59 protein-coding genes, 17 tRNA genes, 3 rRNA genes and 1 riboswitch (2 of these 80 only partly in view) are annotated in these 57,671 nt (G+C 40.5%); of the genes, 20 read left to right on the top strand and 59 right to left on the bottom strand.

Translation table 11 applies throughout. The annotated features are described in order from the left end of the window. Together E2L03_RS12255 and E2L03_RS12250 are read left to right on the top strand one after the other, a co-directional pair. Positions 1-216, top strand: the 3' end of a protein-coding gene (locus tag E2L03_RS12255) for an SEC-C domain-containing protein (protein ID WP_134259290.1). The gene continues 801 nt to the left of window position 1, outside the view; only the last 216 of its 1,017 coding nucleotides appear in the window; the start codon falls outside the window, past its left edge; its stop codon occupies positions 214-216. 18 nt (positions 217-234) lie between these two features. Continuing rightward, positions 235-663 (top strand): YrvL family regulatory protein, encoded by a 429-nt coding sequence (locus tag E2L03_RS12250; protein ID WP_134259289.1) that lies wholly within the window; start codon positions 235-237, stop codon positions 661-663. 25 nt (positions 664-688) lie between these two features. Here the strand turns inward: E2L03_RS12250 and E2L03_RS12245 are convergent, their stop codons facing one another. The 3 genes from E2L03_RS12245 to E2L03_RS12235 all read right to left on the bottom strand — a co-directional run bounded on the left by E2L03_RS12245 (position 689) and on the right by E2L03_RS12235 (position 3,432). Continuing rightward, positions 689-2,206, bottom strand: coding sequence for an NCS2 family permease (locus E2L03_RS12245; RefSeq protein ID WP_243839526.1), 1,518 nt, complete (start codon positions 2,204-2,206; stop codon positions 689-691). An 18-nt stretch (positions 2,207-2,224) separates the two neighbouring features. After that, entirely contained in the window at positions 2,225-2,821 is a 597-nt protein-coding gene (locus E2L03_RS12240; RefSeq protein WP_124741727.1) for a xanthine phosphoribosyltransferase, read from the bottom strand. 86 nt (positions 2,822-2,907) lie between these two features. Next, positions 2,908-3,010: riboswitch (purine riboswitch) on the bottom strand. 110 nt (positions 3,011-3,120) lie between these two features. After that, a complete protein-coding gene (locus E2L03_RS12235; RefSeq protein WP_078440195.1) occupies positions 3,121-3,432 on the bottom strand; it encodes a hypothetical protein in 312 nt (103 codons plus the stop codon). 229 nt (positions 3,433-3,661) lie between these two features. On the opposite strand from E2L03_RS12235, the gene E2L03_RS12230 reads away from it, so the two are divergent. Next, complete coding sequence (locus E2L03_RS12230; protein ID WP_206698961.1) at positions 3,662-4,525, top strand: prenyltransferase; 864 nt, start codon at positions 3,662-3,664, stop codon at positions 4,523-4,525. Positions 4,526-4,542: 17 nt separating this feature from the next. Next, entirely contained in the window at positions 4,543-5,277 is a 735-nt protein-coding gene (locus tag E2L03_RS12225; protein WP_134259287.1) for a DUF6081 family protein, read from the top strand. 44 nt (positions 5,278-5,321) lie between these two features. On the opposite strand, the gene E2L03_RS12220 is transcribed toward E2L03_RS12225, so the two are convergent. Then, complete coding sequence (locus E2L03_RS12220) at positions 5,322-6,236, bottom strand: DUF6612 family protein (protein WP_318262617.1); 915 nt, start codon at positions 6,234-6,236, stop codon at positions 5,322-5,324. Positions 6,237-6,286: 50 nt separating this feature from the next. Continuing rightward, positions 6,287-6,994, bottom strand: coding sequence for a glycerophosphodiester phosphodiesterase (locus E2L03_RS12215; protein ID WP_134259286.1), 708 nt, complete (start codon positions 6,992-6,994; stop codon positions 6,287-6,289). A 109-nt stretch (positions 6,995-7,103) separates the two neighbouring features. Here E2L03_RS12215 and E2L03_RS12210 point away from each other — a divergent pair, with 109 nt between their 5' ends. Then, complete coding sequence (locus tag E2L03_RS12210; RefSeq protein ID WP_241742160.1) at positions 7,104-8,327, top strand: metal ABC transporter solute-binding protein, Zn/Mn family; 1,224 nt, start codon at positions 7,104-7,106, stop codon at positions 8,325-8,327. 34 nt (positions 8,328-8,361) lie between these two features. On the opposite strand, the gene E2L03_RS12205 is transcribed toward E2L03_RS12210, so the two are convergent. The 16 genes from E2L03_RS12205 to E2L03_RS12135 all read right to left on the bottom strand — a co-directional run bounded on the left by E2L03_RS12205 (position 8,362) and on the right by E2L03_RS12135 (position 23,620). Further along, entirely contained in the window at positions 8,362-9,309 is a 948-nt protein-coding gene (locus tag E2L03_RS12205; RefSeq protein ID WP_134259285.1) for a quinone oxidoreductase family protein, read from the bottom strand. A gap of 91 nt (positions 9,310-9,400) precedes the next feature. Beyond that, entirely contained in the window at positions 9,401-9,889 is a 489-nt protein-coding gene (locus E2L03_RS12200) for an LURP-one-related/scramblase family protein (protein WP_055737292.1), read from the bottom strand. A gap of 100 nt (positions 9,890-9,989) precedes the next feature. After that, a complete protein-coding gene (locus E2L03_RS12195; protein WP_055737291.1) occupies positions 9,990-10,325 on the bottom strand; it encodes a hypothetical protein in 336 nt (111 codons plus the stop codon). Between the two features lie 44 nt (positions 10,326-10,369). Next, positions 10,370-10,621 (bottom strand): hypothetical protein, encoded by a 252-nt coding sequence (locus E2L03_RS12190; RefSeq protein ID WP_055737290.1) that lies wholly within the window; start codon positions 10,619-10,621, stop codon positions 10,370-10,372. Continuing rightward, positions 10,621-11,067 carry a hypothetical protein gene (locus E2L03_RS12185; protein WP_134259283.1) on the bottom strand — a complete coding sequence of 149 codons (447 nt, stop codon included), beginning with the start codon at positions 11,065-11,067 and terminating at the stop codon, positions 10,621-10,623. The genes E2L03_RS12190 and E2L03_RS12185 overlap by 1 nt, the downstream gene beginning before the upstream one ends. Continuing rightward, complete coding sequence (locus E2L03_RS12180; protein WP_134259282.1) at positions 11,064-16,877, bottom strand: phage tail spike protein; 5,814 nt, start codon at positions 16,875-16,877, stop codon at positions 11,064-11,066. Before E2L03_RS12180 ends, E2L03_RS12185 begins: the two co-directional genes overlap by 4 nt. A 19-nt stretch (positions 16,878-16,896) precedes the next feature. Next, positions 16,897-17,601: a distal tail protein Dit gene (locus tag E2L03_RS12175; protein ID WP_134259281.1), complete on the bottom strand. Its 705-nt coding sequence runs from the start codon at positions 17,599-17,601 to the stop codon at positions 16,897-16,899. A gap of 20 nt (positions 17,602-17,621) precedes the next feature. Beyond that, positions 17,622-20,186, bottom strand: a complete 2,565-nt coding sequence (locus E2L03_RS12170) for a phage tail protein (RefSeq protein ID WP_134259280.1) — start codon at positions 20,184-20,186, stop codon at positions 17,622-17,624. Continuing rightward, positions 20,179-20,511: a phage tail assembly chaperone gene (locus E2L03_RS12165; RefSeq protein ID WP_185690733.1), complete on the bottom strand. Its 333-nt coding sequence runs from the start codon at positions 20,509-20,511 to the stop codon at positions 20,179-20,181. Before E2L03_RS12165 ends, E2L03_RS12170 begins: the two co-directional genes overlap by 8 nt. A gap of 14 nt (positions 20,512-20,525) precedes the next feature. Then, a complete protein-coding gene (locus tag E2L03_RS12160) occupies positions 20,526-20,891 on the bottom strand; it encodes a tail assembly chaperone (RefSeq protein ID WP_038478398.1) in 366 nt (121 codons plus the stop codon). Between the two features lie 76 nt (positions 20,892-20,967). Next, complete coding sequence (locus E2L03_RS12155) at positions 20,968-21,489, bottom strand: phage major tail protein, TP901-1 family (RefSeq protein ID WP_243839525.1); 522 nt, start codon at positions 21,487-21,489, stop codon at positions 20,968-20,970. A gap of 109 nt (positions 21,490-21,598) precedes the next feature. After that, positions 21,599-21,988, bottom strand: coding sequence for a hypothetical protein (locus E2L03_RS12150; protein ID WP_051667421.1), 390 nt, complete (start codon positions 21,986-21,988; stop codon positions 21,599-21,601). 1 nt (position 21,989) lies between these two features. Then, positions 21,990-22,364 (bottom strand): sigma factor-like helix-turn-helix DNA-binding protein, encoded by a 375-nt coding sequence (locus E2L03_RS12145; RefSeq protein ID WP_038478395.1) that lies wholly within the window; start codon positions 22,362-22,364, stop codon positions 21,990-21,992. Between the two features lie 18 nt (positions 22,365-22,382). Then, a complete protein-coding gene (locus E2L03_RS20655; RefSeq protein WP_158318505.1) occupies positions 22,383-22,532 on the bottom strand; it encodes a hypothetical protein in 150 nt (49 codons plus the stop codon). 119 nt (positions 22,533-22,651) lie between these two features. Then, a complete protein-coding gene (locus tag E2L03_RS12140; RefSeq protein ID WP_134259279.1) occupies positions 22,652-23,200 on the bottom strand; it encodes a DUF6241 domain-containing protein in 549 nt (182 codons plus the stop codon). Positions 23,201-23,539: 339 nt separating this feature from the next. Next, positions 23,540-23,620 (bottom strand) — tRNA-Leu (locus tag E2L03_RS12135). Between the two features lie 177 nt (positions 23,621-23,797). Here E2L03_RS12135 and E2L03_RS12130 point away from each other — a divergent pair. After that, positions 23,798-24,280, top strand: a complete 483-nt coding sequence (locus E2L03_RS12130; RefSeq protein ID WP_124741717.1) for a hypothetical protein — start codon at positions 23,798-23,800, stop codon at positions 24,278-24,280. A 48-nt stretch (positions 24,281-24,328) separates the two neighbouring features. On the opposite strand, the gene E2L03_RS12125 is transcribed toward E2L03_RS12130, so the two are convergent. The 20 genes from E2L03_RS12125 to E2L03_RS12030 form a co-directional block, all read right to left on the bottom strand. After that, positions 24,329-26,686: a peptidase G2 autoproteolytic cleavage domain-containing protein gene (locus E2L03_RS12125; RefSeq protein WP_134259278.1), complete on the bottom strand. Its 2,358-nt coding sequence runs from the start codon at positions 26,684-26,686 to the stop codon at positions 24,329-24,331. 110 nt (positions 26,687-26,796) lie between these two features. Then, positions 26,797-26,870 (bottom strand) — tRNA-Arg (locus tag E2L03_RS12120). A 13-nt stretch (positions 26,871-26,883) separates the two neighbouring features. Then, positions 26,884-26,972: transfer RNA gene (locus tag E2L03_RS12115), tRNA-Leu, on the bottom strand. 36 nt (positions 26,973-27,008) lie between these two features. Next, positions 27,009-27,082, bottom strand: a tRNA-Cys gene (locus E2L03_RS12110). A 15-nt stretch (positions 27,083-27,097) separates the two neighbouring features. Beyond that, a tRNA-Gly gene (locus tag E2L03_RS12105) sits at positions 27,098-27,169 on the bottom strand. A gap of 5 nt (positions 27,170-27,174) precedes the next feature. Beyond that, a tRNA-Gln gene (locus E2L03_RS12100) sits at positions 27,175-27,249 on the bottom strand. Between the two features lie 4 nt (positions 27,250-27,253). Beyond that, positions 27,254-27,329: transfer RNA gene (locus tag E2L03_RS12095), tRNA-His, on the bottom strand. A 22-nt stretch (positions 27,330-27,351) separates the two neighbouring features. Then, a tRNA-Trp gene (locus E2L03_RS12090) sits at positions 27,352-27,425 on the bottom strand. 4 nt (positions 27,426-27,429) lie between these two features. Next, a tRNA-Tyr gene (locus E2L03_RS12085) sits at positions 27,430-27,514 on the bottom strand. A gap of 62 nt (positions 27,515-27,576) precedes the next feature. Continuing rightward, positions 27,577-27,652: transfer RNA gene (locus E2L03_RS12080), tRNA-Thr, on the bottom strand. 9 nt (positions 27,653-27,661) lie between these two features. Further along, positions 27,662-27,737: transfer RNA gene (locus tag E2L03_RS12075), tRNA-Phe, on the bottom strand. 7 nt (positions 27,738-27,744) lie between these two features. Then, positions 27,745-27,821 (bottom strand) — tRNA-Asp (locus E2L03_RS12070). Between the two features lie 7 nt (positions 27,822-27,828). Continuing rightward, positions 27,829-27,905: transfer RNA gene (locus E2L03_RS12065), tRNA-Met, on the bottom strand. A 45-nt stretch (positions 27,906-27,950) separates the two neighbouring features. Then, positions 27,951-28,026: transfer RNA gene (locus tag E2L03_RS12060), tRNA-Val, on the bottom strand. Between the two features lie 25 nt (positions 28,027-28,051). Continuing rightward, a tRNA-Glu gene (locus E2L03_RS12055) sits at positions 28,052-28,126 on the bottom strand. A gap of 39 nt (positions 28,127-28,165) precedes the next feature. Next, positions 28,166-28,259, bottom strand: a tRNA-Ser gene (locus E2L03_RS12050). Between the two features lie 5 nt (positions 28,260-28,264). Beyond that, positions 28,265-28,339, bottom strand: a tRNA-Asn gene (locus E2L03_RS12045). A gap of 16 nt (positions 28,340-28,355) precedes the next feature. After that, a 5S ribosomal RNA gene (rrf, locus tag E2L03_RS12040) occupies positions 28,356-28,471 on the bottom strand. Between the two features lie 221 nt (positions 28,472-28,692). Beyond that, positions 28,693-31,629: ribosomal RNA gene (locus E2L03_RS12035) — 23S ribosomal RNA — on the bottom strand. Between the two features lie 407 nt (positions 31,630-32,036). Further along, positions 32,037-33,584, bottom strand: a 16S ribosomal RNA gene (locus E2L03_RS12030). The 16S, 23S and 5S rRNA genes sit together here with 16 tRNA genes alongside, the layout of an rRNA operon. A gap of 457 nt (positions 33,585-34,041) precedes the next feature. Between E2L03_RS12030 and E2L03_RS12025 the strand changes: the two genes are divergently transcribed. Beyond that, entirely contained in the window at positions 34,042-34,413 is a 372-nt protein-coding gene (locus tag E2L03_RS12025) for a YgzB family protein (RefSeq protein ID WP_038478391.1), read from the top strand. A gap of 30 nt (positions 34,414-34,443) precedes the next feature. On the opposite strand, the gene perR is transcribed toward E2L03_RS12025, so the two are convergent. From perR to bcp, 4 genes are all read right to left on the bottom strand, one after another. Next, positions 34,444-34,875, bottom strand: coding sequence for a peroxide-responsive transcriptional repressor PerR (gene perR, locus E2L03_RS12020; protein ID WP_038478389.1), 432 nt, complete (start codon positions 34,873-34,875; stop codon positions 34,444-34,446). Positions 34,876-35,002: 127 nt separating this feature from the next. Further along, on the bottom strand, positions 35,003-35,305 hold the full coding sequence (locus E2L03_RS12015; RefSeq protein WP_035395595.1) for a cyclic-di-AMP receptor: 303 nt from the start codon (positions 35,303-35,305) through the stop codon (positions 35,003-35,005). Positions 35,306-35,319: 14 nt separating this feature from the next. Continuing rightward, entirely contained in the window at positions 35,320-36,273 is a 954-nt protein-coding gene (locus E2L03_RS12010) for a D-2-hydroxyacid dehydrogenase (protein ID WP_038478387.1), read from the bottom strand. Beyond that, positions 36,270-36,737 carry a thioredoxin-dependent thiol peroxidase gene (gene bcp, locus E2L03_RS12005; RefSeq protein WP_038478385.1) on the bottom strand — a complete coding sequence of 156 codons (468 nt, stop codon included), beginning with the start codon at positions 36,735-36,737 and terminating at the stop codon, positions 36,270-36,272. The genes E2L03_RS12010 and bcp overlap by 4 nt, the downstream gene beginning before the upstream one ends. A gap of 153 nt (positions 36,738-36,890) precedes the next feature. Here bcp and E2L03_RS12000 point away from each other — a divergent pair, with 153 nt between their 5' ends. Both E2L03_RS12000 and E2L03_RS11995 read left to right on the top strand, forming a co-directional pair. Further along, positions 36,891-38,195: a glutamate-1-semialdehyde 2,1-aminomutase gene (locus E2L03_RS12000; protein ID WP_055735117.1), complete on the top strand. Its 1,305-nt coding sequence runs from the start codon at positions 36,891-36,893 to the stop codon at positions 38,193-38,195. A gap of 79 nt (positions 38,196-38,274) precedes the next feature. Then, a complete protein-coding gene (locus E2L03_RS11995) occupies positions 38,275-39,336 on the top strand; it encodes an aromatic acid exporter family protein (RefSeq protein ID WP_038478379.1) in 1,062 nt (353 codons plus the stop codon). A 26-nt stretch (positions 39,337-39,362) separates the two neighbouring features. Here E2L03_RS11995 and E2L03_RS11990 read toward each other — a convergent pair whose 3' ends face one another. The 4 genes from E2L03_RS11990 to fabL all read right to left on the bottom strand — a co-directional run bounded on the left by E2L03_RS11990 (position 39,363) and on the right by fabL (position 42,839). Next, entirely contained in the window at positions 39,363-41,105 is a 1,743-nt protein-coding gene (locus tag E2L03_RS11990; RefSeq protein ID WP_134259277.1) for an ABC transporter ATP-binding protein, read from the bottom strand. A gap of 52 nt (positions 41,106-41,157) precedes the next feature. Next, positions 41,158-41,685, bottom strand: a complete 528-nt coding sequence (gene ntdP, locus E2L03_RS11985; protein ID WP_038478372.1) for a nucleoside tri-diphosphate phosphatase — start codon at positions 41,683-41,685, stop codon at positions 41,158-41,160. 182 nt (positions 41,686-41,867) lie between these two features. After that, the gene (locus tag E2L03_RS11980) at positions 41,868-42,023 is read right to left on the bottom strand and encodes a gamma-type small acid-soluble spore protein (protein ID WP_035395587.1); all 156 of its coding nucleotides are present in this window, start codon (positions 42,021-42,023) and stop codon (positions 41,868-41,870) included. 66 nt (positions 42,024-42,089) lie between these two features. Next, on the bottom strand, positions 42,090-42,839 hold the full coding sequence (gene fabL / locus E2L03_RS11975) for an enoyl-[acyl-carrier-protein] reductase FabL (protein ID WP_038478369.1): 750 nt from the start codon (positions 42,837-42,839) through the stop codon (positions 42,090-42,092). A gap of 98 nt (positions 42,840-42,937) precedes the next feature. Here fabL and yfhS point away from each other — a divergent pair, with 98 nt between their 5' ends. Beyond that, positions 42,938-43,159, top strand: a complete 222-nt coding sequence (yfhS, locus tag E2L03_RS11970; RefSeq protein WP_095149889.1) for a mother cell protein YfhS — start codon at positions 42,938-42,940, stop codon at positions 43,157-43,159. Positions 43,160-43,170: 11 nt separating this feature from the next. Then, positions 43,171-43,527, top strand: a complete 357-nt coding sequence (locus tag E2L03_RS11965) for a hypothetical protein (protein ID WP_134259276.1) — start codon at positions 43,171-43,173, stop codon at positions 43,525-43,527. A 134-nt stretch (positions 43,528-43,661) separates the two neighbouring features. Here the strand turns inward: E2L03_RS11965 and E2L03_RS11960 are convergent, their stop codons facing one another. Next, complete coding sequence (locus tag E2L03_RS11960; protein WP_134259275.1) at positions 43,662-44,405, bottom strand: SDR family NAD(P)-dependent oxidoreductase; 744 nt, start codon at positions 44,403-44,405, stop codon at positions 43,662-43,664. After that, complete coding sequence (mutY, locus tag E2L03_RS11955) at positions 44,402-45,475, bottom strand: A/G-specific adenine glycosylase (protein ID WP_166740294.1); 1,074 nt, start codon at positions 45,473-45,475, stop codon at positions 44,402-44,404. Before mutY ends, E2L03_RS11960 begins: the two co-directional genes overlap by 4 nt. A 167-nt stretch (positions 45,476-45,642) precedes the next feature. On the opposite strand from mutY, the gene E2L03_RS11950 reads away from it, so the two are divergent. The 3 genes from E2L03_RS11950 to E2L03_RS11940 all read left to right on the top strand — a co-directional run bounded on the left by E2L03_RS11950 (position 45,643) and on the right by E2L03_RS11940 (position 47,041). Further along, a complete protein-coding gene (locus E2L03_RS11950) occupies positions 45,643-46,623 on the top strand; it encodes a metal-dependent hydrolase (RefSeq protein WP_038478353.1) in 981 nt (326 codons plus the stop codon). 82 nt (positions 46,624-46,705) lie between these two features. After that, complete coding sequence (gene sspK, locus E2L03_RS11945) at positions 46,706-46,861, top strand: small acid-soluble spore protein K (RefSeq protein ID WP_038478350.1); 156 nt, start codon at positions 46,706-46,708, stop codon at positions 46,859-46,861. A gap of 18 nt (positions 46,862-46,879) precedes the next feature. Next, positions 46,880-47,041, top strand: a complete 162-nt coding sequence (locus E2L03_RS11940; protein WP_078440197.1) for a YpzG family protein — start codon at positions 46,880-46,882, stop codon at positions 47,039-47,041. A gap of 43 nt (positions 47,042-47,084) precedes the next feature. Here E2L03_RS11940 and E2L03_RS11935 read toward each other — a convergent pair whose 3' ends face one another. Both E2L03_RS11935 and recX read right to left on the bottom strand, forming a co-directional pair. Next, a complete protein-coding gene (locus E2L03_RS11935) occupies positions 47,085-47,402 on the bottom strand; it encodes a YfhH family protein (protein ID WP_038478347.1) in 318 nt (105 codons plus the stop codon). Further along, complete coding sequence (gene recX / locus E2L03_RS11930; RefSeq protein ID WP_197196467.1) at positions 47,403-48,233, bottom strand: recombination regulator RecX; 831 nt, start codon at positions 48,231-48,233, stop codon at positions 47,403-47,405. A gap of 96 nt (positions 48,234-48,329) precedes the next feature. Here recX and E2L03_RS11925 point away from each other — a divergent pair, with 96 nt between their 5' ends. Further along, entirely contained in the window at positions 48,330-49,232 is a 903-nt protein-coding gene (locus E2L03_RS11925) for a TIGR01777 family oxidoreductase (protein WP_134259272.1), read from the top strand. Between the two features lie 45 nt (positions 49,233-49,277). Here the strand turns inward: E2L03_RS11925 and E2L03_RS11920 are convergent, their stop codons facing one another. Beyond that, a complete protein-coding gene (locus E2L03_RS11920; protein ID WP_035395575.1) occupies positions 49,278-49,574 on the bottom strand; it encodes a hypothetical protein in 297 nt (98 codons plus the stop codon). A 197-nt stretch (positions 49,575-49,771) separates the two neighbouring features. Between E2L03_RS11920 and E2L03_RS11915 the strand changes: the two genes are divergently transcribed. Next, complete coding sequence (locus tag E2L03_RS11915) at positions 49,772-49,975, top strand: hypothetical protein (RefSeq protein WP_134259271.1); 204 nt, start codon at positions 49,772-49,774, stop codon at positions 49,973-49,975. A gap of 218 nt (positions 49,976-50,193) precedes the next feature. On the opposite strand, the gene E2L03_RS11910 is transcribed toward E2L03_RS11915, so the two are convergent. The 3 genes from E2L03_RS11910 to E2L03_RS11900 form a co-directional block, all read right to left on the bottom strand. Next, complete coding sequence (locus E2L03_RS11910; protein ID WP_055735123.1) at positions 50,194-51,294, bottom strand: AimR family lysis-lysogeny pheromone receptor; 1,101 nt, start codon at positions 51,292-51,294, stop codon at positions 50,194-50,196. A 297-nt stretch (positions 51,295-51,591) separates the two neighbouring features. Continuing rightward, complete coding sequence (locus tag E2L03_RS11905) at positions 51,592-51,759, bottom strand: SHOCT domain-containing protein (RefSeq protein ID WP_197196468.1); 168 nt, start codon at positions 51,757-51,759, stop codon at positions 51,592-51,594. A 16-nt stretch (positions 51,760-51,775) separates the two neighbouring features. Further along, on the bottom strand, positions 51,776-53,065 hold the full coding sequence (locus tag E2L03_RS11900; protein WP_124741704.1) for a phosphodiester glycosidase family protein: 1,290 nt from the start codon (positions 53,063-53,065) through the stop codon (positions 51,776-51,778). 423 nt (positions 53,066-53,488) lie between these two features. Between E2L03_RS11900 and E2L03_RS11895 the strand changes: the two genes are divergently transcribed. Continuing rightward, positions 53,489-53,674 (top strand): hypothetical protein, encoded by a 186-nt coding sequence (locus tag E2L03_RS11895; protein WP_134259270.1) that lies wholly within the window; start codon positions 53,489-53,491, stop codon positions 53,672-53,674. Between the two features lie 247 nt (positions 53,675-53,921). Continuing rightward, positions 53,922-54,122 (top strand): hypothetical protein, encoded by a 201-nt coding sequence (locus E2L03_RS11890; protein ID WP_055735126.1) that lies wholly within the window; start codon positions 53,922-53,924, stop codon positions 54,120-54,122. 135 nt (positions 54,123-54,257) lie between these two features. Here E2L03_RS11890 and rlmD read toward each other — a convergent pair whose 3' ends face one another. Then, entirely contained in the window at positions 54,258-55,640 is a 1,383-nt protein-coding gene (gene rlmD, locus E2L03_RS11885) for a 23S rRNA (uracil(1939)-C(5))-methyltransferase RlmD (protein ID WP_038478326.1), read from the bottom strand. A 158-nt stretch (positions 55,641-55,798) separates the two neighbouring features. Here rlmD and E2L03_RS11880 point away from each other — a divergent pair, with 158 nt between their 5' ends. Then, complete coding sequence (locus tag E2L03_RS11880; RefSeq protein WP_038485416.1) at positions 55,799-56,161, top strand: hypothetical protein; 363 nt, start codon at positions 55,799-55,801, stop codon at positions 56,159-56,161. Between the two features lie 28 nt (positions 56,162-56,189). On the opposite strand, the gene pdaA is transcribed toward E2L03_RS11880, so the two are convergent. Continuing rightward, the gene (pdaA, locus tag E2L03_RS11875) at positions 56,190-56,972 is read right to left on the bottom strand and encodes a delta-lactam-biosynthetic de-N-acetylase (protein WP_197196469.1); all 783 of its coding nucleotides are present in this window, start codon (positions 56,970-56,972) and stop codon (positions 56,190-56,192) included. 155 nt (positions 56,973-57,127) lie between these two features. Here pdaA and E2L03_RS11870 point away from each other — a divergent pair, with 155 nt between their 5' ends. After that, positions 57,128-57,671: the 5' portion of a DUF368 domain-containing protein gene (locus E2L03_RS11870; RefSeq protein ID WP_095149882.1), read on the top strand. The gene runs 281 nt beyond the window's last position; the window shows 544 of its 825 coding nt (coding positions 1-544); the start codon lies at positions 57,128-57,130; the stop codon falls past the right edge of the window.

Genomic DNA, 57,671 nt, shown 5'->3' with positions numbered 1-57,671 from the left:
GCATTAGAGAAATGGTATGCTTTTACAACAGCGAAAAAAGTGACCATTCGTAAGCCAGAAGCTTTCGCAGCTGCAATGGAATACGCACTACAAGAATTCGCTCCACTTTCGGTAACGCAGAAGGCTCTGGCAGAGAAATACAATGTTAGTGCATCAACTATTTCTACCCGTTCCATTGAAATTACGAACGAATTACGGGCAACTGAATCTGTGTAAATGAAGAAGGTTTAAACCATGCGAAAACCGTCCCTTAGCATCATTATAGGTATTAGCTTACTTTTATCCCTTGTTTTTGGGTTTTTCTTTGCCGTTTACTACTTTGGCATAATCAGCCTGTTTTACTTACTTGGAATAGAATATGATTCACTTTGGGCTTTAGCTTGGTTTGTACTCTTTTTTGTTATTGGTAGCTTTATTATTGAGATTGTAACAAAAGGAATGATCAACACGATTGTTCCTAAAATAAACGGCTACCCACTTCAGAAAACAGCAGAAATTACGATACAATTTCTTTTCGTGTTCCCGCTCATACATGTTTTAGAAAAAAATTTCACAACCATTACCATTCCTATTATCACTCAAGCTGCATTAGCTTTTCTCATCGTTACCATCGAAACATTACTTACTAATAAAGATTTTACTAAAAAAAACAAACCCAGTTGACGTTGTCAGCGGGTTTGTTTTTTGTTTATGAAGCTACTTTTTCTACTTTTTCACTTTCGTGAGAAACAGCCGTATTCTTTGCTTCACGATAGCCTGTGTACAGAAAGAATAATGCGATGATCACATACCCTACCGTATAGTCAAATGCCGCGTTTAGCGCGAGAGAAGGGGCGTGCATAAAGCCAAAGAATGAGAGTAGTCCTCCAATAAGAGAGAATATACTTGCCTTATAAAAATCTTTATCAATCAAAAAGACCGTGATGGCTCCAAGAATAATGGCCGTAAACATCGCTCCTTGTCCGAGAGGGACAATTCCTTCTGATATTCCAGCCACAACCTCTGGAGCACCGTTATTAAAGCGTGTCATCATATAATTAGCGATATATGGAAGCATCGCTAATGCAATCGCAGGATAGTAGCGACGAGCGTTATTAGCAAATGTACTCCCAATCATCGACATACCAACAAATACGAGAATTGGGGCAACAGCTGCCATTGGAATTAAAGCGGAAAACGCGCCAATTAACCCTGTAATTGAGGCTAAGGCAAAGATACTTGCATTTAGAATGCTATAACCACGTCCAGCCCCAAGCTGTTTCGCTCCAACTGTTGCAATATAAACGGTGGTTGGGAACATCCCACCAAAACAAGCACCTAACATCGCACCAATGCCATCTACTGCTTGGCATTCTCTCACATCATAAGAATCTCCAGCAGCTGACATGGCGTCTACGTTATTCATTGTTTCAATTGCATTATAAATCGTAATAGGTATTAAAATTCCTAGAAGACCGATAAGTGCACCAAATAGATAGCTCATCCCTTCAAAAGCCGCAAGTGTAGGTAAAAAAGGATAAAAACCAACATTGCTTAACGCTGTAGTTAAGTCACTACTCGTTTGATAACCAAGTACAAAAGCGAGTACAACCCCAACAATGATTGCTAATAAAGAAGCAGGAATATTAAATGGAAGACCTACTTTTGCAACAAAACCAACTAGAATCACTGCCATGGCAACAAGTCCAATAATTGGAATCTCAAAAACTGAGAACAACATCTCACCGGCAACAAACGTAAACGCTACCCCGGCTAAAGCGCCTAAAAGCGCTGGTCGGGGGGTATGCTTACGTACCCAGTTCCCAAAGAACGCAACAAGTGCTTCTACAAGTCCTGATAAGAAAGCAGCGGCAACTGCAATTTTCCAAGCCAGTTCGTGATCATTCGTTAACGCGAGTGCCGGTGCCGTTACCCCAAATAAAAAGACAAACATCACTGGCGTGGATACACCGTAAGAGAGAGCTGTAACGTCACTCCGATTCTCTTTTTCTGCTAAACGCTTTGCCATATGCGCATAATATAGATTACCAACAATAACAGCAACCGCTACACCTGGAATAATCCTTCCAAACACAAGGTCCGTTGAAAAGCCCATTGCTAGTAAAGAGACAGTGATCACAACAAAATTAGCTAAATTATTTTGAAAGAGTGCAAAAAACGCATCTACATCTTGCCTCTTAAATAACGGGTAATGTACCTGGTTCACAAAACATCCCATCCTTCGTTAGTTGTTTACTAAAGCAGTTTCATCAATGAATGTTACTGTTGAACCGTCTAGAGAAGCAATTCTTGCAAGTGATTCAATTCGCAAACCTCTTTCTTCAAGCTTTTTACGACCATCTTGAAATGATTTCTCAATAACAATCCCTACGCCTGCAACGGTTGCACCGGCTTGCTCAACGATACTCACTAAACCAGATGCCGCTTCCCCATTCGCTAAGAAATCATCAATTAACAGGACTCGGTCTCCTTTTTCAATCAACTCTTTTGAAACCGTCACTTCGGAATATTCTTGCTTGGTAAAGGAATAAACACGGCTAGAGTAAACAGTTGCTTGATTCATCGTTAACGATTTTTTCTTACGCGCAAAAATGAGTGGTACCTGTAACTGATGCGCACACATAAAACTTGGTGCAATACCTGATGATTCAATTGTAATCACTTTTGTTACCTGATCATTCTCAAATAATCGTGCAAATTCCACTCCAATTTCTGACATTAACGTAGTATCAACTTGATGATTAAGAAATTGATCCACCTTTAAAACACCAGTCGATAAAACCGTTCCTCTTTCCAAAATTGCTTCCTTTAATTGTTTCATTTTTCATCCTCCTAAAAATAGAAAAAAGCCGAAAGATAAACGGACTTCTCCGAGTGATCTTTCGGCTTCTACATGATGTAAAAAGCGCGCAAAAATGGATCACTCGTAGTCAGACCGTTAAATGGCAGTCTGGTAGAGACTCGCGGACCTTATTACCGCTATTATACGAGTAAGCTATAATATTCGTATTTACAAGTTGCTAATGGATACATTATAAAGAAGAAACGCATAAATAGAAAGGGTTTTTTCGCAGAAAATGTTGCTAAAAAAAGAAAAACCGGTTACAAACACCGGTTTCGTTACTTCTTCCATTTAATAGCAGTCGGCTTTAAACAGCGACGACATTCAAAATCGACCGTTAACGTATGAATCGTTGACGTTGCTTGACAATGAGGACATGTTACCGTTTGAATACGAAGTAATGAAATACCCAGGCTAAGAATGGATACCATTAAAATTAAAAAAGCTTGTATCATGCTTCCCTCTTGTGTTGCAGCCATCATAATTCCTGCTACAACACCTGTTAAACCAATTAACGCCATTAACACTTTTCCTAAACGTAACAAGATTGGTAGTTTTTTTCGTTCAATAACAAGATCAGTATGTTCCAAGTCGTTCCCTTCTTTCAAAGAAATTAAAGCGATTTCTTCTCTTACTAGCATAGCACATCAGTAAGTTTTTCCAAACATCAATCTGTAAGCTTCTTTTATTGTGCATTTAAATAGCAACGTGTATAGTCATCATTGGACAGCTAAGTTGTCTGTGGATTTCAGGAGGTGAATCAACATACAAACAATTACATTTTGGCTTAAAGCCGCTCGAGCTCAAGTACTTCCTGTTATGATCTTACCAATTACAATGGGATCTGTTGCTGCTTATGCATGGGACGGAACCTTTCACCTGTTCTTTTTTCTCCTAACTTTAATTGGAGCTTTAGCAGCTCATTTGTTTTCAAATATGATTAATGATTTATGGGACTTCCGCAATGGTGTTGATACGCAAGCAGAAAAATCTGAAGAATCCATTTCGACTAATTCACGATTATTAGCGAATGGAAAAGTGGGCGAAGGTCCATTTGCATTTGTCACTTGGGCTTTGTTCGTGATTGCGTTTGTGTCAGGACTACTTTTAGCCATTTTACGCGGTTGGGAATTACTGCTTTTTGCCATTGCTGGTGGACTCATCGCTTACTTCTATGTAGCACCGCCTTTAAAGTTTGGTTATAGAGGGAAAGGCTATAGTGAAATTGCCATTTTTCTTGCTTTTGGTGTGTTGCCGATAACTGGTAGTTATTTTGTGATGACCCGGTCATTGCCTATGGAGGCTTTCCTGCTTTCCATACCAATAGGGCTTTTCACAACGCTTATTTTGTTTAACCATCATTTTCTTCATTGGCGTTCTGATCAAGAGGCTGGCAAAAAAACATTGGTTGTTTTATGGGGGGAAAAAGGTGGTCTGATTTTCTCAAAAAGTTTGGCTGCACTTGCCTTTCTCTCCATTTTATGTTTAAGCGTTATTCATGTTTTACCTTGGTACGCTATTGTTGCATTAGTTGCTGCCATTCCGCTTGCTAGTGTATATAGGAAACTCGGCCCAACCAACAAAAGCCCGGTTTATGGGCAATTAATGGGGGCGTCCTTAAAAGCAACTACTCGAAGCGGTATCGTTATCGTAGTATCTCTATTGATTTACGGGATTATTTAAAGTAGGAGTGATAACTTATGAAAAAGGTTTTAGGTAATTTTGATACGATTTTATCTAGTGAAGACACGTGGAAAATAGGTGGGTTTCCACTACCTGACGGTTCTTTCTGGAAATACCAAGAACCTGAAGCTGTGGTCATTGTTCGTAACGGGACACTTTATGTACGTGCGCCTCTATCCAATCATCATGACTCTATTCAGATTTTAGATAACGCGAAGCATATGTATTATTCAGCTGAACCTGTTGAAATTCCTGAAAATGGCTATATCGACATTGAAGTAGAGATTAAAGCGCGGACGAAAGATACAAAGCCTGGAGATTTATATGATGGCTACGTTTCATTTAATTTGCTTGATTTCACTACAGGCGCTGCTCTCGATTTCTTTGCAACGGACGATCAATACGCATCTGTTTATGGTGTTTTACCATTTCCTGGTGTAACAGTGCCTGACACAGGAAAAACTAAATACTTCTGCTTATTTAAGGAAGCAACTGATCATTTTAAACCACATGAGTTTAATACATTTAGAATTCGATACGATCGACAAAAAGACGAAGCCCTCTTTTACGTAAATGGGCAGGAAGTGAGACGGGAGACCACTATTCCAGTAAAATTAAACCAATTCACTATCGCACTCGGTATTATGACAGAAAAAGATCTTACGAACGAAGGTAGCGTATCTGTTCATGGGCAAACGGTCATTGGTGAGTATTCTCCGGTCACTATCACGTGCTCGACTGATGCAGAATAAAAAAAGTCTAGTGAGCTTTAGCTCACTAGACTTTCATAATGACCTTACATGTCGTCCTCTGTTTCATCAAACTCTAACCCACCGAACATTTCTTCAATATCGACACTGTTTTCAATGACTTCATCCGGTATATCAATTGACTCAATTTCATTGTACATGGAATAGGTTCCGGCAACGTCCATCGTAAAATTAGCCGTCTCCCCTTCTTCCTCCATTAACATATCAACACTCATAGCAACTGACTGTTGATAGAATGTATCTTTGTCTACAACAAGGCTATAAGTCATATTCTCAACTTCCATATTTTCGAACATCGTGTCTAACTCTTCTTGAGGGATAGCCGCTTCATTTTGACCACCCATTTCCATAAACCAATGGATAAACTGTTGGAAGTCTTCATTATCTCCTTCCATAGAAATAACATAAGAGTCCTCTTCCTCTGACATCTCAATATGCGTCATCATGTCTTTCAACATGTTAATTTGTTCTTGTGAATCGACTTGAAGCTCATCTTCTAACTCCATCTCATCACTAATATCCATCATTAACCAGCCTTCACCTAATGGGTTTTGCATATAAAAGATGCCGTCTTCAAAGTATTGATCCGTGCTAACATCCATCCCAAGCTCTGAAGCAGTCATCATGGTGTTCATTTTAAAACTTAGTGGTTCAGAAATAGCGTCCATTATTGAATCAACAGCAAATTCCATCGTTTCATCTGCTTCTTCCGCTGACATACGAATATCGTATGTCATACTCATTTCCGTTCTAAAACTATCTACGTTGTTCATCGCTTCTTCGGTATTTGTTAACACCTCTTCAACGGATAAGGATTCCCCTTGCTGAACCTCTTCATTTGAATTTGTTCCTGTTGAACTGTTTTCTTCTCCACCTGTTTCGTCACTACCGCAAGCTACAAGCATCAGTGTACTAGCAGGTGCAACGATCAACCATGTCATTTTTTTCAAGTTAATACCCTCCACAATAATAATCTTTGTCTAGTTACCCTTTAATCCGTTATGTTAAACGAATAAGGCAAATTGTTAAGTTCCTTCACGGTTACATAAACGTGAGGATAACGCAAACATCTTTGAATCTGTTTTACGTTTGTTACATTGTAGAAAACAAGTCGATAGCCGTTCCTCTTACATCTTCTCACCACTCGCTTTGAGAAAAAGAGATAGTTCATCGTTACAGATGAAATACGTTGATCTTCCATTCTTCTAAATAGTCTTTTTGTAGGCTTGCGCTGGATGTAGCCAACCGCTAGCATAGATGGCGCTATTTTTTTTAGTCGATCAATACAATCGTGATCAAATGAAATCACCTGTACATCTGTTAAGCTTCCAACTTCCACAAGATCTGCTAATACGCTTTCTTCAATCTTCTTTTCCATCCGCTTTGTTTTTTTCAGTTCAATGATTAATTGAGCTTTCCCTTTAAAATGGTTGAGCACTTCTTTTAGGGTTGGTATGGTTTCTGTCCCCATCACTTTCAATTCTCGTAATTCCGCAAGCGTAAATGTATGTACAAAACCGTTGCCGTTTGTCATTCGGTTTACTTTCTCATCATGTATAACAACTGGAACATTGTCCAAACTTAATTGGACATCCAATTCAATCATTCGACAACCACGTTTAAAGGCCTCTTGAAACGCGAGCATCGTGTTTTCAGGATAATGACTAGAAAACCCTCGGTGGGCAATAATTCGATTCATTTACTGTCCTCCCTAGCAGAATATAGCCTTATCTCTTCACAAATAATTATGATTGCGATATAATTCTTAAAGTTACACAAAACGTAATAATTACGGTTAGGAGCTCATAATGAAAAAAACATGTTTACGCTCTCTTGGATTAGTAGCACTAGTAATGGTAACGGCTTGTGGTAATAATCAAGGAGCGGATGAAGATAACGATCAATTGCTCATAAAGACTTCGATTTTCCCCTATGAAGATTGGACAAAAGCCATTGGCGGCGATTTTGTAAACGTGGAAAACATCGTTCCGACTGGAGCGGATGCACACACCTATGAACCAACGCCACAAGAAATGATTGAAGTAGCAGAAGCAGACCTCTTTATTTACAATGGCGCAGAGTTGGAACCTTTTGCAGATAGCATCTTATCTGCGATTGAAAATCAATCTGTACACGTTTTAGAAGGAAGCGCCCAAACCCACTTAATTGAAAGCGATCATGACCATGAACATGACCACGATGAGCATACACACGTATCTCCTATTGTTGAAGAAGGAGACACAGAAATAAAGGGCCTTCAAGATCATTATCACAGCGGTGATTCAGTCACTTTATCAGTGGAAGATGACAGCGAATGGGTTTGGTACACCCGTACAGATAACGAAGACTGGGAACAAGCATCAGAAGAGCCTTCCACTTCGTTCACCCTACCAGCAGATCAAGACAATTTGCAAGTAAAAGCGATCCAATATGATGAAGAAGATACGGTTATTTCAACAAGCGACACCGTTCTCATTCTAATTGATGATCATGATGACCATCATCATGGCGATCAGGACCCTCACGTATGGCTAGACCCTATTCGATCCATTGAAATTGCTCAAAGCATTCGCGATACGTTAACTGAGCTTTTACCAGAGCAAGAAGATTATTTTAATGAAAATTTTCAAACGCTAGAAGCTCAGTTTCACGAACTAGATGAAGCATTTTTAGATTTAGTAGAGACTTCACAAGGAGATCGTTTTATTGTATCCCACGCTGGTTATGGATATTGGCAGCAACGCTATGGTTTGAAACAAATTGGCATTGCCGGTATTTCACCAACAAGTGAACCATCACAAACAGAATTAATCCAAACCGTTGAAACCGCTCAAGAACTTGGGCTCCGTTACGTTTTCTTTGAACCCAACATTACACCACGAGTCGCAGAGATCGTTCAAGATCATTTAGAAGCAGAAGCTCTACTTATTCATCCTTTAGAAGCATTAACAGAAGAGGACAAAGAGAATAATGAAGACTATTTTTCTTTAATGTACCAAAATGTTAACGCGCTAGAAAAAGCGCTTAACTAGGGAGAGAAAGGCATCATTTTTTGGTGCCTTCTTTTTATTGATTCATGTTAAGTAGGATTTTCCCTTGATGTTTTCGGGTTTGAAAATGACGATATGCCTTCTTCGCTTCAGTAAGAGGAAACACTTGATCGATCTCTATTTTTACTGTGCCATCTGCAAGAAGATCTACTACATTATTCGCAGCCTTCTCTACCATATCAGGTTTTAACGCTCTCATAGTTCCAAAACTAAAACCTTTTATTGAACGACAGCTTTTATGTAAATCTTCGTTTGACACATAACTTTTTTTGCCGCTTGCATTTCCAAACTGAAGTAACGTCCCAAATTGAGCGAGCACCTGTAAACTATCCTCTGTTACAGCCCCTGCAATACTATCAAAGATAACCGATACACCCTTACCTTCTGTGATGGCCCGTGTTTCATCCTTAAATGATTGATAGGTACACACATGACTGGCCCCTGCACGATAAGCCGCTTCTGCTTTAGCCAAAGACCCAACCGTACCAATAATCGTCTTAACTCCTGCACGCTTTGCTAGTTGAATAAGCGTTGTACCGACACCTCCAGATGCCGCATGCACAATAATGGAATCATCAGTCGATAGTGGTGCAATCTTCTGGGTTAGAAAGTAGCTTAAAAACATAACAATCGGTGATGCCGCAGCTTGCTCCCACGATAGTGTAGCTGGAATGTGGTAGACCAAATTTTCATTGGCAATGGCATACTCCGCATGACCGCTCGTTTTTGGAAACGCTAGAACGCGATCACCGACACGTACCTTCGTTACACGTTCCCCAACTTGATCAACAACTCCAACAAGATCAATACCCAACTGACCTGACTTACCTGAAGACACGACTTTTAGATCAGCAAAATTCAAACTCGACATGACTACATTGATGCTCACCTCAAAGCCTTTAGGTTCTGGTTTATTCATTTCTTCCACGATTATACCCTGCTCATTCATCCTTACAGTAAGCATGCTCCTCACTCCTTCCTCTTTATTATAGAAGAAGAACGCGGCTAGAGGTCATTCATAATTCAAATCGTTAGTAATCCAGTTTTTTTATCAGTTAAGGGGCAGAATGGTTTTTACTTTTTTGATGATGAACCATGTCTAGCACAATCATCAACGCAACACTTATCGTTTCATGCCTTGGATCACCCACATGCAAATGATACGTATCACCCCAGCTTAACCACTCTTTCTCAACCGTCATGATGGTTGTAGTCCCATCTTTAACCGCATAATGATGATCAAATAGACTTCCCTCGATCGTCCATCCAAGCGGTTCAATTTCATAGCGCGCACGAAAGAAACTCATCTTTTTAGAGACAACACATAATTCTTTTTCATCATTCGCAATCGAATAACGCGGCATAAGCGAAAAGACATGCTGCTTAATTTGAAGCACCGGCACACCTTCACTAGTCGTAATCGCCAGCTGATCCCCAATAGAGAAAAACTTACCATCTACTTTATAAACGGGCTTTTTTTCCCTATCGAACACTGTAAACTGATCCCGAAATGAAAAAACCCGCTGTTTAATGAAAAAATCCATCGAATCGCCTCCACTCACTTTATATACGGGATTAGGCAAAAAAAGATTCAAAAAAAAGAAACAGACAAGGCTCTAGCCCTGTCTGCCTAAAATTGTTTTTTTATTGAAAATAGAACGTGATGATCATTGGCATAATTAAGCTTACTACCGTCAACACCGTTCCTATAAACCAACGTCTATCTACTTTCCGTTCGTTTTGCGTTCGTAAGGTCTCTTCTCGAGTCTGTTTGATCTCCCCTAGTGCCTGCTTCGCTTTTCTGTATGCAATTTCTGCTTTTTCTTCAGCAGCATCAGCTTTTTCTCTCGTCATTGAAAGTTCCTTACGCACTTCTTCTAACACACTTGTCTGACTTTCCAACTGTTGCGTTACTTTTGCAAGTGCTATCTCAACTTCGGTTAATTTACGGAGGAGATCATATGCAGATGGCTCAGTCACCTTCGCCAATCCCTCCTTTTTTGGCAAAATAAAAAGCCCCTGACTTAATCTGTCTGTGACTCTTCTTTCGGTTCTAAACGCTTAATCAGTTTCTCTCGTGCCAAATCAGCTAAAGCAAGCAAACGTGGGTCTTGAACATATTCATCCATTGTGACGACTACCCGGCCATTTGCGTTAATATCCCCTGTAGGATCTGTTACATTAAAGCGAAGACGTACTTCGTCAACCTCTTCCTCAAAGTTATAGGTGAAATCAACACCTGATACACGCACATCTAATTTTTCTACCTGTCCCATTATTCATCATCTCCTTGTTTGTTTTGGTTCAGTTTTGCTTCCTCAAAAGCCTCAGCAATCATAAAGTGTGTTTCCGCCTCTTCATTAGATAGCTTTTTATCAAGATTCATAACAACATGTTCCAACGTTCCCAATGCTTGATTCAAATTGGAATCAGCCATAACAAACTGTTCATTTAAAAGCTTTTCTTGCTGCGTTCGAAATTCAATTGCCGCGTTCTGGTCTTTTAATTGAAAACCACCAGCTTCCGTTCGAACTAACTCCCCATTTGTATCTACTTCTGCATGTGCTTTTAACAACTCAATTTCTTCAGAAACCATTTCTTCATGTTGTTTTTTCAACTGATTCACAACACGCATCCTATGGATATTCTCAACACCCGTAAGCTCTATATCTAGTAGAAACTTCGCTACTTTATCCAATTCTTTCTTCATAAACTTAATCACAGCAACCGCTCCTTTAATTCATGTAATTCTCGTTTTAACAATTGATTTTCAATCTCTAAAAAAGACACTCGATCTACGGTGTCTTCTACTTTTTTATCGAGTTCTTGGATGGCTTTGACAGAATGAAAAATAACGCGCCCGTTTTCCACCCCCATGCCATCAGGGGTAGCAACGCTTGGACTGTCCTCTGCAATAACTCCAATTTTCCGCCTTGGCTTATCAATCCCTGAATCTGGTTCGAGATCAGATTTTAAAAAGAACGACATAATTCTCAAATCATTTATTACTTCTAAGCTTCTACCCTCATATTTTTTTATATCAGCTTTATAGTTCCTAGAGGAACCATGTTCAAAATCTGAAGCTACAATTGGCCTATAACCGGGGCTACCACTATTCCACATGTTGTTATTTGTGACACGAACTTTGTTACTTGAACAACCCAGATACAAATCACGATTCCCACCTGTACCTAAATTCACACGAATAGAATTGGCAATTACATCTTGTACTTGAATGGGGCGATAATTTACATTTCCGCCGTTATAACCTCTTCGATCAGTTACTCGAAGAGAGCCATCAACTTTCATATAGGCATTAGAGCTGGACTCCCTTGCTTCAAAATCACCAATAAAAGAATCCGCTTCAAAGACGCCTGAATTATAATCCCCGTTACCATTCGTTGCCCATATTGTCGGTCTACCTGATTGAGTTTTCTTAAAGCGTAGTCCGGATGCATATGGCGTATTCGTCTGTGGGGAGCCATATGCAATCCAACCATCTGTATCGCTAGCGCTAGAGTTATTTTTCACATTAAAAACAAAATGATTATTCCCTGAACGGTTGCCATCTCTCGGTCGCAGAACAATCGTACCTCGATTTGCTATAACTTTCACATCACGATCTGCGTCAAGTATGACATCTCTTGTATTCGTTTTTAATGCAATATTACCCCGATTACTAAATGCGGTAAGACCGCGGACATTATCAGCTCCCCACTCTCCTCCGTTATACATATGAGAAAAGAATTCTATTACACCAGATCCATGGTATTCCGTATTCGAATCTTCATCGTTAAACCCTTCAAGATAAGTTGAGATGCCAAAATCGGAATAATACAATCTCCTCTGCCTAGTTTCATTATGAGCCATAAAATAACCATCTTTTAATTGAAGGTTTACCCAAGATGAATTTGTATTTCCAAACCATGTTCTCGTGTAACGACCACGGGCCTGAAGTTCTCCACCTTCTATAGAAGTTCTTCTGTTTCCTTGATTAGAAATAATAGTGCTTCCTTGAATATTGGCACTACGAATACTTATTGAAGTAACCGTACCTGCGCTAATCTTATCCGCTGACAAACTAGCGATCTTAGCACTAGTAATTGTTCCATCTTGAATGTGTGCGTTTTGGATAATTGCATTTTGCAAATTCGCCCTTGTAATAGACGCATTAGCAAGTGCACCATTAGCGGCAGTAATACTATTTGCTGACATATGGTTGGCAGTAATAGAACCATTTACAAGTAACTGAGTATTGGTCATTCTTCGGACAACAATGTTGTCAGCATACATAATATTATCGGTTGATTCATTTCGGTTATTTGTGACCCAAATTCGTATATAAGCAGTTCCTGCTGGAACCGTGTATGTTCCTGAAAGTTTTCGCCATTGTGTTGTACCGCCAGTAGCCTGAGCGACTTGAGTCCAGCCTAAATGATTTTTTCCTGCATCATACCTGCGAAACCCAATTCCAGCATGTCTTCTTCCAGCTGAACTACTGTGAAAGCGCGATTCGAACTCAACGTAAAGACTATCTCCTGCCACCACTTTGATAAGGCGCTCTTGTTGGATATCAATGTTTCCAGTGCTGCCAGTCCTAGCGCCCATTGTTTGCGTTGAGCCATTATCAATACTCCAACTTCTCATGTCATAGACTGTTACCCCACCACCGATCCAACCTGCTGGTGTTGAACCAATAACATCATCTTCAAAGTCACCATTATCTACTAAGTTAGTAAAATCACCTACTTGTAGCAAACGTGTGTCAATCTTAACCCTCTCAGGTGATAAATTAATGGCGGAAATGATGCCGTCTCTTTTAACCCGTAGATCAATTTGATCAGACATGACGCGAATGGTACCTTCTGCAGTTGTCAAACGACCATTAATACCGTTCACAGTGTTTGTCGTAGCACGAAGACCGATAGCTGTAGAGTTTTGCTGAATGGCGGTTTCAGCAGATGAAATACGCTCCCCTTGACTACCTTGCTCTTTTTCAATAGTACTAACCCGTGTTTGAAATTTGGTATCGGTCAACTCAAGCTCCCCAACTCTACTTGTAACGGAACCTAAACCACTTTCAGTTGATGAAACTCGACCAGTGATGCCCTTTAATGTTGCATCTAAGGAAGTTTCCCGCTGATTATAACGTTCAGTATTTACAAAGGAAGAAGCCGGTTGCTTCCAACCTGTTAGTTTGTTCCCTCTTTCTAATTGTCCTCGCCAAATGTGAACATCAAGATTAGATGATGAACGAAGCTGAAATTGAATGTGACTCGTGCTATTAGCAGTCCAAGTATAAGAAACTCGTCTTTCACCACTAGGCTCAATATCGACTCCACCTTGATTTGAATTGACATTGACTACTGCGCTTCCGTTATTTCTAATCCACACAGACATTGTATAGGGTACATTTGATACTTTGTCATTAGCGTTTAGAATCGTCAACACTGCTTTAAGAGCTGTATTTCCTCCACTGGACCTAACTCTTGTTGCTTCGGTAGTATTCCAAGCATTTATCTGTTGATTTTGATTGTTAAGTGTTAACGAGGAGCCATCCCAAGCACGTAGTGAACTAAAATCGTTTGGATTATTCCAAAGATTTTCTCCTCCAATTTCTTGTACTTGCAATTCTCGTACAGAAGTCGAAAACCCGTTTAAATCCTGTCTAAATTCACTCACTGTATTTGTCAATGTTCCAAGACCATTACTCGCTGATTCCACTTTTCCGGTAATTTCGTCCAGCTTAACATTAAGGGATGTTTGGCGTTGGTCGTAGATAGATGTGTCTACTTTACTATCTAAACCTTTGCTAACTTGCCCGATAGTTGTAGAAAATCCTTCTAAGTCTTGTTTGAACTGTCCCACTGTATGTGTGAGTGTTCCTAGATCATTTGTTGTTTCTTCTACTTTTCCTGTGATCCCTTCTAGTGTAGAGTCAAGGGAGGTTTGTCTCTCAGCGTATGATTCCGCATCAATTAGATCTTCAAAAGCTGGTGACCACGCAGCTGCTCGCTTGCCTTCTGTTACCATCAACTCTGTTATTTCAACAGTACCTGATGCAATAAAATCTGCTCTTAGTTGAAGGCGTATCGTTGTTGTATTCGAGTTTACTTGTCTTGTCTGAGTAACCTCAATCTCTCTATTTTCACTTAAGTTCGTAATGGACTGAATTGTATGCCAAGCGTTTGGATTGTTTTCAAACCACTGTAGTGTGAGCCTTGACGAACCCTCACTACCGCTCTTTATATCTTTAAGTTTTATTTTGCAAGAGATCGTCACTTCTTTTCCGAGAACACGATCGGATACATTATAGACTCTTACAACTTGGTTGTTAACATTCGTCCAATTAGTTTGTACGAACGGCTTATATGTGCCGATAGCAAGGTTAGTGGTGGGACGTTTTTCACTTTGCAACTGACGAATCGATGTAGAGAACCCTTCAGCATTTAAGCTTAACTCTGAGCTAATATCTTGTAAATCAGTTACTTCACCAGTCAATTGGTCCACTTTTCCGCTCGTTTCACCTACAAGGAAATCGATGCCCTCAAGAGACGCATTTATCGTTGTCATTTTTTGATTGTACGTTGTGTAATCAACTTTATCTGTCAGTAATTCCTCGACCTCACCTTTTGACAGAGTGGCAGATAGGCGTCCATCCACTTTCTCAAACTCCGTTGTAACATGCTTCTCAATTGAGGTTAGTCCTTCACCCAATTGACCAATTTCATCTTTCAGCTGCGTTTCCTTTTCCTCTAGGGCATCTTCACCATCTTTAATCGCTTGATGAATGCGACGAACTTCTTGATCAAATTGAGCACTGTCAATTCGTTTCTCAAGCTCTTCAGTAAGAATGGAATAAACGTCTGCAATTTCCTGATCGCTGTAGTCCTTTGCCCTTTGCTGAATAAGTTCTAATGCATCATTCGCAATTTGCTCAAACTTTATACCATCCGTTCCAATGATGTCAGCTTCTTTATTTAACTCCCGTAATTTCATAGCCAATTCAGGACCAAAAAGAATATCATCCGTTACAACTCGAGCCGTTGAAGCTTCTACTTCTGCTGAATAATTTGAAGCGCGCCCATGGTAATTTACTGCACGGACTCGAAAGTAATACGCTTTATTTGTTTCTCCGATAAAGTTAAACCCATTTAACGAACCTCGATAAACAAGCGTTTCTGGCGAAGGAAGAAAACCTTTTACTTCACTAGCAAATAATTCATAGGCTTGCACATAAAAAGCCTCTATGTTAAAAGCCCAGAATATCTGCACTGTCTGAAATCCACCTGTTGCCTCTACGTTTGCAGGGACATCTGGTAGTATATCGGGAAAGCGATCGGGTGAGATCGGTTTGTTTCCTTGATTCCACTTTCCTCGGTTATCATTAATCTCGCGAATGACTTGGTCTAACCGATCGTCATAACTATGAGCAGACAAAAATTGACCCATTTCAACTGTTGCAGATCGATTGACATCCATTAAATCATACTCAATTGCAATCACACGTGCCTGAATTTCAATTGGTCGAGTAAACATCCGATCAAAAGCTAGCGCCGTGTCGCCAAGACTTACTTTTTCATGTTCATAGCCACTCAGTTGTTCAAGTAATTGAACGGTGAGCTGATAATGAACTTCCGGCTGCTTTACACGTTGTAAATGTTCCCATGTCGCATGCAAAAGTGTTTCAGGATCTTCAATATCGCTATTTGTATAAACACCTTCACGATGTAACAGCTTTCCATCGTAAGGACGACCGTATCTAGTTAAGGCGTGTTCATCACCAATCCACGCTTGTCCTTTTGGCTTATTTGCCGGATCTCCATCTTTTATTTGCCATGTTACTTCGGAAAAGTCAGTTGTCTGATCATCTGATGATGCACCCTGTCCATAAAGAGCCGTTACAGGATAAGAAAGAACCGTTCGCTGGATTTCTTGAATATCGTGGTCAACTTCAAAACGCTTTCCTATATACTGCCCACGACGAGAAAGGATTTTGATTGTTCTCGATGTAATTTGATTACCAGAAAAAGTGATCGTATCTTTAAACTCTCCACCCCACAACCTTAAAATAGACCAGATGGCATCAACCGATGACTCAAAAGAAAGTGGGATAGATTGATCCCCTAAATCAATGTCGACTTGACCTCTCCACCGTGTACCACTCAGCACGTAATCAAGCACAACTGACGCATTGGCATTTTTAAAAGAGCGCTCTTTCACTAAGTGCTCCTTTAACTCCATAAATGCAGGTTCACATAAGGCATAGGTTTGGCGCTCAGTCCCACTAAAATGATCATCTACTTCTTTAATCACATATAGCCTAAGTTCTCCCTCTTTATCTCGAAAAACCACTTGGTTTTCTTCCTTAACAAACTGTGCCGAACTGCTCGCCGAATCCACAGTTAAACGTAATGGCTGATCAGGCAGTTGATTTAATTCTTCTCGAAAAAGAGCGGAAATTAAGCCATTCTCCTCGCCAATAGTAGTAAGCAAAGAATCGTTTTGGTCTAATACATACATTTCCTTCATGTTTCACACCTCCTTTTTATTAAAAATAGATATTTTGATACGTAATGGTAGACGGGGCCGAAACAGAAAGGATATTTACACCTGGCCTTAACGGAAACCATCTACTTTCAAATGAAAGTAACGACATACGTGCGTCACGATTTAAATAAATGGCACGTTTACTTGCATCAATTTCAATGACATCATTTTCTAAAAATTGATGCTGTAAAATTAATTTTTCACCATGTTGGTTACGAATTTCAAACTGAGATGTTCTTGTTTCAATACGAGCATGTAATGTCCAAAACACCGGTACTTGCCCTACAACTTGAATATCTCTTTGTTCTTCCGTTATTGGAACAACAATCTCTCCTGCATATTGGTATGGCGTTGGACATAAAAATTGGATGATTCCTTTCGAGAAGTGCTCATACTCTTCAAGCTCTACAGATAAAAACCTAGCCAAATAAAATTGGCTAGGTGTATCGGAGAACACGAGTTTTTGTTCATCCTCACTATATAACCATGAAGACAATTCAAGCTTTAGCTCTTGCATGGTTTTATCACGATGATAGATGACAACAGGCACGTCTAGAATCATGGAGTCCATTTTCATACCAGTTACCCGCTCACCTGCTTCTACTCGCTCTGTCGTTGTATAAGAAATAGACGGTAGAACAGGTCGCTGCAGATGACTTAATACCGTAATATACTTTTTTCTGATCCCATTAAACGTAAATTGCATAGTAACGATTCACCTCCATCTTATGTGTAAAACCTATTTTTCCGCATTGATTTTCTCTCTTGAGCATTTGTAATATGTGGTTCAACGAGGGAACCAACAACAGTAGAATCCATTTGAACCGTCAGCTGCTTCTGTTCTCGTAACGTATCAACTACTTCTGTTAACAAGTTCTCGACCGAACGACCGTTGTTCTTTTTCTCAAAGAAACGCACCTGATTTGAATAAGAATGACTCATGTTTGGATGAACGGGTTCTAGTGGTGCCATGTGTGGAGGATCAATTTCAGAAGGTACAAGAGACGTCATTGCATTCATCGCGCGATTCACTGACCCTAGATCACCTTCAATCCCAACCGCCAAACCTTGGGGAAGAAAACGACCAATCTCGTCTCTGAACAATTTTGATGGAGAATTAATTCCAAAAAATGATTTTAGACTCCCAACCACACTGTCCATAAACCCACTAATCTTTCCAATAATCCAATCTTTTACGTTATTCATCCCTCTCCAAAGTCCACGAATTAAATCAGATCCCACCGTTACAACACGTCTAACTGCTGTTGAAATACTACCAGCAAGTCGCGATACGAGTTGAGTTCCAAGCTGCATAATACGAGGGAACCCATTTACGATTGCTTGAAACACACTTGAAAGAATGGTTCCAATTGCACTAAGAACCATCGGCATGGCTGTTGTTAATCCGCCAATTAAAGATCCGATAAGAGAAATTCCGCTTTGTAAAATTAAAGGGAAGTTCGATGCGAGTGTACTAATAATAGATGTAATAATTTGAACGACAGATTGTAAGAGAGCCGGTACATGATCCATAATCCCTTTGATAAGACTTTCCAGTAACGTGATTCCAGCATTAATTATCAGTGGAAGCTGGTGAGTTAAGCTCTCAATAATTAAAGCAATAACATCTAATGCCGTTTCAATGATCATTGGCAAAATAGTGACAATCCCTTTGATTAAGCTCTCAAGTAACTGAATACCCATCTGAATAATAAGAGGTAGCTGCTGGGTAAGAGTTGTCAAAACCATTGTAATGATTTCTACAGCAGTTGCTACTAGCATTGGCAAAATGGAGATCACGCCATCAATGAGACTCATTAACATCTCAATCCCCATCGTTAAAAGTAATGGAAGTTGTTCAGCTAATGTTGTAATAAGAGTCTGAACAAGATTCAAGGCGGTATCAATGATCGTTGGAATCATTGTCATAATACCATCCACTAAACTCATCAATAGGTTTATGCCCATTTCAATCAGCAGTGGGAGTTGCTGTGTAATTGTCTCTATAAGAAGAGCAATCACGCCTAAAGCTACTTCTATGATCATTGGTAACAAAGATACAATACCGTCTATTAAGTTGGTTAGTAATTGAATACCTAATTCCAATATAAGAGGAAGCTGTTCAACGATCATTTCAACGAGCATAGTAATAATGCCGGTTACTGTCTCTAGTAACGTTGGTACAAAACTCATAATGCCATCTACTAAGTTCATCAACACTTGCATACCTAATTCAATTAATAATGGCAGTTGTGTTGTAATGGCTTCTACTAATTGAGTTACAACTTGTATCACCACTTCAACTAGTGTACCAATCATTGAGTCCATTCCGTCTAGTAAACTTGTTAAGATTCCAATTCCTAATTCCAACATAAGTGGTAGATTCCTTGAAGCATTACTAATCAATAATGAAATGATTTGTACGCCTGCCTCCATCAACATTGGTAAGGCGGATGTAATGCCTTCAACGATATTGCTAACTACCTGTATAGCTGTTTCGGCCAAAGCAGGCAACATCGTTGTTAAACCTTCAACGAGTCTTTGCAAAAGCGCTGCTCCAGACTGCACTAGTTCTGGCAACCTTGCAACGATTCCAGTCATAAATCCATCAAAAATAGATGAGGCTACTGAAAAAACCTCGCTTCCGATGGACGAAATTTTTTCCCATACTGCTTGTAAACTTGAACCTAATGACCCATTTGCATTTTGTAAATACAAAAAACCAACTGCTAATGCTGCTATTAACCCAACAACAATACCGATTGGTGATATAAGGAACCCAAATACTGCAGCTAATGGTTTTATTTTCATTAGAGTGGCTGTTACATTTGTTGCTGCTGCTTTTAGTGCAGTGAAACTGACAACCAGTTGATTTATTAAAGTAATTGTTGTTGTAGTCGACTGCAGTACACTTGTCACCATTCGAGAAGCTTCTGCCGTCACTTCTGAAAAAGAAGCAGATAGTTTGTCCGAAAATGGAATGGATAACTTGCTAGCCTGGTCTAGGGCGTACGCAACGCTTGATACCTTCTGTTCAATATCATCAAGTGGACTTGAATCACCCCAGATGCCACCACCTAATTGATTAGCAGCTGTAAAAAGTTCTCCTACACTACTTGTCACTTCTCCACCACTCTTTTGGAGCGTTGCAGACGTTTGCTGGAATCCTTTTCCAATGTCTGAAATGGATTCAGTAAAAGACGTAATGGATCCATCAATGGATGTTATCTTATTAGTAAAATCAACAATTTCCGAATTCATAGACTGTATCACTTTATTTAACTCATTCAACTCTTTCCCTCCTTTCTCTAAATGTAAATTGTTGTAGCCAATGTTTAGCTTTCTCTGCTTTTTTGACTGATTCCTGAATAGAATGCTCCTCTTTCTTAGCTGAACTTGGGCGTTTATATAAATCAGCTACTTTAGGACGCTTGCTACGACTAGCTTGTTCATGCATTAACGCAATTTGTGCTTCTCGCTCCATTGCATCATGTATCGATTCTAATTCAGCATCCATTAACAAGACGAACTCTCTCGGAGTCAAAGCGTAAAAGATAGAGGGCTCTAACCGTAAATAACGCCAACAAGTAACGAGTTGGCGTTCTACATAAGTCAGTCCATTTAATTGTGTTAAGCTCTTAACATCTCCAATGCTTTCGCCGCTTCCGGATTGTCCGCTACTAGTTTCTTCGCTTGATTGCGAAAGAAAAAACTTTCCGTCACAACCTTATTGCTAATTTTATAAATGTCATCAGAATCAAGCTGCTCATTCATCATCGCTTGTTCAATTTCAGCTTCAATATCTTTTAATGAGAAATCCTTGCCATGATGAAATAAGCCAGCGTGTACAATTTGTGGAAATGCCTCTAAATCACCCATCATCGCTTTTCCAATGATCCCCATTGGTCCGCCCTGAATCACACGGTTTAAATATTTCACACTTTCCATCGTTAACTTTAATTCATATTCTTTTCCTTGAAGTACAATTGTTGACATGATGCCATCGCCCCTTTTTTGAATTAATGAAGGTATCTATAAAAGATACCTTCAGCCGCTCGTTAGTACCTAAATACTATTCTTGATCTTCTTCAGCTGGTGCTTCTGTTTCCACCATATCTTCGTTTTTTAACTTCCCGTTCAGCTTAGCGCTTAATGTATATGTTGCGTGCTCTCCATTGCTGTAACTTTGCTCCCAAGATGTAATCATATATAGACCTGATTTTGCTGTTTTCTTTCGGCTATTCACACGATAAATTTCGATAAATTCCTTGTTATCAAGCTTTTCGTCCATATAGTCAATAAATGGGTCGCCTTCTGTTACAACACCTTCAAGCGACACTTCCACTGATTCTTTCCCATAATCACTGCCTGTTTTATCTTTTGTATCTAGTTCAATTTCATCAAACGAACGATTAAAAGAGCCGCCTGTTTGGTTAAAAGGACGTAATAATCCTTGACTATCCTTCACTGCAAAAATAAATTCTTCCCCTTTGTATTCCTTCGCGAAAAATTGTAAGTTAAATGGTAAACGTTGTTCTGTCATTGAAATCTCCCCTTTTTGTAATGTTTGTGTTTGTACGTTATTTCGATTCACTTGTATGCCTCCTCTCTTATTCTTTAAGGAATTTTCCTCTTCCTCACTTATAAGGCATGAACCTAAGCAAAAAACACGATCATACGTTCTTGTTTTAACGAAAAAATTTTTAGCTTACATAAAACACTTGTTTTCCTTTTGTATGGCTATTGTCTTCACTTACATAGGAGACCGATCGGCTGCCTGTAATAGGCGAGCGCCTAAATTCAATCTGATGATATACTTTCTCCCGCTTATTTCTACGGGCGTGTTGATGATCCGTTAAGATCGGAAAACACTCTTGAGCCATTTTATGACTATTACGATTACTCAGCTCTTCATGTAAACAAAGAGAAGCCAGTTTCTCTAGCATATAACTAGGAGGCACTTTCTCATGTTGGACGTAATAAGCTTCAATCAACTTCTCAATCTCTTTAAACCGTCCCGGTCTAGACATCACCCCTGTCTTTGCGTGGATCTTTAAATCTTTCATACGATCTAGAAGGTGTTGTTCTGTCATTTTAAATGCCTCCTCTGTACCCTAAATCATGATGAGTCCAGTAGTAAAAAATATCTGCAATTCTTTCTGTTGAACGTTTTAGTAACTCTCTGACGTTTTGTTGAGCGATCCCCATTTTCTCTGCCGTCTCAACTTGGGTGTAATCACACATATAAACATAGTATAGCGCGTCACGCTGACGCTTTGTTAAATCGGCTTGTTCTATAGCATCTTGTAGATCAATAAAGATGTCACAAGCTGCAAAATCATCGTGTAGTACCCTTGATTGAAGAGAATGGATATCTCTTAATAAATGTTGTACTTGTTTTGCAGATGACAGCATTCCATATTGTTCTTCTAATCGAATCGTAACCGCTTCTCGACTTATCTTTTTCATGTTTGTCTCTCCCTTTACCTATTGAAAAACTAGATAAAATGTCGGTATAGCTGTAACGATCCATAAAATATAGAATGCTATTTTGTTTTCAATTTTATTTACCAATGCACCTAATGTGATAAAAAAGAATAACGTAATTTGACAAATTAAAGCGAGTAAAAAAAACATATTGATCCCTCCATTACATCATTGTTCTTACAAAAAACCTTTGAACAACACTATAAAGAGAAGCCAATTAAAAAAAATCAAAAACCACCGCACATTTGTATGTGCAGTGGCTCATTAAATTAGAAATGTTTATCATTATATGTGTCTACCTCTGCTGGCGTAAGCAAACGTGTTGCTTTTCCAATCGTTCCTCCCCATAGTTCCCAGACAAAGTTATGGTCTTCAACAGCTTGACTAAAATCCCCTTCGTGCCATCTTAATAAAATTTGCTCATAGCGGCTACCATGGGTAAACTCATCTGCTCTTACAGTAGCAATGTCAAGCAACCATTCAATTCGCTCTTCTGTCAGTTGGATTTTTCCCCACTTTTGCTCTGCTTCTACAAGTCCGTGGGACATGTAATGAATCGCCTCTTGCATCGCTCGCTCTGATAAATCTTTAGGAAATAAATCATGTAAATCTTCATCAATAGAAGCAGTAAGCACGAGTTCTTCTGTTTGAACGCCACTTTCACCTGAATGGTTATTCAAGTCGTCCCCAGTATCGCTGCCCTGTTGCTCCTCTGATGAGGCCATACGCTCAAGAGCATTCTGACCAAAATAAAAGCCTCCAAAACCAATAAGTCCTATTACACCTACTATAGAAAGGAAAATGATAAATTTCTTCATACAAAACAACCCCTCAAACAAGTCACCATTCTTTCTGACTACGTAATTATCCCTATCACATGCAGTCTATCATAATTTTGTCTCATTGTAAGCAGATTGTTAATAATTTTTTGTAATTTTTAAATTTATGAGCTTTTCGTAGGAAAAACGTAAATTAGGTATACTTTATCTCTTGAAAAGAACGTCATAAAAATGACATTCGTTCGGATGCATTTTTCTAAACGTACGATTCGTCGCGTACGATTTTTCAAGGGTAGTCGTGTGTATGACACAAAAAATCAGCACCTAGACTACGCTAGAAATGCTGATTTAACAGGTGTTTCAACCTACGTTTCACGATACCGGTGGTCGGGGTCGAACCGACACTCCAAAGGAACACGATTTTGAGTCGTGCGCGTCTGCCAATTCCGCCACACCGGCATAACAACTTATCGACAAGTAATAATATACCATCGTCAAAATGATTCGTCAACGTTTTTTTCTATTTTTAATAGTGATATTGCATTCAATTCCCTAAAAAGATGTAAATGTTTAAGTACACTTCACAAGGGTACTAATAAATACCAATTCATTCAACATTTCACATAGGAGGATAAAATGATAAATAAATTCACTATGTCATTTTTTATTTTACTACCTTTTATATGTTTAGCTGCTTGCAGTAATAATGTTCAAGATGATCTGGACTCTTATGTTAATTCTGATGAGTTGCAGCAGCTTTCTCAAAAAGAGTTAGAAATTATGTCTGAATTTGAAAAGCTTACGATTGGTGAAATCGAACCGGATGACGCCGCTGACTTTTTAGCTGAACATGTCATTTATCCGTATAGTGAATTTGTTTCTGATTTAGAAACGATTCGTCCAGCTACATCTGAAGTAAGTGACTTGCACGACCTTTATATCGAAGCAGCATCAACTCGATTGGAAGGCTATCACCTTTCAGAAGAGTTTATTGCAAGCCTCGGTTCTGTTACTATGACAATAGCAAATGACACGTTGATAGAAGCGAGCTCCCTTATGCACCATTATAGAGAGGAATTAGCACTATTAGCGGAAGAACATGATGTCGTTGTTAAGTAATCAAGTATAAGAAAGAAGAAACTATTGAGCTTCTTCTTTCTTCATCCATTATTTTATGAAACAAAGCGCAATACCATAACCACAGGCAGCGTTATAAGCCTTTGTTAGCTTCATGACTTTTACATTCCCTTTTTCACTAGGTTGTCCTATTCCATTAATGGCCATTAAATAATCACCTGTTTGTACATCTTCATTTACGCGTACATATACTTGGCCCATCATGCCTACAATATTCCATTCGTCTCGTTCTTTGCGGTCCACATAAGGTTCATTGTAATCAAACAGAGGGTTCTCTAATGGTAATAGAACACTCTCTTCCCGATAGCTTTGCAATGTGTTCCCTTCTTCGTCTACATCGTATGTGCGAATACGCTGTGGTTCAAGTATTAAACCACCAAATTCGTTTGTTAAATAACGGTTCTTCCAGTGGAATGATGCTTCACCTAATACAACGCCCGCCGTTTCCGTAATAACACCAATAATAATGTCATCCTTATTTGCTAGTTGAACTTTGTCCCCTTTTAATGTCACTAACATGCCTGTTTCAATTGGTTCTCCATCTACACTTTCAAAGTACTCAGCAAAATCTGTGAATGTACTTGAACCTGTAATTTGTCCAGAAGCTCTAATCGTTCCGTTCCTACTATTAAGCTCCCATTTGCGATTTGAACTGCTTGAATTCCCTGAAGCACCATATCCCCCTACTACTGAATAACTAGTGGGATTACTTGTTAGGTTACTCGCAAGCACCATTGAACCAAATCCTCCATTTGGCTGTCCTGCAATCGCCCCACTCGAACTTATTATGCTACTTCTAGGGCCACGTGCTCTAGAATTACCTGCACTTCCTACTACAACAGAGCCTTCGCCTTCTGCATGTGAATTAGATGAAGCGGCTACCATCGTTTTTGATTGAATGGCTGTAGGTGAAGCTGTACTTGCAAGTATAATCGATTGATCATGTCTTGGCTCTCCAGTGCTAGATGCCAACCTAGCGCCACCTGAAATAACTGTAATTGGATTAGTGTAACGAACGCCACCGCTGATTACAGCAGTTTCATACCCGCTTGCATTTACATGACTAATATTAATTGAATTTGTTGTTGATTCAACAGCATTCTTTCCACCATTTCTTGAGTGGATGGCATTAACACCATTAATCGTTACATGACTATGTCCGCTTCCTACGAAAATCCCATTGTTATCACCAGCGTCGTAAAGGTTGATATTGTTTAATGAAATATGGTTTCCTCGATTGCTTCCCCCATAAACAATGACACCATCACTTGCACGATGAAATCTGCTAATATTTACACCATTCAAAGCGACATTCCTAGCTTTATACTGAATCGCAACGACAGGACCATTTCGAAAATCATATGATTCATCACCAATTGCAGTAAAGTTTGTAATGCTTACGTTCGTATATGCACTTATAACGAGTGCACGAGGGTCAATATTGTTTTGAAAGCCTTTTTTATTATTAGGATGCAACGCAACAAGGTTTGTAGCCGTTAAATGAAAAGCCGTCGTTGAATCTGGATCTTCACCTGTATGATGACCAATGTGTCGAAAATTATAGCTTCGAGCATCTTCTTTTGAAATATGGCCATTGATATGCACATTGCTAGCAGCGCTAGAATTATCATGTGCTTTTATTTCAATTCCACCATAGCAACCAGAAGTGTAATTATTGGTCAGCAGTATATGGCGGCTCCCATCGTCAATCTCTATTCCATTTTGATTTCCCCTTGTAGAAGGGTCGTACGCATAACAATTTGATAGAGTAATAAATTCACTATGGTGTGTTGTAAAGCCGTCATCAACCCAGTCAGTCGCTTTGCATGAATCAATCCATACGTATTGTGATGGCCCACTATCAACCGTCCCATCTCCACCATAATGGTAGTCTAATCCTGTCGAAGTAACATCAAATCCATGTAGGGTGCTATTATACGCGAAAACATTCGTAATCCAAGCGTATTTGACTCCGTGAAGCGTTAAACAACTAGAACGACTTCCTCCAGCAGGTTCTGCACCTCTTCGTCTATTTCCATCTAAGCTCAGATTTTTTACAACAATATACTCTCCACCATTATCTTTGTCTTTTACGGATACGGTCCATTCTTCGTTCGATGCCGTATCGGGTGTCTGTATAGTGGTGAGCTCCATACCTTGACCTTCTAAAACGGTTCGATTTGGGAGCCGAACCGTTGCAAAATAGCGTTTAGGACCAAGAATCAATTTAACGTTTCCGTCCCCTAGCGCCTCTTCAAAGTAGGGCGTTTGATCTTCTTCACTTGCACTCTCTGGTATGAAATCATCAATGTAAACGACCCGTGCATCTTCAATTTGCGCAATAGTATTGCTTAATTGATCAAAAGATTGCTCCATTTTCTTCTCCATTGCTTTCACCTCTTTTTTATGTAGCTACTAAACGGTAGCTCTTTATAGAGAGAGAAGCAGTATTGAAAAAAACAAAAAAACCAGCTTAAATTAAACTGGTTTTAAAAAAGCGCGCCCGAGAGGAGTCGAACCCCTAACCTTCTGATCCGTAGTCAGACGCTCTATCCAATTGAGCTACGGGCGCTTACTATGAGAAATGGTGCCGAGGGCCGGACTTGAACCGGCACGGTTGTCACCAACCGCAGGATTTTAAGTCCTGTGTGTCTGCCAATTCCACCACCCCGGCATGTATGTAAGGACCATCTCATAGTTATTAAGTTGTTGGAGGCGGTAACCGGATTTGAACCGATGATAAGGGTTTTGCAGACCCCTGCCTTACCACTTGGCTATACCGCCTTAGGATAAACAAAGAGCGGAAGACGAGATTCGAACTCGCGACCCCCACCTTGGCAAGGTGGTGTTCTACCACTGAACTACTTCCGCAAAAATGGCTGGGCTACCTGGGATCGAACCAGGGAATGACGGAATCAAAATCCGTTGCCTTACCGCTTGGCTATAGCCCAATAATGGGGCGACCGATGGGAATCGAACCCACGAATGCCGGAACCACAATCCGGTGCGTTAACCACTTCGCCACGATCGCCGTAATCAATTTAATTAAATAATGGCAGGGGTAGTAGGAATCGAACCCACATCAAAGGTTTTGGAGACCTTCGTTTTACCATTAAACTATACCCCTAGGATGGTGGAGGGGGACGGATTCGAACCGCCGAACCCGGAGGGAGCGGATTTACAGTCCGCCGCGTTTAGCCACTTCGCTACCCCTCCACTTTGAAAAGACAATACTTATCTTACCTAATACCGCTAGTTCTGTCAACAACTTTTTTCAGTGGTGCCGGCCAGAGGACTTGAACCCCCAACCTACTGATTACAAGTCAGTTGCTCTACCAATTGAGCTAGACCGGCAAAAGTAAGTGGTGGCTCGGGACGGAATCGAACCGCCGACACACGGATTTTCAGTCCGTTGCTCTACCAACTGAGCTACCGAGCCTTATGTATGGCGGTCCGGACGGGACTCGAACCCGCGACCTCCTGCGTGACAGGCAGGCATTCTAACCAACTGAACTACCGGACCATATTTTTGGTTGCGGGGGGCGGATTTGAACCACCGACCTTCGGGTTATGAGCCCGACGAGCTACCAGACTGCTCCACCCCGCGTCGTTAAAAATAATGTTGACAACATCATATAGCAATGAAAATAAATGGTGGAGGATGACGGGATCGAACCGCCGACCCCCTGCTTGTAAGGCAGGTGCTCTCCCAGCTGAGCTAATCCTCCAATATAGTATGCATCTGTTTAAAAATGGTGACCCGTACGGGATTCGAACCCGTGTTACCGCCGTGAAAGGGCGGTGTCTTAACCGCTTGACCAACGGGCCATTACACTAATTTACGATTTTTTATGTATGAATATAATCTGGCGGAGAGCGAGGGATTCGAACCCTCGAGACGGTTTTACACCGCCTACACGATTTCCAATCGTGCTCCTTCGGCCAGCTCGGACAGCTCTCCAGCTATGGCTCCACAGGCAGGATTCGAACCTGCGACCGATCGGTTAACAGCCGATAGCTCTACCACTGAGCTACTGTGGAAAATGTATTTATGTAAGCCTGGCAACGTCCTACTCTCACAGGGGGAAGCCCCCAACTACCATCGGCGCAAAAGAGCTTAACGACCGTGTTCGGCATGGGAACGGGTGTGACCTCTTTGCTATTGCCACCAGACTTTGGTTTACTTCAGATAAGCGTCGGGCTTTTTTGTCAGTTTCCTCTTTCCTTATCAGTCACGTACGTGAGTACGCTCCTTCAAGTCCATCGTCACTTCCGCAAATCCCTTGCTTCTCTTTGTAAAACTCATTCTAAAAGGGAATAGTCCCTTCTTGTTAAAAAGAATCGGTGATTCTTTCAAAACTAAATCATATCATCATACTCAAACTCAAGAAATTTAGGATAAGCCCTCGACCGATTAGTATCAGTCCGCTCCATGTGTCGCCACACTTCCACTTCTGACCTATCAACCTCATCATCTCTAAGGGGTCTTACTGGCTTACGCCATGGGAAATCTCATCTTGAGGGGGGCTTCATGCTTAGATGCTTTCAGCACTTATCCCGTCCATACGTAGCTACCCAGCGATGCTCCTGGCGGAACAACTGGTACACCAGCGGTATGTCCATCCCGGTCCTCTCGTACTAAGGACAGCTCCTCTCAAATTTCCTACGCCCGCGACGGATAGGGACCGAACTGTCTCACGACGTTCTGAACCCAGCTCGCGTGCCGCTTTAATGGGCGAACAGCCCAACCCTTGGGACCTACTTCAGCCCCAGGATGCGACGAGCCGACATCGAGGTGCCAAACCTCCCCGTCGATGTGGACTCTTGGGGGAGATAAGCCTGTTATCCCCAGGGTAGCTTTTATCCGTTGAGCGACGGCCCTTCCATACGGCACCGCCGGATCACTAAGCCCGACTTTCGTCCCTGCTCGACTTGTAGGTCTCGCAGTCAAGCTCCCTTATGCCTTTGCACTCTACGAATGATTTCCAACCATTCTGAGGGAACCTTTGGGCGCCTCCGTTACTGTTTAGGAGGCGACCGCCCCAGTCAAACTGCCCACCTGACAATGTCCCTGACCCGGATCACGGGTCGAGGTTAGAATGTCAGCACCATCAGGGTAGTATCCCACCGACGCCTCCACCGAAGCTAGCGCTCCGGCTTCCAAGGCTCCTACCTATCCTGTACAAATGGTACCAACACTCACTATCAAGCTACAGTAAAGCTCCATGGGGTCTTTCCGTCCTGTCGCGGGTAACCTGCATCTTCACAGGTACTATAATTTCACCGGGTCTCTCGTTGAGACAGTATCCAAGTCGTTGCACCATTCGTGCGGGTCGGAACTTACCCGACAAGGAATTTCGCTACCTTAGGACCGTTATAGTTACGGCCGCCGTTTACTGGGGCTTCAATTCAGAGCTTCTCCCTTACGGGATAACCCCTCCTCTTAACCTTCCAGCACCGGGCAGGTGTCAGCCCCTATACTTCGCCTTACGGCTTCGCAGAGACCTGTGTTTTTGCTAAACAGTCGCTTGGATCTATTCACTGCGGCTCTCTCGGGCTTTAACACCCTAATAGAGCACCCCTTCTCCCGAAGTTACGGGGTCATTTTGCCGAGTTCCTTAACGAGAGTTCTCCCGAGCGTCTTAGAATTCTCTTCTCGCCTACCTGTGTCGGTTTGCGGTACGGGCACCTGTATTCTAACTAGAGGCTTTTCTCGGCAGCGGAGGATCAGGGATTTCGGACCCTTGGGTCCTTCACGGTCACAGCTCAGCCTTCACGGAACACGGATTTGCCTATGTTCCAGCCTTGCATGCTTCGACGCGCACAGCCAGCGGCGCGCTCACCCTACCTTTCTGCGTCCCCCCATCGTTCAAACAAATACGAGGTGGTACAGGAATATCAACCTGTTGTCCATCGCCTACGCCTTTCGGCCTCGGCTTAGGTCCCGACTAACCCTGAGCGGACGAGCCTTCCTCAGGAAACCTTGGGCTTTCGACGGAGGGGATTCTCACCCCTCTTTTCGCTACTCATACCGGCATTCTCACTTCCAAGCACTCCACTAGTCCTCACGATCTAGCTTCACAGTCCTTGGAACGCTCCCCTACCCAATCCCTACTGGGATTGCCATAGCTTCGGTGATACGTTTAGCCCCGGTACATTTTCGGCGCAGAGTCACTCGACCAGTGAGCTATTACGCACTCTTTCAATGATGGCTGCTTCTAAGCCAACATCCTGGTTGTCTAAGCAACTCCACATCCTTTTCCACTTAACGTATACTTGGGGACCTTAGCTGATGGTCTGGGCTGTTTCCCTCTTGACTACGGATCTTAGCACTCGCAGTCTGACTCCCGAGTTAAAGTTTTTGGCATTCGGAGTTTGACTGAATTCGGTAATCCTGTGGGGACCCCTCGTCCAATCAGTGCTCTACCTCCAAAACTCATCACTCGAGGCTAGCCCTAAAGCTATTTCGGGGAGAACCAGCTATTTCCGAGTTCGATTGGCATTTCACCCCTACCCACACCTCATCCCCGCATTTTTCAACATGCGTGGGTTCGGGCCTCCAGTCGGTGTTACCCGACCTTCACCCTGGACATGGGTAGATCACCCGGTTTCGGGTCTACGACAACGTACTCACTCGCCCTATTCAGACTCGCTTTCGCTACGGCTCCGCCTCATCAGCTTAACCTTGCACGTTATCGTAACTCGCCGGTTCATTCTACAAAAGGCACGCCATCACCCGTTAACGGGCTCTGACTAGTTGTAGGCACACGGTTTCAGGATCTCTTTCACTCCCCTTCCGGGGTGCTTTTCACCTTTCCCTCACGGTACTGGTTCACTATCGGTCACTAGGGAGTATTTAGCCTTGGGAGATGGTCCTCCCGGATTCCGACGGGGTTTCACGTGTCCCGCCGTACTCAGGATCCACTCTGGAGGAAACGAAGTTTCAGCTACAGGGCTGTTACCTTCTTCGGCTTGTCTTTCCAGACAATTCACCTACTCCGTTTCTTTGTAACTCCGTATAGAGTGTCCTACAACCCCAAGAGGCAAGCCTCTTGGTTTGGGCTGATTCCGTTTCGCTCGCCGCTACTCAGGAAATCGCATTTGCTTTCTCTTCCTCCGGGTACTTAGATGTTTCAGTTCCCCGGGTCTGCCTCACCCTGCCCTATGTGTTCAGGCAGGAGTACCATCCCATTACGGATGGTGGGTTCCCCCATTCGGAAATCTCCGGATCAAAGCTTACTTACAGCTCCCCGAAGCATATCGCTGTTCGTCGCGTCCTTCATCGGCTCCTAGTGCCAAGGCATTCACCGTGCGCCCTTTCTAACTTATCCATTTTCACTTCAGATTCCCATCGTATCTCTTCGTCTGGTTCCTGTCTTTCTGTCAGTTACGTAGCGAACTACGCTCCTTCCATCAAGCATTTCCCATCCTTGATCTACTCGGGTCTCTTTGTCAATTGGTTAACCTAAAAGGTTTATGAATTCTTGACGTCTCGTTCAAACAGTTGTAACACCGATGAACAAAACTAATTTGAGTTGATTGATTATGATTTAGTTTTCAAAGAACCATGCCTACAGGATGTAGGTACCAGGCGTTGCCACAGGACGTGGCGTTCTTAGCGTGGTATCCATTACCTTCGCATTTTCAATTGGAAGAGGAATTCTTCCAAAACTGAACAAAAGATCCAAAGCGCTATATGACCCGAGGTCATACATCGACTAGAGTAAATACTCCATAGAAAGGAGGTGATCCAGCCGCACCTTCCGATACGGCTACCTTGTTACGACTTCACCCCAATCATTTGTCCCACCTTAGGCGGCTGGCTCCAAAAGGTTACCTCACCGACTTCGGGTGTTACAAACTCTCGTGGTGTGACGGGCGGTGTGTACAAGACCCGGGAACGTATTCACCGCGGCATGCTGATCCGCGATTACTAGCAATTCCGGCTTCATGTAGGCGAGTTGCAGCCTACAATCCGAACTGAGAATGGCTTTATGGGATTGGCTCCACCTCGCGGTTTCGCTGCCCTTTGTACCATCCATTGTAGCACGTGTGTAGCCCAGGTCATAAGGGGCATGATGATTTGACGTCGTCCCCACCTTCCTCCGGTTTGTCACCGGCAGTCACCTTAGAGTGCCCAACTAAATGCTGGCAACTAAGATCAAGGGTTGCGCTCGTTGCGGGACTTAACCCAACATCTCACGACACGAGCTGACGACAACCATGCACCACCTGTCACTTTGCCCCCGAAGGGGAAGCTCTGTCTCCAGAGTGGTCAAAGGATGTCAAGACCTGGTAAGGTTCTTCGCGTTGCTTCGAATTAAACCACATGCTCCACTGCTTGTGCGGGTCCCCGTCAATTCCTTTGAGTTTCAGCCTTGCGGCCGTACTCCCCAGGCGGAGTGCTTAATGTGTTTACTTCGGCACTACGGGCATCGAAACCCCTAACACCTAGCACTCATCGTTTACGGCGTGGACTACCAGGGTATCTAATCCTGTTTGCTCCCCACGCTTTCGCGCCTCAGCGTCAGTTACAGACCAGAGAGTCGCCTTCGCCACTGGTGTTCCTCCACATATCTACGCATTTCACCGCTACACGTGGAATTCCACTCTCCTCTTCTGCACTCAAGCTTCCCAGTTTCCAATGGCCGCTCGGGGTTGAGCCCCGAGATTTCACATCAGACTTAAGAAGCCGCCTGCGCGCGCTTTACGCCCAATAATTCCGGACAACGCTTGCCACCTACGTATTACCGCGGCTGCTGGCACGTAGTTAGCCGTGGCTTTCTGGTGAGGTACCGTCAAGGTACCGGTAGTTACTCCGGTACTTGTTCTTCCCTCACAACAGAGCTTTACGACCCGAAGGCCTTCCTCACTCACGCGGCGTTGCTCCGTCAGACTTTCGTCCATTGCGGAAGATTCCCTACTGCTGCCTCCCGTAGGAGTCTGGGCCGTGTCTCAGTCCCAGTGTGGCCGATCACCCTCTCAGGTCGGCTACGCATCGTCGCCTTGGTAAGCCGTTACCTTACCAACTAGCTAATGCGCCGCAGGCCCATCCCTTAGTGACAGCCGAAACCGTCTTTCAAAAGAGAATCAGGTGATTCTCTTTATTATCCCGTATTAGCTCCGGTTTCCCGGAGTTATCCCAGTCTAAGGGGCAGGTTACCTACGTGTTACTCACCCGTCCGCCGCTAACGTCCGGGAGCAAGCTCCCTTCTGTCCGCTCGACTTGCATGTATTAGGCACGCCGCCAGCGTTCGTCCTGAGCCAGGATCAAACTCTCCGTTAAAAGTGTTTGACTTGCTCATTTGCACAATTTAAAGCTGTGTCTAACTTCATTGACGAGATACCTTGTATCTCTTTTTACGCTTGGCTTTTGTTCAGTTTTCAAAGAACTCGTTTTTGCGACTTCATGATCTTACCATATCGGTAATCATTTGGTCAATATCTTTTTTGTTTACGTCGTCGTTAGTGTGTTGCCCTGGCGACATGTAATAATATATCATGGTGATAAAAAGTCGTCAATACATTTTATAAACTTTTTTTTAAAACCTTATTTACTCTACTAAGAACATGTCTAATTTTATCTTAACCGTTAGCCAGTCAATTCATAAACTATAAACTAGCCACTATCGTAGTTAGAAACGAAAGAAAGATCGGTCATAATTCTTAAAGGTTCTATGTTATACTATACCTGTATCAATGAATAGAATAAACCTTCTATACTAATTTGGAGGAAAAAGATTATGGGCCTGAAATATTCAAACAAAATAAATAAGATTCGCACCTTCGCTTTAAGTCTCGTTTTTATTGGCATCTTGATTATGTACATAGGTATATTCTTTCGAGACTATCCTGTTGTGATGGTTATAGCAATGATTCTTGGTTTGCTCGCAGTGATTGGAAGTACAGTTGTTTACTTCTTTATTGGCATGTTATCTACAAGAGCCGTTCCTGTTATCTGCCCTTCTTGCGAAAAACCAACAAAAGTATTAGGTAGAGTCGATGCTTGTATGCATTGTGATCAACCATTAACGATGGACCGTTCTTTAGAAGGTCGTGAATTTGATGAAACCTATAATGCAAAAAAACAAACTACCAATCACCATAAGGCATAAAAAAGTCACTCTAACGTTAGAGTGACTTTTTTAATGTGCCGTTTTGCACGTAACACACGTGCCGTATATCTCCATTCTGTGGTTCTCAATCTCAAATCCAGTTACATGCTCAGCTAGCGTTTCAACTTCATCCAAACCCGGATAATGAAAATCAACGATCTTTCCACAGTTTTTACAAATCACATGATAATGATTTGTCGTGACGCAATCAAAACGGCTTGAGGAATCACCATAGGATAACTCTTTTACAATGCCGACTTCTTTAAAAACGCGTAAATTATTGTAAACAGTCGCAACACTCATGTTAGGAAAGCGACCTTCTAAAGCTTTATAAATTTCATCTGCGGTTGGATGTGCTTTCGTCTCATATAAGAATTCAAGTATTGCATGACGCTGTGGAGTCATACGCACACGAGTGCTTTTTAGCGCATCAATTGCTTCTAACAAGCTATGATTGGCCATGGTCTGCACCCTCACTTTCAATAAAAACTATTCTTACTTTAGATTTATTATAAGTTGTAAACGCTCATTTAGCAAGTAACGATTAATCAAAAAAAAGCCACCCTTTTCTAGAGTAGCTTCCAAACCGTTACGTTTGATCTTGTAATAGTAAAGGAGTGGCATTAGCCGCTGGTACAAGAAACGATGTATAGCGATGGGTTTTGCTCTCTTTACGCTGCTTTCGTTTTTCCACTTCTAAACACGCATTTTTTAATGATTGCTGTAGTTGGTCTACATCGGTTTCATGTACACCAAAAAGGAACGTCGTGCTTCCTTTTTTCAAAAAGCCGCCTGAGCTAGAGAGTTCTGTCATTCGGTAACCTTTCTCTCTAAGGTCTTTTTCTACATAGTCCGCATAAAAGTCTTCTATTATACACACGAGCAATTTCATTGGTACCCCTCCTTTTAATATCCTTTCTTACTATGAACTTCATTAACAAAGTTCTCTTTTCCTTCTATAAAGAGTGAAAGATTTTCAACAAAAATTTTCAGTGCTCTCTCCATATAAAAAGAAGTGGATGCAGAAATATGAGGAGTGATCGTTACTGAATGATGTTCCCAAAGTGGGGATTCATCTGATAACGGTTCTTCATTAAAGACATCAAGATACGCATGATCAATCATTTTTTTATCCAACATACGTATTAAATCAGCTTCTACTACAGCATTCCCTCTACCTAAGTTTATAAAAACTGCTCCTTGTTTAACAAGGCTAAATGCATCTTCATTTAAAATCTTTTTCGTATTCTCTGTAGCAGGGAGCACATTAATAAGAAAATCAGCTTGTTTTAACGCTGTCTCCCACTCACGCATAGAGACTACTTCATGGAAATGACGTACGGCTCTTCCGTCCGTATTAACTCCGATTGTTTTCATACCGAAAATGGCTGCTCGCTCTGCAATCTTACTCGCAATCGCCCCTGTACCAAGTAAAACAACGGTTAAGTCTGTAAGTTCTAATGGTTTTTGATTTCGAATCCAAGCCTTTTCTGCTTGTGCTTGACGATAGTCTCGCGCTCGCTTAACATAATCCAGCATCATCCACATTGCGTGTTCTGACATTGGCGTCGCATGGATGCCACGGCTATTTGTAACAAGAATATTTCGATTAAGAATCTGTTCAAATGGAAGATGCTCAACGCCTGCCGACAAGACGTGAATCCATTTCAACTCTTTTGCCTGATTAAGTATTTCAGGAGTGACATCTTCACCAAATGTTACAAGTACAGTTGCGTCAGTAAAAGAGGTCACTTCTTTTATAGATGAAAAGAATTTAAAATGAACCTGCTCGTAAGTCTTTTTCAACTCACGTTGGCGTTCCTCTGTTTGATTAACAACGAATAGCACCTGTTCGCTCATGATGAAAGTCCTTTTACAAATTCTAAAACTTCATTAACGTGGTCTTTTACTCGAACACCACGCCATTCCTTCACAACAGTGAAATTCTTATCAATCACAAACGTAGAACGTACAATACCCATGTACTCTTTACCGAAGTTCTTTTTTAAGCGCCATACATCATATGCATTTGCAGCTTTTAATTCTTCATCCGCTAACAACGGGAAAGACAGACCATGCTTCTCCATAAACTTTTCGTGGCGGTCAACTGGATCTGGACTAATTCCTATAACTACTGCACCCTGCTCCTTAAACAACGCTGTTTGATCTCTAAAATCACATGCTTGAGTCGTACAACCCGGCGTCATGTCTTTAGGGTAAAAATAAAGTACAATTGTCGAGCCTTTATAATCAGATAAGGTAATCTCTTTATTCCCTGTTGCCGGAAGTGTTAGGTCTGGTGCTTCTTTTCCAATTAAGTTCATTCATAATCCCCCATCTATACTTTTATTCTAGCGTATCCGATTTTAAATGTTTCTTCAATAAAGAACGCCTGTTTACTTTTATTCTCACTTAAACGGCAACATATGCTATCATAGTTGGGTACAAAAAATGTGCAAACCACATTGGAGGGTTATATGAATCGCAATACATCCGAAAAACACTATAAAGAGGCACAAGACTTAATTGTAGGTGGCGTGAACAGCCCATCCCGAGCTTACAAAGGTGTAGGTGGCGGAACACCTGTATTTATGGAACGAGGTGAAGGCGCTCATCTTTATGATGTTGATGGAAACAAATACATTGACTATTTAGCTGCGTATGGCCCCATTATTACTGGCCATGCTCATCCAGACATTACTCAAGCCATTCAAGACCAAGCTGCAAAAGGCGTTTTGTACGGTACACCAACACGACTCGAAAATGAGTTTGCTCACATACTAAAAGAGGCTATTCCTTCTTTAGAAAAAGTGCGCTTCGTTAATTCAGGCACAGAAGCTGTTATGACGACCATTCGCGTAGCACGTGCTTATACTGGAAGAGAAAAAATCATTAAATTTGCTGGCTGCTACCATGGACATTCTGATCTTGTCCTTGTAGCTGCAGGATCAGGACCATCTACTTTAGGAACCCCCGATTCAGCTGGGGTTACAGAAGGGACTGCTAAAGAAGTCATTACAGTTCCATTTAACAACAGCGATGCTCTTAAAGAAGCATTAGATAAGTGGGGTTCTGAAACAGCTGCTGTTCTTGTAGAACCGATAGTCGGAAATTTTGGCATTGTTGAACCAGAACCTGGATTTCTTCAAAAAATAAATGAATTGACCCATGCAGCTGGCGCTCTCGTTATTTACGATGAGGTCATTACAGCATTTCGATTTATGTATGGAGGAGCCCAAGATCTTCTTCAAGTAAAACCGGATATGACTGCCTTAGGCAAAATCATTGGCGGCGGCCTTCCTATTGGCGCTTACGGTGGTAGAGTAGATATTATGGAGACAGTTGCTCCTCTTGGACCTGCTTATCAAGCAGGAACAATGGCAGGTAATCCAGCATCAATGACATCCGGTATCGCCTGTTTAAATGTATTGAAAGAAGAAGGAACTTACGAAAAGCTAGATGAACTCGGCATGACACTCGAGGAAGGACTTTACCTCGCTGCAGCGAAAACAAATGTTCCGATTACCATTAATCGCTTGAAAGGTGCATTGACGGTGTTTTTCACTGAAGAGCAGATAACCGATTACGACGGCGCCTCTAATACAAATGGAGAGCAGTTTAGCTTATTTTTTAAAGCCATGCTTGATCAAGGCATTCATTTAGCCCCGTCCAAATATGAGGCATGGTTTCTTACTACGGCGCATACACAGAAAGACATTGAAGAAACGATTACAGCCGCAGAAAAAGCATTTAACATCGTTGCAAACCATTTTTATCAATAATTGTGCGTATAAGGTTATCATTTTGCATAAGAGTAAGAGATATAAAGAATGATGACTAAAAGAAAGGAAACATCCGTACATGAGACTTGGAGCACGGATATTAAAAACGGGATTAGCAGTTGTTTTAGCTCTTTATTTAGCACGATGGCTTGGCATTAGCCCACCAACATTCGCGGCCATTGCTGCTGCTTTCGCAATTCAGCCGTCTTTATTTAGGACGTTACGAACCTTTAGCCATCAAGTTCAAGCCAACCTTATTGGCGCAACCATTGGTGTTTTATTTGTCATGACGTTTGGGCACGAACCATTTGTTGTTGGGGTTGTTGTTACCCTCTCTATCGCCATCTTTATTAAGCTAAAACTTGAAGCGGCCATCATTCCAACAGCAATCGTGACGATTATTATTATAATGGAAAGCCCATCTGATAATTTTCTCCAGTTTGCCTCTGAACGCTTTATCCTTGTACTAATCGGTATTGTAGCTGCTTTTCTTGTAAATTTAGCCTTTATCCCACCGAGGTATGAAAATAAAGTGTTTGATAAGGTGACAACTGTAACCGATGCGATACAGGAGTGGTTAAATCTTCTTGCACGCCATGATGCGGATACAATCGCACTTAGAGAAGATATTAAACATCAACGTACAGAACTTGATAAAGCGAATAATCTTTTCTCTTTATACCGAGAAGAGCGAAATTACTTTCGCGCCAAAACGTTCTCACAACGAAGAAGAGTTGTGGTTTTTAGACAAATGATCCAAACAACTGAGAAAGCGTATCAAGCTCTTGAAGCAATTGAAAAGCGATCTGAAGATTACTTGCAGCTGCCGGAAAATGTGCAAAGTCGTATTGAAGAACAAATTTTGTCACTAACTGATTATCATCAACGGATTATTTTACGTTATAACGGAAAAGTGAATACCCACGCAACTGATGAATATGTTGACGAAATTGAAAAAGGTCAATCAACAATGACCAATCTTTTTGTGACCCTCTATGAAGAAGAACAATTCGACTTGTCGCAATGGCACAGCTTTCTACCTGCCATTTCAGCATTAATTGAATACCAGCAAGAGCTGGAGCATTTAGATACATTAGTAGAAAATCATCACACTCATGCCCCAGAAGATGAAAATCAATAAAACCCAGGAGGTTCCCCTCCTGGGTTTTATACTTCTTGTACACTGTAAAGCTTATAATAAGCACCTTGTGCCTGCATTAATTCTTGGTGTGTACCTTGTTCCTTTACCGTTCCGTCTTCAATTACAACGATTTGATCTGCATTTGTAATAGTAGACAATCGATGAGCCACTATAAACGTTGTCCGGTCTTTCGCTAACTTTTCGAGTGCCTCTTGTATAAAATGCTCACTCTCTAGATCCAGAGCAGACGTTGCTTCATCAAATACAAGAATAGGCGGATTTTTCAAGAAAACACGTGCAATTGCAATTCGTTGCTTTTGCCCGCCAGAGAGCTTAACGCCTCTTTCCCCTACTTCTGTATCGTAACCATCTTCCAAGCCTAAAATAAAATCATGGGCGTTTGCTGCTTTTGCAGCCGTTATCACTTCTTCATCTGTTGCATCTGGCTTTCCAATTTTAATATTCATTTTGACACTATCACTAAATAAAATATTGTCCTGTAACACCATACCAATGTGATCACGTAAAGTCCGTACTTCTAAATCACGAATGTCTTTACCATCAATTAGTATACGTCCAGCTGTCACATCATAAAAACGAGGAATTAAGCTGACCAATGTGCTTTTTCCGCCACCACTCATACCGACAAGAGCAACAGTTTGTCCTGCTGGAATGTCTAATCGAATATCTTTCAGGATGGCGTGGTCATTCTCGCTATATGAAAAGGAGACACGATCAAACGTCATTTTTCCATCAACATGCGTCAAGGCTGTTGCACTTGGCTTGTCTGTTATATCATATTTCTCATCAATAAACTCAAACACTCGGTCCATAGACGCAATGGATTGTGTTAATGTTGTGGACGAATTCACTAACCGACGTAATGGTCCATATAACCGTTCCATATAAAGCACGAATGCACTCATAACACCAATTTCTAAACCATTCTGCAAGACAAATAGAGAAGAAACAAATAACACGAGTAGTGGAGCTATATCCGTGACTGTGTTTACAACTGCGAAGGTTTTAGCATTCCATTTTGTATGGTCAAGAGCTTTTGTTAAGAAGTTTTTGTTCCGGTGGGAAAATTGGTTTTGCTCATAATCCTCATTTGCAAAGCTTCGAATAACATTCATCCCTTGAACACGTTCATGTAAATGACCTTGAACATCAGCTAATGCTTGTGATCGTACCCGAGTCAATTTTCGCAAATGCTGATAAAAATATTTAATTGAAAAACCATAAAACGGGAACATTGAAATGGCGACGAGCGTTAACCAAACATTTAAATTTAACATAATAATAATGGCAATCACAATGGTTGCTAAATCAAGCCATACGTTCATTAGACCTGTTATAACAAAATTCTTTGTTTGCTCTACGTCGTGAATAACACGAGAAATAATTTCTCCCACTTTACGATTAGAGTAAAATCGTAAGCTTAGCTTTTGTATATGGGTGAATAGATGATCGCGTATATCAAATAGAATATGGTTTCCAATCCACTGAGCAAAGTATTGGCGGTAATATTCAATTGGTGGACGTAATACGATGAAAAGTACAGCCATTCCACCAAGTATCCAGTATAGTTGATTGTACTGATCATCCGTTGTCATCGTCTCGTTTAGTAAAATATCATCAATGATGTACATCATGGCTAGAGGGAATAAAAGCGGAATCCCAAATTTTAAGATGCCAATGATAATGGTAATACCAATTTGCTTTTTGTATGGTTTCACAAAAAACATATAACGTTTAATCGTATTCAAGTTAAACCTCTTTTCTCAGGAAAAAAGTAAGCTTGCTTTCACAAGCTCACCTTTACCGATATTGCAAATACCGTTCATACCAATTTTCAACAAATTGAGGTGCAAATGGACCCTTACGTTGATGTATCCATGAAATTAATTCATCTACACTCCGTCTCAAGATCGCGTCAAGTTCAGGAGGATAATGCATTAATTTGCTATGCAGTTCATACTCATCTTCATCAAGCAGCTTCATCGTCATATCAGGATATACTTTAATATCCAAGTCATAATCAATATATTTAAGTGCTTCTTCATCCCATGTAAATGGTGTTCCAATATTGCAGTAGTAATAAATCCCATCTGCGCGAATCATACCAATTGTATTAAACCATTGGTCCGCATCAAAATAACAAATCGCTGGTTCCCTTGTGCGCCAATGCCGACCATCAGATTCTCGTACAATGATTCGGTCATTACCCGCAATCACTACTTTGGAAGACCCTTTTAAAATCGTTGTGTCTTCCCATATTCGATGAAGCGTACCATTATGTTTATAACTTTGTATTTGGATGGTGCTGCCTTCCTTAGGAAAGCTCATACGTTTCTCCTTTCGGTGTTATTTTTACCAAATTGTTTACTATCCAACGCTACTCTACATTTATATTATACAATGTTCATACTTTATTTAAAACGTAAACACTCTATAACGCAAATATAGAAGGAATGTGACAGAAAAAAACACCTTTCTTCCGAATGGAAAAAGGTGTTCTTTCCCAACAATTACTGTTGGTTTTTCTTAGAAGCTGACTGAGCGTTTTGCTCTTTCACTTCTTGTACATCTGTTTCACTTGCGAATTCAGCGTTGTACCCTTGTTCAGAAGCTTGGTTTTGCTTCTTCACTTGGTTTTTGTTTGTTTTAGATGCTTTGTTGTTCATGGTTATCACCTCCACGCTATTTAACTTTTCCCGAGGAGGTGATTTCTATACAAACATTTTTTGAAGCTATGCCAGAAGTGAAATGCCACCATCTACAATAATCGTTTGACCACAAATCATACTGGAATCGTCTGATAGTAAGAACATAACCGCTTTTGCTAAATCATCTGCTTCAACCATTCTTCCTGCCGGTGTTCGCTCAGCAGCATCTTTTAGCAATTCCTCTCTATTTGGAAAATGGGTTAATGCATCTGTATCCACAGCACCACCAGAAACGGCATTCACAACAATGCCTTTAGGAGCGAGTTCAACAGCTAAATAACGTGTTAATGATTCAACAGCGGCTTTTGATACACCTACTGTTGTATAATTTTCTAAATAACGAATGGAGCCAAGTGAGCTTAAACTAACGATCTTCCCTCCGCCTGTTACTTCCATTCGTTTTGCTGCTTCTTGAGCGCAAAAAAGAAGTGCTTTTGCATTAATGTCCATTGTCCAGTTCCAATGGCTTTCTTCAAGCTCCATTAAAGGACGCAAAACGCCAGAAGCTGCATTATTAACAAAAACGTCCAATCGTCCGAAACGCTCATCAATTTCCGCAAACATCTCTTTAATTTTGTCTTGCTTGCCAACATTCGCTTTTATCGTTAACACGTCTACACCTAATGCACGAATTTCTTCAGCTGTTTTTTCTGCTTGAGAACGACTTCTCGCGAAATTAATGACAATATTATAGCCTTGTTGAGCAAGTTTAATGGCAATCTTTTTACCAATTCCACGACTGCTTCCAGTAATTAATGCAACTTTTCTTTCCATATGTAATCCTCCAATTATTTACTGTGTCTATTCGACTCATTATAACGTATAGGCACCGTTTATAACAGACAATCTAATAACAATAGGAGGGATTCGCCATGTATGTAGGAAGAGATTTATCTGAATTAGAAATGGTAAAGCCAGAAGATTGGACTGATAAAGAACTAGCCTTCTTTCACCACGGAATGCAACAAATGACTGCTTATCTAAACGTACAAGGAAATTCAAAGCATAAAGCCATTATTGAAGAAATCGAAAAGCGTGGTGGACTTCATCACCAAGCTACATGGACCAGCGGGACAGAAGTTCATTATGATTAAGGAGCAAAACGATGGATAATAGCAAACAACTTTACTACGTTAATCTAAATCCAATTAGTATGGACACGATTAGCTTAACAAAAGTAGATGATGGACAATTAATTGAATACGAAATTTCTGCTACTGAAGCAGAAAAGGAAGAATTTGAACGGCTCCTTCGTGAAGTTCATAAGCACGATGTGGAACTGGGAAACCTCTTTAGCTTTAAGCACTTTGATGATGTAACAGCTGATGCTGATAAAGACGAATATCAAACTGGTATGAATGATATATACGATCGACTTTATGCATTAGGAACAGAAGAAACCAAACAGAAAATTTCTGAAATCCATTTGCAAAACGAAGACGATTCAACACCAGGTTTATAATAGTCAAACAGGGCTTTTCCATTTAAGTTCATTCGTAAACCTTTAGCGAATTAGCCCTGTCTATCTATCGAGTACCTGACCTCCACACCGATCTAAGGATGGTTGTCCGTTCATTCATTCGAATTCATCCCTATCTACATGTTCATTTTTGATTGTCCACCATCAACTTGTAAACTCGACCCAGTTACCCAGCTAGCTTTTGAAGAAGCCAAAAATACGACAACATCCGCAATTTCTTCAGGCTTACCGAAACGCCCTGCTGGAATGTTCGTTTGTACAAACTGGTTTATTTTTTCTGGATTTTCATCAAGGCGTTTCTGCCAATTACCAGTAGGATGTAAAACGCTCCCTGGTGCAACGCTATTAACGCGAATGCCTTCATGCATGACTTCATCAGCTAATGCTTTAGTGAAACTAATTAACGCTGCTTTTGCATTGTTATACGTTGCTTTTCCACCTGACTCGCGACCAAAAATGGAGCTAACTTGAATAATGGCGCCTTCTTTGTTTGCTTTCATTCCTGGTAAAACAAGTTTCGAAAAATGGACCGCAGAAAAATAATTTAATTCAAACGCTTGTTGAAATTCATCCATTGTGGTCTTCTCGATTTCCGCACCATTACTTCCGCCAGCGTTATTAATTAAAATATCTATTGGACCAATTCGTGCTGTCACTTCTTGAAAAATCCGCTCTCGTTCTTCAAATTTGGTCACATCCCCTAAAATTACGGGAATGTCAGTCGGAAACGTTTCCCCTTCTCCTCTTGCACATACAGCCACTTTACATCCTTCAGCAGCAAATGCAAGCGCAATCGCTCTGCCTATCCCTTTCGTTCCACCTGTTACAAATACAGTCTTTCCTTTTAACTGCAGATTCAAATTAAACCCTCCTCTAGACAATAGCTTAAAACTTTTTGTTGCGATACTGGAAACGCATATCCTTCTATTTCTTCTTTCGATACAGCTTTCCATTGCTCTGGAACTGTTAATAAAGAAACATCACCTATATAAAGATCAATTTCCCAAATAATATGGCTAAAAACATGTTTTACATGAAAAGGTTGCTTATGAACTTTTTCTGTTATTTCATACGCCTGTTGAAGACTTTCTTGTCTTTCGTCGTCTGAAGACGCTTGTGGCAGCATTGGCAATTGCCATAACCCAGCTAATAATCCTTCAGACGGGCGTTTTTCGATATAGACTTTCTTTTCTTGATCAATGAGAAGGAACGCGTCTAAATGAATTGTTTTTGCTTTCTTTTTCTTACTTTTTATCGGCAACGCTTCTTGCAGTCCTAAAGAAAATGCTTCACATTGTTCCCTTACTGGACAGAGTAAACAACCAGGTGATGTAGGTGTACAGACAAGTGCGCCTAGCTCCATTAACCCTTGATTAAAACTAGACGGATTGTTTTTATCGATCGCCTCGTATAGAATGGCTTCATGAATTTTTCTCGTACTCGGCTTAGCGATGTCATCTGTTACATGAAATACACGTGATAACACACGCATGACATTCCCGTCTACTGCAGGTTCTGGCAAATCATAGGCAATACTTAAAATAGCCCCTGCTGTATATGGACCTACACCCTTTAATGATTCCATCTCTTTTCTACTTTTTGGTACTTGCCCTCCATAATGCTCTACCACTTCACGAACACCTTTTTGCAAATTACGCACTCTGGAATAGTAGCCTAAACCTTCCCACACTTTTAAAATCGCGTCTTCCTCTGCATAGGCCAAATCGTCCATTTCTGGAAACAATCGCATAAAACGTTCATAATAAGGAATAACAGTATCGACTCTTGTTTGTTGAAGCATGACTTCAGAAACCCAAATTTGGTAAGGATCTTGTTTTTTTCTCCAAGGGAGATCTCGTTTATGTTGCTCATACCAATGAACTAAATTGGTTTGAAACGACTCTATTTTATGTTGATTAAGGTTTTTCAAACAATCACCTACTATCTTGACTTGTCGGATCAATACATTCATCATGAAAGGATGCTTAGTTTACTTCACGACGGGTATAACTATAGCATAAGTTAAAAAAATGCGTAACAATTGTAGCGCTTAATAACGTTCGAATGTTTCACAATTAAAGGAGGATGTTTAAGAGAATGGATACATCCACACATATTGTTATGGGTGTGGGGCTGGCTGGACTTGCGACGTTAGATCCAAATGTCTCAGCATCTCCTTATATGGCGACAGCCGTTTTAGCTACAACCTTAGTAGCCTCAAATGCTCCCGATTTCGATACAATTCTTAAATTACGAAATAATGCCGTTTATATTCGCCACCACCGAGGTATTACTCATTCATTACCAGCATTGTCTCTTTGGCCGTTTATTATCTCAGGTGGTCTGATGCTCTTTTTTCAAGACGCTCATTGGCCGACATTGCTTTTATGGGCAGCTATCTCCGTTTTCTTACATGTGTTTGTTGATATTTTCAACGCATATGGAACCCAAGCATTGCGTCCGATAAGCAACAGGTGGATTGCACTTGGTGTTATTAATATTTTTGACCCTGTTATTTTCGGCTCTCATGTTTTCGGCATTATGCTTTGGATTATTGGTCTACCACCAGGCCCCGCATTTATTGGGATTTATTTGTTTCTCATTTGTTACTATGTTTGGCGTTATAAACAAAAACAAAAAGTTGTTCGCCAAGCACGACAAATACACCCAAACGCTTCACACATTTTTGTATCTCCAACGATTCGTTGGCATAGATGGCATTTAGTCATCCGAACACCCGAAATGCTGTACGTTGCACAATCAAAAGATCGGGTTATTCATTTCTTTGAAAGCTATACGTTTGATCCGATTCCAAACGATCGTGTTATGCAAGCAGCACGTTCAGACAAGAATTTAGCCGCATTCCTCTCTTTTTCACCAACCTATCGTTGGGAGATGGAGGCAACAGATGACAACGGCTATGAAGTGCGTTTTGTTGACCTACGCTATCGCAGCAACGGATATTATCCATTTGTTGCAATCGTTAAGATGGATGAACAGCTAAACGTTATAACCTCTTATACAGGGTGGGTCTACAGTGAAGAAACGTTAAGAAAGAAGTTAAAAATTATTACATGACCTGGTTATAATTCCCTTCAATAATTAGCTGCTCATTCGGTCATATTAATGGTAAGCCGATAAGGCGGAGGGGGTTTCACGAGTGCGAAATAAAGCGAAAAACTTTCCAAATCCGATTTCGTTTGATGGCAAAGAAGCCGATAACGCTGATGCAAACGCATCTAAGCGTCCGGATGGATCGATTAATGATCGTCCAAAAGAACGAATGAGTTCGTCCAACCACTTTAAAACGTTTTAATACTGGGAGGAATGATTCATGGGTAAGGAAAAAAGTCAATCGCGTTTTAGCAGTTTGTACCAAGATCCGTTCATGTCACCGCGTGCCAATTCAAAGCACGCCTTCCACCAAGTGAATGGTGAAACCCAACAAAGTCAACACAATATCGTGCTTGAAGCGCAGATGCGAAAACGTACCTAGCGCTATAAAAAGAGGCTTTCATTAAGAAAGCCTCTTTTTATTACTAATCCGTTAGTTTATCAGCTAATAATGAGATCGGAACTCCTGCCAACTCCCTTTCACCTGTTCGATACCCCCAAGCAAAACGGCCATTCATATACGATACTTCGAATATTGTAACCCCATCAGTCATCCGATACGCTTGTCCAGGTTCAATGGATTCTGGGTCTACTAAATAAGACTGTGCAATCGTCTTTCTTCTTTCATAAACGGCAAATTCATTACTATTGCCTAACTGCTCAGCTTTTTTAGCTTTTTCGTTTAACATTGAAATTTCTAGCTTTAGCTCATATTCATCCATGTCACTAAATCGCTTTTCCATTTACTCAGACATTCCTCTCATTTGTTCATCTACGTACGCTTTACAATCGTCAAACGAAAAACCTTTTCGGTATAATGCTTGAATCATTTTCTGTTTTAACTCAAAAGGTTCAGTATATCTTTTTTTATAAGTCCGAAACAATTTTTCTCCTTGATACGCTAATGCTTCCCGCTCTTCTTCGTTGTTCTTTTCATCTGTAAATGTGCGTATTAGTTGGCTTATAGCCTCATAACTAAAGCCTTTCGTCATAAGCTGGGTTTGCCATTTTTTTAGTTGTTGCTGTTTTGAATCTTTAACGATACCCGATTTTCGATCTTGCTTGTCCTTCCACCGTTGAAGACGATTGATTTCCCATTCAACATCATACTCACTCAAAGCACTTTCTATATGTTTTTCAGCAACACCCTTTTCATAAAGTTGCTGCTTTAATTTAGTCGGTCCAATGAAACCCTGATTTACTTTTGATCGAACGAAAGCATGTGAAAACGCCAAATCATCGATCAATCCTTCCGAATTTAACCGCTGAATGGCTTGCGAGATATGGCTCTCTTCCCGCTCTTTCTTTACTAAATACTCTTTCATTTCTTTTTCAGAACGCATTCGGAAAGATAAATAATGAACGGCCAAGTGAAACGTCTTTTTTGCCTCGTCTGCTTCGGCAATTTCTTTCATAGCCGCTTCATCAAGCTCCATCCCTTTGCGCAGGTTATAGTTAATAAGGATGTCTTCATCAACACTAAATGAATAACGCTCTATTTGACGATCAAGTACATAAATATTGTATCGCTGCTTTGCCTTTTTTTGCACCGTAATCTTTGATATAGTCGGCAACAATCTCGCTCCTTTCTTTATTAGTCATGCCTTAACGTGTTATTCGTTACGGTAAAGGGTATAACAAAAACAAACAATTATAAAGGAGCTTAAAACATGAACATTGCTATTACTGGAGGTACGGGATTAGTTGGTCAAAAATTAACACACTATTTAGTCGAACAAGGACATTCCGTCACTATTTTAACGCGAAATGCAGCAAATAAGCAAAACAAAGAACACGTTTCCTATGTAGAATGGCTTCAGCCAGAGGCCACTCCTGCTGAGCATTTAGAAGGAACAGACGCATTTATTAATTTGGCAGGAGAATCAATCATGGGCAGGTGGACAGCATTAAAAAAAGAACGTATCCTCTCAAGCCGACTAGAAGCAACCACCGAACTCATTTCCATAATGAAACAACTGAAGAAAAAGCCCACTGTTTTAGTTAATGGTTCAGCTATGGGCTACTATGGCTATTCTGATACAAAACAATTTACAGAAGAGGATGAGCCAGCGAACACACCTTTTCTTGGTGAGGTAACCCAAAAGTGGGAAAATGCCGCATCCTTAGCCTCAGAATTTGGTATTCGAACAGTATATATGCGAATTGGCATTGTGTTCGATGAAGAAGGAGGCGCATTTCCGAAAATGCTTCTCCCCTACAAACTTTTTGTCGGCGGGAAAGTAGGATCAGGAAAACAATGGATGTCTTGGATTCATAGTAACGATTTAATTCGTTTATTCTTATTTGCTATTGAAAAAGAAGCGATCTCTGGTCCTTTAAATGCAACAGCCCCTCACCCGGTTCGCATGAATCAACTAAATCGAACCATTGCTCAAGTAATGAATCGTCCCCATTGGCTGCCTGCACCGTCTTTTGCTTTAAAGACTACTCTTGGCGAAATGAGTACGCTTATCCTTGATGGAGCCTACATCTTTCCTCGTAAAGCCATTCAACACGGTTTCACATTTCAGTACAACGAACTGGAAGTCGCACTCAAACAACTGTTAAACTAATGACAAAACGCATGGTTTCAGTCAATCCTGACACCATGCGCTAGTTTAATGAAGTAGCACTTTCTCGAACTTTATACTTTGTTCCTCAATACCAAGCTTCTTTAAGAACTGCTCTGCTTGCCTTAACGTATCAAGTGGATATTGAGTTTGACAAAGTTGTGTAGCTCTTCGAAGACTCTCTTGAAACTGCTTGTTTAATGCCAAGTCACGCTTTACATTATAAATTGCTTTTAAAACCTTTTCATCTCGCTCAAAGCTAACAAATCCCTCTGTTTGATTATAATATACAATAAGAGGTACGTGGGTATGGGGATGAATAATGTGTGTCTTGTATAACTGCATGACTCCTCACACTCCGTGGACGTTTTTCTTTTATCTTATGTAACGATTGTACCACGGTTAAAACAAATGCCTAGTTCAAATAAATATTGTTGTCCTCGCACCACTCCACTTTACCCCTTTACAATTAAAAATGATTCCTACTTTTCATTCTTCTTGCTACACTGTAGTCATACTATGTTTGAGGAAAGGGATACAGGATGAACACAAAACGTACGATCATGCTTTTACTGCTTGCACTTGGACCAACCCTCACTATGCTTTCTGTAACAATTGAGCTAGAGTGGCTTGCACGTACCGTCAGAGTAATCGGGGGAATTCTGTTTATGAACACCATCATTTTTTATCGAGAAATAAGAGCGTCTCTCCACAAAACTCTAGCAAAACGAAAAAAGACTCTCTAAGGAGTCTTTATATTATATAACGAAATGTAGTTTCTTTATCTATATAGTTAGAATGGTTTCACAGTCCTATTAAGTTCCGCCGGGTTGCGTCGGCCCGCCTTTTACTTCAACTAAATCAGGTGTAGTACCCGTTGTCAGTTGAGCAAACGGCGAACTTAGTAAAAATAACATCACAACGATGATACTTATCATTACCTTTTTTATACGCCAACACCTCTTTAAATTATACTATCTAGCTTTGTTGTGAAGAACGTTGCAAAGTAATTATTGCCACTTTGCTTCATTTCGCCGTAACCTTCAAACACATGATGTACATTTTTTGTACATAAACCTAAATAGAGCTTACCAAAAGGACTTAGTTGACTTTGACTTTTAAGCAACCGTAGTGCCTTATTCACCTCCCCTCGAACGTAATGTTGATGAGCAACTTCTTCTTCATCTCCACAGCTTAAACAGCGATCATGAATGACATTGTTAATACTCAACACAAATGCTATATCTTGTTCCATCTGTTCATGTTTCTTTGAATTTGCTTTTTTATAACAAGCTTGAGCCATCTCCAAATAACGAATAGCCAAATCAACAGAATGACCTTGATAGGCATGTCCAAGTAAGTGATTCGCACTAGCTACAATGAAATCCGAGGCTAGCGGGCTCTTAAGAATTTTATTCGCATTTTGTATTGCATCTTGAATATCCATGCGGTTATATAAACTATCATAAGCTCGTTGTAAATCATATTTAAGTAACAACGAATCTTTTAAAAACCCTTCTCGCAGTACATGTACTTTTCGATCTGTTCTCGCAAGAAAATTGTTCATATCGTAAAAATTATGTTTGAATGTTAAAGTAGATTCAATTAACTCCAGCTTTAACAGCGCTTCTGGTATGGTCACTTTTCCAAATAAGCTTCGGCATCTCTCCCATGCCATTTCTGGAGTCAGTAAACCTTTATCCCGCTCAAACCGGTATATGTCTATCCATTCCTTTACTTCGCCTTTATGGTCTTGATGAACAGATAACAAATCATCAAGCAAATCTCTCCTGTTAAAATTCGAAGCATATTCGAGGGAACTTAAAATACCAATTGGCTTCGTTAACGTCCGACAGTAATCATCCATTACATCTAAGTAATCTTCTTCTTCAATATAGCGAATAATAGCAAAGGAATTAGAAAACTGCAGATCTTTCTGACCTTTTTTATCCACAAACATAGAAATGAGCGGCTTCGAAATTCCTGTTGCTTTTGAGATGTCTACTTGCTTATTCCCTTCTATACTTAGATAATCGCTAACAAGTTGATATAGATAATTAGACAAGACAGACGCCCCTCTCTTCACTACGGTGACGTAGGATGTGATTAATGTTTATTATATAGCAACAACAAAAATATTGCTGTCGAAAAATAAAAGAATTTCTACTTTTTTAGCGTTTTTCTCTAGCCTCTTCTTAAAAGGAACCAGTTTCCTTATGATGACCTATCCTTCTCTAATTAGCGATAATGAATAAAAGCCCCTCTAACTTACGGTCATACAAATAAACCCTTAATGGTGCTACACCCCAAATGCTAGCTTGGCACTCTAACTTTTTAGGGGCAATACCAATAAGGGTTCTTTTTAACGTAAAAGCTCAAGTTTCTTTTTATGAAATTCTTCCTCTGTAATGATTCCATCGTCAAGTAATTCTTTAAATTTTTTAATTTCATCTGCTACTGAAAAAGCTGTTTCAGTAAGGGGTTTTTGATTAGATTTCCGTTCGCAAATAATATGAGCTTGTTCAAACAACTAAGGAGTCAATATGCTAGGCGTTAATCCAAGATGTCCATGTTCCACCAGTCTTTCTACGTTTTCTTAATCCAATGGAAGATTGTACAAATGGTGTAGCTATTTGCAAAGCATCATTATTTAACTGATAGTGATCAATCATCCAGGCTGTTTGTCCGGCAGGAACATTCATAGCGCCAGTTTGTCTGATCCAGTAGCGACCGTTCTCGCTTATTGCATTTGCATCTGTTAAAGCTTTGGATTGACTGTGGAATGTGCCTAGTGTCCCTTTTAAAGATGAAATCGTACCATCTGGTTGGACTCTAAAAACTGTTCGATCATTTTGATAATCGTACAAAGACAGAAATTCTTCTCGTAAATTCAGTTTCACTTTGCGGTTGTTCCCCTCCCACACTTCAATTCCTTGGGTTTTATAACCCTCCACTCCTCGAAGTTGTATAAAGCCCCTGTTATACTCATCAATTCGCTGTACCATAGACTCTACTTCTTGAAGGCGTTTAGAGATCCTGCCAACGTCAGATCCCAACGAGTGAAGATCTTGAGCCGAAACACCGTTCACTGGTTTTTGAATGTAAAAGAAATCAGGTACTTTTCTCTCCGTCATGCCATTATTATCGATTGACCGATTAACCATGGCACCTCTCACTATGGTTTGAGCGCTTCCACCGCCATCCAGTGTAAAAGCAAAAGCAACCTTCTCCTGCAACATAATTTCTGCTGACTCATGGGAAGTGAAGCCCCTATCAAAATTCGTACGACCATCTACAGTCAAAATGACAATATCTCCAGTAGTCTTTTGACCAAAAATTTGTGCGGGCTGAGGATTTTGATTATGCTCATAGTCATCATAAACAGTCTGGGGAAGTTTAGCACCATTTTCTATTAAAGGGATAAACCCAGTGACTGCATTCGTATAGCCCTCATTCAAAATTGTGGTTGCTGTAGTCTGAGGTCGAAATACTTTAAATAGATTGTTATCATTAAACGCAAGGATGTATCTAGCTTTATCTGTTCTTCTATCGGATAGAATTCTTCGATTAACAATATTGACTCCCGATAAAGTCATTTGAGTAGGGTGAAAAATACCTGCATTTAATGTAACTGTATTTGAGTTACGTTGTGCAAATGACCTTCCAGTTTCACCTGTTTGTGCGTTATTAGCTAACCCATGCTTGAGAGTGACCCCTTCTGAAACTTCGATTGTAGTTATATAATAAGTAGTACCGTTCTTTCTACCTTCTCTAGTTGTAACACCACTATAAAAAGCTGAATTTTCAATCTTGTTTTCACTGTTACTATACTGCATAGGTTTCCATCTCCTTTTTACATTGTTTCACTATACATAGAGAAATAAAGCAACAATAATCAAAGGTTGTTCATCATTTTTCTTAGTTTATAAGGTTTTACCCATTTATTTTGGTAGCTTCCATCTAATTTTGTATAGTTGTTCCATTAGGTTACATACATAAAAAGAGAACCACCTAAAAGGAAGTCCTCTTTATTGCTTTAGTATTGGAGAATCCCTTTGAAAAAGAAGTCTGCTTTCTTTTTGTTGTTGGGACAAAATCCAATTAGAACACTGTTATTTTAGTACTATTTAATCTATACGTCCTCGCAGTTGTTAACGTTCTTTCAAACCCGCATCAATTCTTGTGTGAAAAAATTCTTAGTTTTAGCACTCCTTATACGAGGTATGGATGGATATAACTTATTTTTAGGAGGATTAAAAATGTTCGCTAATAAGTGTTTTAGGAATGCCCTAGCAGTAGGTTTTGCAGTAGCCATTTTTTTAATGATTGTCTCAAGACTTAATTCACAATCAGTCCTCGGAATTATAGTCATTTCAACAGTCGTTTATTTCATTTGTTATGTCACATCACGTGAAAAAAACCGAACTGTTTTTAATAAAGAGTAGTGTTAAGGGAGGGGTTTAACCTACTCCCCTTAACTGCTTATTCTAATATTTTAACGTCCTTAAGTGTACGGATGAATAATCATTTATTTGAGGTTATCTTTTACCTCTACATACTGCTTTCTCATTCACTTCGGTGACTATTCATTCGTAGAGAACTGGTTCATTCATTTAGTTATTGCAGCTGGATTAACCGTTGATCTATGTGCTTTTCCTTTACTGTTTTAAAAAAAACATAGGAGGTACGCCCATGTATCGATTTAACAAATGGATTGACTCTTTTCTATTAGCTCTCGTGTGCGGTAGTGTTTACTTAACATTGAGCATAATTCACGATGATCAGGTTAAATGGCTAAATGCTTTAATAATTGCCACCTCTCTATTTCTTACATGGGCATTAGTCTTTCCTCGCCTTCGCGAAACAAGAAGTAAAACCAATACCAAAAAATAAGAGTAGCTCTAAGATGGGGACAATGACTAGAAACTCTTGTTTAGCAAAATCCTACCTTATAAAGATCTTCACGGGAAAACTCATTGTGGTTAAAATGTGGTCAATCGTTATTAGAATAGAGAAAAAACCCTGTATTTACAGGGTTAGCTCGGTTACACTTTCAACTTGTGCGGTCCATGGGAACATGTCGACAGGTTGAATGTTTTTGATTTTATAGCCTTTTTTCATCAGTTGTTCAATGTCTTTTGCAAGAGTGGATGGGTTGCACGAGACGTAAACCACTCGTTTGGGTCTTGCTTTTACAATTGATTGAAGAAGCTTCCCATCACATCCGCTTCGAGGAGGATCCACAATTACAACATCGGGTTTATAGCCTTCTTTTAGCCAGATTGGCATCCATTTTTCGGCTGTTCCTACTTCATAAGTCGCATGGATTCCGTGTTGCTTAGCATTCTTTCGTGCGTCAGCAATTGCTTCTTTCGTCGTGTCCATTCCTCGTAACTCTTTTGCATTCTTACCTACCCACTGTCCAATGGTTCCAACACCACAGTATGCATCAATTAGATTTTCTTTTCCTGTGAGTTTCGCTGCTTTTTTTGCTTCATTATAGAGCTTCACCGTTTGGGTAGGATTAAGCTGAAAGAATGCTCGTGCAGATAAATCAAAAGCAAACTCACCTAATCGTTCGTTAATCGTTTCTTCTCCATCTAAATGAAGAGTGTCTTCACCAAAGATAAGTGAAGTTCGCTCGTGATTTATGTTCTGCATAAAAGATGTGACTTGCGGTAGCTTCATTCGAACTTGCTCAATGAGTAATTCTTTTTTTGACAGCTCTTTTGTTCGTGTTACAAGTACTAGTTGCACTTGCCCTGTTTCGAATCCAACTCGCGTAACGATGGTTCGTACTTGTCCATTATGTTTTTTCTCATCATAAATCGGAATTGATAAGTCTTGTAAAATAGATTTTACTACTTGTGTTACGGCATTAAGCTCTTTATGCTGAACAAGACATTCCGATAAGTCAATGAGTTCGTGTGTCCCTTCTTTATACAAACCTGCCGCAACTTTTCCATTGGTCTTTCTCGTTTGTAATTGGCTTTTGTTACGGTAAAACCATGGATTGTCCATTCCAATCGTATCGTTTAACGGGAGTTTTTCTTCGCTTAACTTCGTATAGCGATAGAATGCTTGTGCCACAATGTCTTTTTTTCCACGCAACGTTGCGGCGTAATCCATATGCTGAAGCTGACATCCCCCGCATTCATTATAAATTGGACATGGAGGATCTTGACGTTCTTGTGAAACCTTTCGTAACTTCCGAACCTTTGCTTCAGTAAACCGTTGGCTTGCTTTCGTTACTTCAACAACGACTTCTTCTCCTGGTAATGCGTCTTTAACGAATACGACTTTCTTCTTGAAATACCCTACACCTTCACCATTAATACCTAAACGTTTAATTGTCAGTGGGAATCGTTGACCTTTTGTTAGTTGAATACTACTTTGTTCCTTGTCATTCATAAAAATTAAATTTTTTCCTCCTAATTAAAACCCTAATGTATTGCGCTTTTCTTTTACATAGTATAACAAATTTTTCTACCCTTCCTAAACTTTCTAATTCATCTTATGAAAACTTCTGATAAAATGGAGAAGTAATTGTGTTCGGAGGTGGTGATAAGTTGTCTATTCCTACGGATATAGCTTCTCTAAAAATTATGGCTCACGTTTACAAAAAACAAGACACAGATTATGTATTTGAAAAAACGGTTGAAAGCTTAGTTGAGACAGTACCTTATATTGACTGGGTTGGCATCTATATGTATGACGATTTAAACCATACACTTGTGGCCGCATCTTGCTTCAGTAATGATTTACGATGGGAATGTAATGGTGAATTAAAATTTCCAGTAAAGAATGCTGCTAGCACCGAAATTGGTATGATGATTGTACGGACAAAAGAATCGATTGCATTTGACGTAACCGATTTGTCAACGTTGGAAACCATCGCAAGCGCCATTGCTTACGATAGTCAAATGAATTAAAAAGGAGCTGCATTTGCGGCTCCTTTTTTTATGGTAATGGTTGGTTTAATGCTAAGTCATCTAGGCTTTTAAATGTATAACCTTGTTCTTCACAAGCATCAATAATATCCCCTAAGGCAGCTGCATTATCTGGTGAAACGGAATGAATAAGCATGACAGCTCCTGGATGAATTCGTTTCATCACTTGTTCAAATGCATACTCTTTGCCTCTTTGTTTATCGACTTCCCAGTCCTTATAAGCGAGCGACCAGAACACATTGGTATAGCCTAATTCTTTTGACAACATGAGTGTGCGTTCACTAAACTCCCCTCTAGGCGCTCTCAAATACTGCATGTGCGCTTCTCCAGTTATGGTTGTGAACATTTCTTTAACAGCATCCAACTCATCTTTAAGTTTGCTATCGTTTACCGTTGGCAAGCTCGGATGGTGGAAGGAGTGGTTTCCAACAATATGACCTTCGTCCACCATACGTTTCACTAAAGGTTCCGCTGTTTTTAAATAGTGCCCTGTTACAAAAAAAGCACCGGGAACATTTTTTTCTTTTAACACATCTAAAACTGTTTCTGTATAGCCATTCTCATAGCCGTTATCAAACGTTAAATAAAGTGTTTTTTCCTCTGTATTTCCAATATAATAACTGTCTGACTGCTTTAATAATGCTTTATACTTTTCCTCGGTGTCTGCTGGTGTATGAGTAGGCGCAGGCTTATAGCTCCAGTTATACTTGGTATTATCAAAAGCGTAAGCTGGCTTTACTGCTAATGCGATAAGTGCAAAGAATATAAGAATAAAAACCATCCATCTTTTCATTTCGTTCCTCCCGTTAAACTGTACTTTGATGTTAGTATGAGGTTCACCGGAAAAAACTATTCGATTTACACATCTTTCGTTTTTTTTCGACTTGCATGTTCACATACGCTATGGTTTGATTGGAATTGGTATGAATGAATATTGGAGGCACGTGCATGTTTAAATGGACAAATTTCTTTCGCGGCTTTGCAATGGGGGTTACTGAAACCGTTCCTGGCGTAAGCGCAAGTACAATCGCAATGTTAATGGGTATTTATGAAAAACTACTTGGCTCATTAAGCGACATTACAAAAGGAAACATAAAGCGAGCGCTAGGCTTTTTAATACCTTTAGGAATTGGAATGGTCTTCGCTTTACTTATTACTGCAAAATTTATTAAATACTTACTTGCAGAACATCCTATTCCAACAATGTTCTTATTTGTTGGTCTTGTAGTCGGTATCCTTCCTTTTTTATGGCGCTCAGCTCATGCGGAAACGAATAAACGATTTAAGCCTTATCATTATGTATTAATTGGGGTTTCATTCACGCTAATGGCTCTCACTAGCCTTATTGGTGAACCTGTAGAAACGGTCATTACTGACTTTAATGCTGGAACGTACATTTATTTGTTTTTTTCCGGTGTACTAGCAAGCATGGCCCTTGTTCTTCCTGGTATTAGTGGTGCATTAGTACTAATGGTGCTTGGCGCTTATTATA

This window comes from Shouchella oshimensis, from assembly GCF_004375095.1.
GTDB classification, from domain to species: Bacteria; Bacillota; Bacilli; order Bacillales; family Bacillaceae_D; genus Shouchella; species Shouchella oshimensis.
This window is presented reverse-complemented; position numbering and strand designations above follow the sequence as displayed.

Bases quoted from the DNA above. Each gene is read 5' to 3' on its own strand.
- E2L03_RS12250 (WP_134259289.1), top strand. From the start codon at position 235: ATGCGAAAACCGTCCCTTAGCATCATTATAGGTATTAGCTTACTTTTA.
- E2L03_RS12240 (WP_124741727.1), bottom strand. From the start codon at position 2,821: ATGAAACAATTAAAGGAAGCAATTTTGGAAAGAGGAACGGTTTTATCG.
- E2L03_RS12230 (WP_206698961.1), top strand. From the start codon at position 3,662: ATGATCTTACCAATTACAATGGGATCTGTTGCTGCTTATGCATGGGAC.
- E2L03_RS12225 (WP_134259287.1), top strand. From the start codon at position 4,543: ATGAAAAAGGTTTTAGGTAATTTTGATACGATTTTATCTAGTGAAGAC.
- E2L03_RS12220 (WP_318262617.1), bottom strand. From the start codon at position 6,236: ATGACATGGTTGATCGTTGCACCTGCTAGTACACTGATGCTTGTAGCT.
- E2L03_RS12215 (WP_134259286.1), bottom strand. From the start codon at position 6,994: ATGAATCGAATTATTGCCCACCGAGGGTTTTCTAGTCATTATCCTGAA.
- E2L03_RS12210 (WP_241742160.1), top strand. From the start codon at position 7,104: ATGAAAAAAACATGTTTACGCTCTCTTGGATTAGTAGCACTAGTAATG.
- E2L03_RS12205 (WP_134259285.1), bottom strand. From the start codon at position 9,309: ATGCTTACTGTAAGGATGAATGAGCAGGGTATAATCGTGGAAGAAATG.
- E2L03_RS12200 (WP_055737292.1), bottom strand. From the start codon at position 9,889: ATGGATTTTTTCATTAAACAGCGGGTTTTTTCATTTCGGGATCAGTTT.
- E2L03_RS12190 (WP_055737290.1), bottom strand. From the start codon at position 10,621: ATGGGACAGGTAGAAAAATTAGATGTGCGTGTATCAGGTGTTGATTTC.
- E2L03_RS12180 (WP_134259282.1), bottom strand. From the start codon at position 16,877: ATGAAGGAAATGTATGTATTAGACCAAAACGATTCTTTGCTTACTACT.
- E2L03_RS12175 (WP_134259281.1), bottom strand. From the start codon at position 17,601: ATGCAATTTACGTTTAATGGGATCAGAAAAAAGTATATTACGGTATTA.
- E2L03_RS12160 (WP_038478398.1), bottom strand. From the start codon at position 20,891: ATGTCAACAATTGTACTTCAAGGAAAAGAATATGAATTAAAGTTAACG.
- E2L03_RS12150 (WP_051667421.1), bottom strand. From the start codon at position 21,988: ATGACAGAACAACACCTTCTAGATCGTATGAAAGATTTAAAGATCCAC.
- E2L03_RS12145 (WP_038478395.1), bottom strand. From the start codon at position 22,364: ATGAAAAAGATAAGTCGAGAAGCGGTTACGATTCGATTAGAAGAACAA.
- E2L03_RS20655 (WP_158318505.1), bottom strand. From the start codon at position 22,532: ATGTTTTTTTTACTCGCTTTAATTTGTCAAATTACGTTATTCTTTTTT.
- E2L03_RS12140 (WP_134259279.1), bottom strand. From the start codon at position 23,200: ATGAAGAAATTTATCATTTTCCTTTCTATAGTAGGTGTAATAGGACTT.
- E2L03_RS12130 (WP_124741717.1), top strand. From the start codon at position 23,798: ATGATAAATAAATTCACTATGTCATTTTTTATTTTACTACCTTTTATA.
- E2L03_RS12125 (WP_134259278.1), bottom strand. From the start codon at position 26,686: ATGGAGAAGAAAATGGAGCAATCTTTTGATCAATTAAGCAATACTATT.
- E2L03_RS12025 (WP_038478391.1), top strand. From the start codon at position 34,042: ATGGGCCTGAAATATTCAAACAAAATAAATAAGATTCGCACCTTCGCT.
- perR (WP_038478389.1), bottom strand. From the start codon at position 34,875: ATGGCCAATCATAGCTTGTTAGAAGCAATTGATGCGCTAAAAAGCACT.
- E2L03_RS12015 (WP_035395595.1), bottom strand. From the start codon at position 35,305: ATGAAATTGCTCGTGTGTATAATAGAAGACTTTTATGCGGACTATGTA.
- E2L03_RS12010 (WP_038478387.1), bottom strand. From the start codon at position 36,273: ATGAGCGAACAGGTGCTATTCGTTGTTAATCAAACAGAGGAACGCCAA.
- bcp (WP_038478385.1), bottom strand. From the start codon at position 36,737: ATGAACTTAATTGGAAAAGAAGCACCAGACCTAACACTTCCGGCAACA.
- E2L03_RS12000 (WP_055735117.1), top strand. From the start codon at position 36,891: ATGAATCGCAATACATCCGAAAAACACTATAAAGAGGCACAAGACTTA.
- E2L03_RS11995 (WP_038478379.1), top strand. From the start codon at position 38,275: ATGAGACTTGGAGCACGGATATTAAAAACGGGATTAGCAGTTGTTTTA.
- ntdP (WP_038478372.1), bottom strand. From the start codon at position 41,685: ATGAGCTTTCCTAAGGAAGGCAGCACCATCCAAATACAAAGTTATAAA.
- E2L03_RS11980 (WP_035395587.1), bottom strand. From the start codon at position 42,023: ATGAACAACAAAGCATCTAAAACAAACAAAAACCAAGTGAAGAAGCAA.
- fabL (WP_038478369.1), bottom strand. From the start codon at position 42,839: ATGGAAAGAAAAGTTGCATTAATTACTGGAAGCAGTCGTGGAATTGGT.
- yfhS (WP_095149889.1), top strand. From the start codon at position 42,938: ATGTATGTAGGAAGAGATTTATCTGAATTAGAAATGGTAAAGCCAGAA.
- E2L03_RS11965 (WP_134259276.1), top strand. From the start codon at position 43,171: ATGGATAATAGCAAACAACTTTACTACGTTAATCTAAATCCAATTAGT.
- E2L03_RS11950 (WP_038478353.1), top strand. From the start codon at position 45,643: ATGGATACATCCACACATATTGTTATGGGTGTGGGGCTGGCTGGACTT.
- E2L03_RS11940 (WP_078440197.1), top strand. From the start codon at position 46,880: ATGGGTAAGGAAAAAAGTCAATCGCGTTTTAGCAGTTTGTACCAAGAT.
- E2L03_RS11935 (WP_038478347.1), bottom strand. From the start codon at position 47,402: ATGGAAAAGCGATTTAGTGACATGGATGAATATGAGCTAAAGCTAGAA.
- E2L03_RS11925 (WP_134259272.1), top strand. From the start codon at position 48,330: ATGAACATTGCTATTACTGGAGGTACGGGATTAGTTGGTCAAAAATTA.
- E2L03_RS11920 (WP_035395575.1), bottom strand. From the start codon at position 49,574: ATGCAGTTATACAAGACACACATTATTCATCCCCATACCCACGTACCT.
- E2L03_RS11915 (WP_134259271.1), top strand. From the start codon at position 49,772: ATGAACACAAAACGTACGATCATGCTTTTACTGCTTGCACTTGGACCA.
- E2L03_RS11900 (WP_124741704.1), bottom strand. From the start codon at position 53,065: ATGCAGTATAGTAACAGTGAAAACAAGATTGAAAATTCAGCTTTTTAT.
- E2L03_RS11895 (WP_134259270.1), top strand. From the start codon at position 53,489: ATGTTCGCTAATAAGTGTTTTAGGAATGCCCTAGCAGTAGGTTTTGCA.
- E2L03_RS11890 (WP_055735126.1), top strand. From the start codon at position 53,922: ATGTATCGATTTAACAAATGGATTGACTCTTTTCTATTAGCTCTCGTG.
- rlmD (WP_038478326.1), bottom strand. From the start codon at position 55,640: ATGAATGACAAGGAACAAAGTAGTATTCAACTAACAAAAGGTCAACGA.
- pdaA (WP_197196469.1), bottom strand. From the start codon at position 56,972: ATGAAAAGATGGATGGTTTTTATTCTTATATTCTTTGCACTTATCGCA.